30 protein-coding genes and 1 pseudogene (1 of these 31 cut by a window edge) are annotated in these 56,031 nt (G+C 61.5%); 13 read left to right on the forward strand and 18 right to left on the reverse strand.

Annotated elements, in window-relative coordinates:
• Positions 1 to 6,403, forward strand: partial view of a peptidylprolyl isomerase gene (locus VGN12_21945; protein HEY4312127.1) — the 3' portion only. The gene continues 4,457 nt to the left of window position 1, outside the view; 6,403 of the gene's 10,860 nt are visible here — the last part of the coding sequence; the start codon falls outside the window, past its left edge; the stop codon is at positions 6,401 to 6,403.
• Positions 6,404 to 6,414: 11 nt separating this feature from the next.
• On the opposite strand, the gene VGN12_21950 is transcribed toward VGN12_21945, so the two are convergent.
• The 11 genes and pseudogenes from VGN12_21950 to VGN12_22000 all read right to left on the reverse strand — a co-directional run bounded on the left by VGN12_21950 (position 6,415) and on the right by VGN12_22000 (position 24,271).
• Positions 6,415 to 8,142, reverse strand: a complete 1,728-nt coding sequence (locus VGN12_21950) for a BBP7 family outer membrane beta-barrel protein (protein ID HEY4312128.1) — start codon at positions 8,140 to 8,142, stop codon at positions 6,415 to 6,417.
• A 476-nt stretch (positions 8,143 to 8,618) separates the two neighbouring features.
• Positions 8,619 to 10,802 (reverse strand): APC family permease, encoded by a 2,184-nt coding sequence (locus VGN12_21955; protein ID HEY4312129.1) that lies wholly within the window; start codon positions 10,800 to 10,802, stop codon positions 8,619 to 8,621.
• A gap of 356 nt (positions 10,803 to 11,158) precedes the next feature.
• A complete protein-coding gene (locus tag VGN12_21960; GenBank protein HEY4312130.1) occupies positions 11,159 to 11,989 on the reverse strand; it encodes a TIGR00266 family protein in 831 nt (276 codons plus the stop codon).
• Positions 11,990 to 12,016: 27 nt separating this feature from the next.
• A pseudogene (locus VGN12_21965) lies at positions 12,017 to 12,163 on the reverse strand (GYF domain-containing protein).
• A gap of 102 nt (positions 12,164 to 12,265) precedes the next feature.
• Entirely contained in the window at positions 12,266 to 13,129 is an 864-nt protein-coding gene (locus tag VGN12_21970) for a tetratricopeptide repeat protein (GenBank protein ID HEY4312131.1), read from the reverse strand.
• A gap of 67 nt (positions 13,130 to 13,196) precedes the next feature.
• Complete coding sequence (locus VGN12_21975; GenBank protein ID HEY4312132.1) at positions 13,197 to 14,132, reverse strand: alpha/beta hydrolase; 936 nt, start codon at positions 14,130 to 14,132, stop codon at positions 13,197 to 13,199.
• A 174-nt stretch (positions 14,133 to 14,306) separates the two neighbouring features.
• A complete protein-coding gene (locus tag VGN12_21980) occupies positions 14,307 to 14,831 on the reverse strand; it encodes a hypothetical protein (protein ID HEY4312133.1) in 525 nt (174 codons plus the stop codon).
• A gap of 210 nt (positions 14,832 to 15,041) precedes the next feature.
• Positions 15,042 to 18,125, reverse strand: coding sequence for a PVC-type heme-binding CxxCH protein (locus VGN12_21985; GenBank protein HEY4312134.1), 3,084 nt, complete (start codon positions 18,123 to 18,125; stop codon positions 15,042 to 15,044).
• Positions 18,126 to 18,127: 2 nt separating this feature from the next.
• Entirely contained in the window at positions 18,128 to 21,124 is a 2,997-nt protein-coding gene (locus tag VGN12_21990) for a PVC-type heme-binding CxxCH protein (protein ID HEY4312135.1), read from the reverse strand.
• A 325-nt stretch (positions 21,125 to 21,449) separates the two neighbouring features.
• A complete protein-coding gene (locus VGN12_21995; protein HEY4312136.1) occupies positions 21,450 to 22,283 on the reverse strand; it encodes a PEP-CTERM sorting domain-containing protein in 834 nt (277 codons plus the stop codon).
• A gap of 257 nt (positions 22,284 to 22,540) precedes the next feature.
• Positions 22,541 to 24,271 carry a hypothetical protein gene (locus VGN12_22000; GenBank protein ID HEY4312137.1) on the reverse strand — a complete coding sequence of 577 codons (1,731 nt, stop codon included), beginning with the start codon at positions 24,269 to 24,271 and terminating at the stop codon, positions 22,541 to 22,543.
• Positions 24,272 to 24,465: 194 nt separating this feature from the next.
• On the opposite strand from VGN12_22000, the gene asnB reads away from it, so the two are divergent.
• Both asnB and glgC read left to right on the forward strand, forming a co-directional pair.
• Complete coding sequence (gene asnB, locus VGN12_22005) at positions 24,466 to 26,403, forward strand: asparagine synthase (glutamine-hydrolyzing) (GenBank protein HEY4312138.1); 1,938 nt, start codon at positions 24,466 to 24,468, stop codon at positions 26,401 to 26,403.
• Between the two features lie 165 nt (positions 26,404 to 26,568).
• Entirely contained in the window at positions 26,569 to 27,825 is a 1,257-nt protein-coding gene (glgC, locus tag VGN12_22010; GenBank protein HEY4312139.1) for a glucose-1-phosphate adenylyltransferase, read from the forward strand.
• A gap of 654 nt (positions 27,826 to 28,479) precedes the next feature.
• Here the strand turns inward: glgC and carB are convergent.
• A complete protein-coding gene (gene carB / locus VGN12_22015) occupies positions 28,480 to 31,743 on the reverse strand; it encodes a carbamoyl-phosphate synthase large subunit (GenBank protein ID HEY4312140.1) in 3,264 nt (1,087 codons plus the stop codon).
• 448 nt (positions 31,744 to 32,191) lie between these two features.
• On the opposite strand from carB, the gene VGN12_22020 reads away from it, so the two are divergent.
• The 5 genes from VGN12_22020 to VGN12_22040 all read left to right on the forward strand — a co-directional run bounded on the left by VGN12_22020 (position 32,192) and on the right by VGN12_22040 (position 39,408).
• On the forward strand, positions 32,192 to 33,262 hold the full coding sequence (locus VGN12_22020) for a putative zinc-binding metallopeptidase (protein ID HEY4312141.1): 1,071 nt from the start codon (positions 32,192 to 32,194) through the stop codon (positions 33,260 to 33,262).
• Positions 33,259 to 34,290: an ATP-grasp domain-containing protein gene (locus tag VGN12_22025; GenBank protein HEY4312142.1), complete on the forward strand. Its 1,032-nt coding sequence runs from the start codon at positions 33,259 to 33,261 to the stop codon at positions 34,288 to 34,290. The genes VGN12_22020 and VGN12_22025 overlap by 4 nt, the downstream gene beginning before the upstream one ends.
• Positions 34,291 to 34,623: 333 nt before the next feature.
• The gene (gene argH / locus VGN12_22030; GenBank protein HEY4312143.1) at positions 34,624 to 36,024 is read left to right on the forward strand and encodes an argininosuccinate lyase; all 1,401 of its coding nucleotides are present in this window, start codon (positions 34,624 to 34,626) and stop codon (positions 36,022 to 36,024) included.
• Between the two features lie 9 nt (positions 36,025 to 36,033).
• On the forward strand, positions 36,034 to 38,271 hold the full coding sequence (locus VGN12_22035) for a hypothetical protein (protein HEY4312144.1): 2,238 nt from the start codon (positions 36,034 to 36,036) through the stop codon (positions 38,269 to 38,271).
• A gap of 51 nt (positions 38,272 to 38,322) precedes the next feature.
• Complete coding sequence (locus tag VGN12_22040) at positions 38,323 to 39,408, forward strand: sigma-54 dependent transcriptional regulator (protein ID HEY4312145.1); 1,086 nt, start codon at positions 38,323 to 38,325, stop codon at positions 39,406 to 39,408.
• Positions 39,409 to 39,706: 298 nt separating this feature from the next.
• On the opposite strand, the gene VGN12_22045 is transcribed toward VGN12_22040, so the two are convergent.
• The 5 genes from VGN12_22045 to VGN12_22065 all read right to left on the reverse strand — a co-directional run bounded on the left by VGN12_22045 (position 39,707) and on the right by VGN12_22065 (position 48,948).
• Positions 39,707 to 40,834, reverse strand: a complete 1,128-nt coding sequence (locus tag VGN12_22045; protein HEY4312146.1) for a hypothetical protein — start codon at positions 40,832 to 40,834, stop codon at positions 39,707 to 39,709.
• Positions 40,835 to 41,015: 181 nt separating this feature from the next.
• The gene (locus VGN12_22050; GenBank protein ID HEY4312147.1) at positions 41,016 to 42,533 is read right to left on the reverse strand and encodes a DUF1501 domain-containing protein; all 1,518 of its coding nucleotides are present in this window, start codon (positions 42,531 to 42,533) and stop codon (positions 41,016 to 41,018) included.
• Positions 42,534 to 42,689: 156 nt separating this feature from the next.
• Positions 42,690 to 44,174: a DUF1501 domain-containing protein gene (locus VGN12_22055; protein HEY4312148.1), complete on the reverse strand. Its 1,485-nt coding sequence runs from the start codon at positions 44,172 to 44,174 to the stop codon at positions 42,690 to 42,692.
• Between the two features lie 61 nt (positions 44,175 to 44,235).
• Positions 44,236 to 47,388, reverse strand: coding sequence for a PSD1 and planctomycete cytochrome C domain-containing protein (locus VGN12_22060; GenBank protein ID HEY4312149.1), 3,153 nt, complete (start codon positions 47,386 to 47,388; stop codon positions 44,236 to 44,238).
• A 96-nt stretch (positions 47,389 to 47,484) separates the two neighbouring features.
• Complete coding sequence (locus tag VGN12_22065) at positions 47,485 to 48,948, reverse strand: DUF1501 domain-containing protein (protein ID HEY4312150.1); 1,464 nt, start codon at positions 48,946 to 48,948, stop codon at positions 47,485 to 47,487.
• A 204-nt stretch (positions 48,949 to 49,152) separates the two neighbouring features.
• Between VGN12_22065 and VGN12_22070 the strand changes: the two genes are divergently transcribed.
• Together VGN12_22070 and VGN12_22075 are read left to right on the forward strand one after the other, a co-directional pair.
• On the forward strand, positions 49,153 to 50,289 hold the full coding sequence (locus VGN12_22070) for a WD40 repeat domain-containing protein (GenBank protein HEY4312151.1): 1,137 nt from the start codon (positions 49,153 to 49,155) through the stop codon (positions 50,287 to 50,289).
• Positions 50,290 to 50,709: 420 nt separating this feature from the next.
• Positions 50,710 to 51,222 (forward strand): GNAT family N-acetyltransferase, encoded by a 513-nt coding sequence (locus VGN12_22075; protein ID HEY4312152.1) that lies wholly within the window; start codon positions 50,710 to 50,712, stop codon positions 51,220 to 51,222.
• Positions 51,223 to 51,315: 93 nt separating this feature from the next.
• Here the strand turns inward: VGN12_22075 and VGN12_22080 are convergent, their stop codons facing one another.
• Positions 51,316 to 52,398, reverse strand: coding sequence for a hypothetical protein (locus tag VGN12_22080; protein ID HEY4312153.1), 1,083 nt, complete (start codon positions 52,396 to 52,398; stop codon positions 51,316 to 51,318).
• 128 nt (positions 52,399 to 52,526) lie between these two features.
• On the opposite strand from VGN12_22080, the gene VGN12_22085 reads away from it, so the two are divergent.
• The 3 genes from VGN12_22085 to VGN12_22095 are packed head-to-tail and all read left to right on the forward strand — an operon-like array spanning position 52,527 to position 55,898.
• The gene (locus tag VGN12_22085) at positions 52,527 to 53,162 is read left to right on the forward strand and encodes a sigma-70 family RNA polymerase sigma factor (GenBank protein ID HEY4312154.1); all 636 of its coding nucleotides are present in this window, start codon (positions 52,527 to 52,529) and stop codon (positions 53,160 to 53,162) included.
• Positions 53,159 to 54,922 carry a serine/threonine-protein kinase gene (locus tag VGN12_22090; GenBank protein HEY4312155.1) on the forward strand — a complete coding sequence of 588 codons (1,764 nt, stop codon included), beginning with the start codon at positions 53,159 to 53,161 and terminating at the stop codon, positions 54,920 to 54,922. The genes VGN12_22085 and VGN12_22090 overlap by 4 nt, the downstream gene beginning before the upstream one ends.
• A gap of 10 nt (positions 54,923 to 54,932) precedes the next feature.
• Positions 54,933 to 55,898 (forward strand): hypothetical protein, encoded by a 966-nt coding sequence (locus VGN12_22095; GenBank protein HEY4312156.1) that lies wholly within the window; start codon positions 54,933 to 54,935, stop codon positions 55,896 to 55,898.
• The last annotated feature ends 133 nt before the right edge of the window (positions 55,899 to 56,031 follow it).

Raw genomic sequence — 56,031 nt, forward strand, 5'->3', positions numbered from 1 at the left:
TGGCACCAGCAACCTGACGATTACCGCTCCGTTGGCGGCGATCAATGCGACGCTAGCCGCGGCGAACGGCCTGGTTTACAAGGCCATCAGCGGATTCGCCGGCTCGGACTCTGTAAGCCTTACGGCTACCGATCCGGTCAGCAACACGAACACGGCGAGTGTGTCGTTGGCCGTCGTGGGGCCGCTGTCGGTTACGATCCCGGCAACGCCGACCGTCAAGCTGAACACGCCGCTGGCGATCACGGGACTATCGGTTGCCGATCCGTCGCTACCGACAACCAGCAACGTTACGCTAACGCTGGCCGTGACACACGGCGTCATCACGCTGTCGACCACGGTCACGAATGGTTTGACCAGCAGTCAGATTACGGGCAATGGCACGGCCAGTGTCACGATCACCGGACCCTTGGCCGCGATCGTCGCTACGCTCGCTGCTGCGACCGGGCTGACCTACACCCCAACGACTGGCTTCAGCGGTTCGGACGCGCTGAGCATTTCGGGTAGCGATCCGTTCTCGAACACCGCCACGCAGAGTCTCACGTTGACTGTGTTGGGGGCAAGCAATTCAAGTATTTCGGGCATGGTCTACCTGGATGGCAATCTCAACGGTCAGCTCGATGCGAGCGAGTCCGGGCTGGGCGGCGTCATTCTGATCCTGCAGGGGACGGACTCGCAGAACAACGCGATTGGACCTCTGGCTATAAAGACCGCCAGCAACGGATCGTTCCAATTCAATTCGTTGCCGGCTGGCACTTACACCCTGACGAAGATCGCGCCTGCTGACCTGGTCGATGGCGCCGCCACGGTGGGCAGCCTGTCGGGAACGCTGCAGGGCAAAGACGTGATCTCCTCGATCACGATCGCCGCCGGCGCGGCGGGTACGGGCTACAACTTTGCCGAGGACGCGCTCGATCCTCACTTCGTCACGCTCGACATGTTCTTGAATACCTCGCCCACGCCGGTGCAGACGCTGGTGAATTACATTGCCAAGTCCTATGCCGATGCCGGCGTCTCGACCACGGCGCCTGTTGGCATCTCGGGCCAGGTGCCGGCACCGGTTGTCAATGTGGTAACCGCGGCCTTCAATCTGAATCAAGCCGGATCGAAGGTCGTCACGGGGCTGTCGGTGAGCGATTCTGCACTCTCGTCGTCCAGCAGCAATGTAACCGTCACCTTGTCGGTCGCCAGTGGTACGCTCGCCGTTTCGACGACGGTCTCCGGTGGCGTGACCACCTCGCAGGTGACGGGATCGGGCACCACGACGGTTACCATCACGGCTCCGCTATCGGCGATTAATGCCATGCTGGCCGACCCGAACGGTCTGACCTACACACCCACGTCGACCTTCAACGGAAACGATACGCTTGGCGTCACGGTCAATGACTTGGGTAACACGACCACGGGCACGCAGCAAACCGGTAACGCCAGCGTGGCGCTGCATGTCATCGCCGCGCCGGTCATTACTAGTGCCAGCAGTTCGGCCATCGTGCCGACCGGGTCTACATCGAATGTCACTGGGCTGTCGATAGCAGATAGCGCGTTGACCAATGCCAGCGGCAACGTCCAGCTGAACCTGGCCGCCGCGCATGGAACCATTAACTTGTCGACCAGCGTCAGTGGCGGGATCACCGCCGCTCAGATCACGAACAATGGCACGGCGAACGTCACGATCAACGCGCCGCTCGCCGCGATTAATGCCACGTTGGCGGCGACCGCGGGTGTGACCTTCACGCCGACCAGCGGATTCACCGGCACTGACACGTTGGGCATCACCCTCAGTGACCTGGCCAATACGGCGTCCGGCGTCGCGCAGACCACGACCAAAACTGTGCCGGTGTCGATCGTCGGTCCGCTCGCGATTACCGCACCTTCGGGCACGCAGTCGGCAGCGAGTGGTAGCGCCGTTATCACCGGTGTCTCGATCGCCGATCCAGCGCTTCCCTCGACCAGCAATGTCACGTTGACCTTGACGGCCTCGAATGGCACCGTCGCTCTTTCGACGGCCATCAGTGGCGGTATTACGTCCACGCAAGTAACCGGTAATGGCACCGCCAGCGTGACGATCACGGCCCCCTTGGCCGCGATCAATGCCACGCTAGCCGGTGCGAGTGGTTTGACTTACACGGCCAACAGCGGCTTTACCGGAACCGACACGCTGGGTCTGTCGAGCACCGACGTGGCGGGCAATCACGGCACGGCGACGGTCACGGTTTCGGCAACTGCCAAGCTGTCGATTGCCGCTCCGAGCACCTCGCAGTCGGTGGGGATCAACACGCCCAAGGTGATAACTGGTGTCACGATCGCGGACCCGGCGCTCACTTCGACCGGCACTGTCACGCTGACCTTGACCGCTACCCACGGAACGGTCGCCCTGTCGACCTCGGTCACGGGCGGCGTCACGACGTCTCAGGTCACGAACAACAGCTCGGGCAGCGTAACCGTCACGGCTTCCTTGGCTGCGATCAACGCCACGCTAGCCGACGCGGCCGGCCTGACCTATACGCCCACCAGTGGTTTTGTGGGCGGGGACACGTTGGCCCTCTCGGCCAGCGATACTTTGAGCACGAGCGCCACGGCGAGCGTCTCGATCACCGTCGCTGGTCCGCTGTCGAGCACGCTGGGGACCAATGCCCAGTCGGTCGCCGTCAACAGCCCTCTGGTGCTCTCAGGCATTGCCTACGCCGATCCGTCGCTGCCCACAACCAGCAATGTGACGGTTGTGGTTTCAGCCGCGCATGGCACCGTCACATTGTCAACGACGGTCACGAATGGTCTGACCACCTCGCAGATTACCGGCAACGGCACCGGCAGCGTTACGATCACGGCTCCTTTGGCCGCGATCAGTGCCACGCTGACTGCCGCGAACGGGGCGACGTATACACCCACCAGCGGATTTGCCGGCACAGATACGGTGGCATTTGCCGCCAACGATACGTTTGGAAACACGAATACGGCCAGCATCACGGTCACGGTCGCGGGTCCGCTCGCGATTACTGCCCCCAGCGATACGCAATCCGTCGCGGTCAACGGCAGCAAGGTTGTGAGTGGCGTCCTGCTGGCGGATCCTTCTTTCCCGGCAACGGGAAATGTCACGGTGAATTTGACCGCGACCCACGGCACGGTGACGCTGTCCACCGCTGTGACCGGTGGTATCACGACCGCGCAAGTTACCGGTAACGGTACGGGCGCTGTGACGATTATCGCCCCCTTGGCCGCGATCAATGCCACGCTGGCTGATGCGGCTGGTCTGACCTACGCCCCGACGAGCGGCTACAGCGGCGCCGATTCGATCGGCCTAACGGCTACGGATTCGCTGTCGAACACTAACACCGCGACGATCACGATCAACGTTACCGGGGCGCTGTCGATCGCAGCCCCTTCCGACACGCAGTTGGTGGCCATCAATAGCACTAAGGCTGTGAGTGGCATCGTGGTCTCCGATCCGTCGTTGTCCAGCAGTGGAACGGTCACGCTGGTACTCACTGCGACGAACGGCACCATCTTGTTGTCGACCACTGTCAGCGGCGGCATCACCGCATCGCAAGTCACGGGTACGACCAATGGCACGGGCAGTGTGATAATCACGGCTCCCTTGGCAGCGATCAACACGACGCTCGCCGCTATCAGTGGGCTGACTTATAAGCCGAACACGGGTTACGTCGGTGACGATACCCTGGCCCTGTCCGCTACCGACTCGCTGAGCAACAGCAGCGGCACTACTAACGTCGCGATCCAGGTGGCTGGGCCGCTGTCGATGACGGTGCCGACAGACGAACTCGTGGTACCGCAGGGGGGCAGCCTGGTGGTGAGCGGTATCTCGCTGAGCGATCCATCGCTACCAGCGACCAGCAATGTCACGCTAACACTGAACGTCAACAATGGCACGGTGGCCCTGTCGACCGCAGTGACCGGCGGCCTCACGGCGGATCAAATCAGCAATAATGGGTCCGGCTTTGTGACGGTCACGGCCCCGTTGGCTGCCATTAGTGCGACGCTCGGGGACCCCGCTGGTTTGACTTACACGGCAAATGCGGACTTCACCGGGCCCGATACGCTGGTGCTGACCGGCACGGATCTGTTCGGGAATACGATCAGCAAAAATGTCGCACTCAATGTTGTAGCGCCGCTGTCGATCACGGCCCCGACCGACACGCAATTGCTGGCCATCAACGGCAGCAAGGTCATCAGTGGCGTGTCGCTGACTGATCCGACATTGCCTGCGGCAAGCGATGTCACGCTGACACTGACTGCGACCAATGGCATCGTGAACTTGTCGACGGCGGTAACCAGCGGTCTAACGGCAGGGCAAATAACCGGCAATGGCACAGGCAGCGTGTCGATCACGGCTCCTCTAGCTGCTATCAATGCGACGTTGGCCGACGCAAATGGTCTGACGTACGCCGCCAATCATGGTTTCGCGGGAGCCGACACTCTGGTCTTCACGGCCACGGACTCGTTGTCGCATAACGTGACCACCAATGTGACGTTGGCAATAGCCGGTCCGGTGGCGATCAACGCTCCGAGCAACACGCTGTCGGTCACAACGAACGTCGCCCAGGTGCTAAGTGGCATCTCGCTGGCCGATCCTTCGTTGCCGGCAACGAGCAACGTCACACTGACGCTCGGTGTGACCAACGGCACGATTGCCTTGTCGACGGCGGTCAACGGTGGTCTGACCGCGGCTCAGGTGTCGACTAACGGCACAGGCAGCGTGACGATCACGGCCCCCTTGGCCGCGATCAACGCGACATTGCATGACGCGAATGGCCTGACTTACACGCCAAACACTGAATTTGGCGGAGCCGATGCCCTGTCGCTGACGGCGACGGACGTGGTGGGTAACGCAACAACCGCGAGTGTCGCGATGATTGTCGCGGATCCGCTGGCCATCAAAGTGCCTGTGGATACGCAAACGCTGGCCGCGAATAGCAGCAAGGTAATCAGCGATGTGGTTTTGGGTGATCCGTCGTTGCAGTCGGGCAACGTGACGCTGAAGTTAACCGTGACGAATGGCAAGCTGGATTTGTCGACGACGGTCACGAACGGATTAACGGCTGGTCAGGTGACGGACAACGGCAGCGGCACCGTGACGATCACGGCACCGGTGGCCGCGATCAACGCCACGCTGGCGGACCCGGCCGGCCTGACTTACACGCCGACCACCGGTTATGCCGGACCTGATACATTGGCCCTGAATGGCACGGATGCACTGGCGCACGATGTCACGGTCGACGTCGCCCTGGCAGTTGTCGGGCCGGTTTCTCTCTCGGCGCCAGCGGATACGCTGTCCGCGCCGGCCGTGGGCAGCAAGGGGATTAGCAACATCGTGCTCGGCGACCCGAATTTGCCGGCAACCAGCCCCGTGACGCTGACGTTCGCCACGACCAACGGCACGATTTCCGTCTCGACCGCGGTTAACGGTGGCATTACCGCCGGTCAGATTATCGGCAACGGCACCGGGAACATTACGATCACCGCTCCCTTGGCCGCCATTACGGCCACGCTCGCCGATGCTAACGGCGTGAGCTACACGGCCAACGAAGGCTTCACCGGCTCGGACACCGTAGCCCTCACGGCCGACGATACGATTGGGGTCCAAGCGACTGCGAATGTCTCGGTGGCCGTCTTTGGATCACTGTCGATCCTGGCACCGAGTGATACGCAAGTGCTGACGATCAACGGCAGCAAGGTCATCAGCGGAGTTGTGATCGCCGATCCCGGAATTCCAGCCATGAGCGACGTCACTTTGACCCTGACCGCCACCAGCGGCACGCTGAATTTGTCGACGAGCGTGAGCGGCGGCCTGACGGCCAGCCAAATTACAGGGAATGGCAGCGATAGCGTGACGATCATGGCCCCCTTGGACGCGATCAGTGCCACGCTGGCCGATGCCGCGGGATTGACCTACAAGCCCGTCGATGCCTTCTCGGGCAACGACACGATAGTCCTCAGCGTCGCTGACCTGGCGGGCAACGCTCCTAGCCCGGTCAATGTTGCGACCCTCGTCGCTGGACCGCTGTTTATCGCGACGCCTGCTGCCCAAACCGTGGGTGAGAACAGCAGCCTGGCAATCACGAACATCGTGCTAACCGATCCTTCGCTGCCGGACGCGACGAACGTGACCTTCACGCTGTCCGTTACGAACGGCATCGTGTCATTGTCGACGGGCATCAGCAGCGGGATCACCGCAACCCAAGTGACCGGTAACGGTACGGGCACGGTGACGGTTACGGCGCCCCTGGCCGCGATCAATGCCACGCTGGCCGACGCCGAAGGCCTGACCTACACGCCCAACAGTGGCTATTCAGGTTCGGATTCGCTGGCTCTGTTGGTCAACGACTCGCTGGTCAGCAGCAGCGTCACCAGCAGTGTTGCGATCACCGTCGCCGCGCCGATTTCGTAGTGATCGGTGATTTAGAAGCGGAATTCCAGGCCGGTGCTCAAGCCTTGTACGAGCAGTGATGTCTCGCGAAAGCCGAAGACGGGTCCTGGTGTTCCGCTGAGCGGTCTCCCTTGCGATTGCGAGGGATTGACGTACGGGCTGATTTGCTGACCCGGTCGAGCGACACGACTCCAGTACATGATGTCATAACCAACATTGAGTCGGATCGACGGCGTCAGGACGAAAGTCAACTTCGTTTCCAATTGCGGTACCACGGCAAAGCCAACGTTGCCGTACGTTCCGATGTTGGTCGGCATGGCCAGCAGTCCGCCGGAGCTTGTCACAGGCGTGCTACTGCCTGACGTCGCAACCGATCTGCCAGAGATCGTGACGCGCTCCGAGGTGCCGCCCAAGCCGAGCCGGCCGATGGTCAGCAAGGTCCAGCGGCCGCGGCTGGCTTCCATCGACGCGCCGATGTTGCCGCCATAGAAGCTGTTCGAGGTCTTAAACCCGTCGGTCTGATACAGCGAGGCTCCTCCGGCCGAGACGTTGGTATCAGCGGTCAGATTCTCGTACAGGCCGAGGTAGCGAAAGCCGTACAGCAGGTCGAACCGGCGTTTGAATCCGGCTGGTGAGACGTCGTACGAGAGAGCCCGCATGAAGTGCAAGCCGGCCCCGACGAAATTGCTCGTTTCACGAATGTTGACGCCGCCGGAAAACTCGCCGGGATAGGAGAGTAGCTCGCTGGCGTTGGCGCCGGTCGAGAGGTTAAAGAACGGACGAGCGAGAATCATGCCGCCGTTCGAAGCTTTTTCGTAGCCCGCGGTCTGGCCTCCCAGACCGAAGACTTCAGCTTCGATACGCTCGGTGGGACTGAACCACCAGCCGGCCGCGATGCGTGCTCCGGAGCGGCCGTTATTATTCACGGCTTCGCCGCCGAAAAGGTTTGATGTCGTCGACTGACCCAGCACGCCCGCCAGGGCCGGCGCTGTCGAATTGGGGCTGGTCGTCACGAGCGGCGGCAAGCTGTCGCCGGTCAGCCACCACAACAGGTATTCACCACGAACGTACACGGGACCACGACAGGGATCGCCGCAAGGATCGCAGCAATCGCCGGAGAAATCATCGAACTGGCCGAAGCCGGAGCCATCCTCGAAACCGCCTTCATATCCAAAACTGTCGTCGTAGAAGCTGTCTTGGCCATCCATTACCGGGGCCGGACTGCTGGCGCGCTGCGGCGGGCTTGAGGGGGCCGCGCGTCGGGGCGGAGGCAAGCTATTCGACTGCGATTGGGGCGGCGCCGCGCGGCGCGGCACGGGCTCGTAAGCTGGTTCCTCGGCCGGTGGTGGATTGACGGGCAGATCGAATGGTTGGTCGTCGGCCTGATAAACAACGCGTGAGGCCGTGGGGCGGCTGGCGCGCTGCGAACCGCCAGTCGGTCGCTTGTTGTAGTAGGCGCCGGGCGCATCGGAGTAGCCGGCGCGCTGCACGCCAAAGCGATTATCTCCCGGTGCCGGTCGGGGCTGGGCGGGCTCCCAGGTGCGCGGCGCCGTCCGGGCTGGCGGGCGCTTAGCGCCGGGCTGGCGGGCCGGGCGGGGCGCCGGCGCATACTCATCACCGTAGTCCTCTTCGTAGGCTACCGGTCGTCGCGTGCGGGGCGGAGCTTGTTCGTCTGCATAGGACTGTGCCCATGCCACGCTTGTCGGCGCGAGGGCGCCAGCCAGAAGCATCGCGGCAATAAACCGAAACGTCGCCTTCATAGTTTTAGATTCCTGCACGTCTTGCGCGACTGGCCGTCAGGCGACGCCGTTCGCGACTGGTGATCCGCGCAGGACCCTCCTGGGGCCTGGAGCCTGTAATCTGTTCCGGGAGCCGGTCGTTGTGCTGGCAGTCGCGGTGCGCCCGAATCACCTTTGCGAGCCCAGCGGCCGTAGACCGACTCGACAACCAGCGTGCGTACACGGTGGCTTGCCATGTATGGTCGGCATTTCGCCCCCTACAACCTGAAATTTCTTCGCAATCGGTAGAGTTTCGCACCCGAGATTCAGCCGTAAATTTCGCGAATTGCGCAGTTTGACAGGTCGACGCTCAAGTCTTTGGCCCGTCGCGACGCATTGCGGGCGCAAAAAGGGCCGGAGGTGAGGTGGGCAACGGCGGCGCCGAGTGGATCGTAGGTCAATCGCCAGCGCACCTTGCGGGAGAGCACCAGCCGACGACGATCGTCGTCCCTTTTCGTTCAGCGGACGCGGGTCGGCAGAATGACCATGGGGAGTCCGACCCATTGCAGGCGCCGCTGCAAAGAAAACGCGGTTTGATTGTGCAGCAGCCGGTGGTACCAGGTGTCTTGCTCGAAAAGGAGCTGACCGGCGAAGAAAACGACCTTGGGGTACTGCTTGGCGATTGACAGGCAAAGCTGCTCGAGTTCGTGGACCGGTTCGGTACCGATTGTCATGTAGCTGGTGGCCGGCATGCCCAGGCGGCGGGCCAGGTCCACATACTTGGCCAAGGAGTCTTCAGTGTGCTGACGCAGGTCTTCGAGCGCGGCAGCCCCTTTGAAGTTGCCCGAGTCGACCACCGCCACGGAGATGAAGACCATGTTCTTGAAATGGCCGGGAGCGAATCGCACGGCATTCAACAGCGTGTGTACGCCCAGCCCGCTATAGCCACCCACCAGGATCACAGCCGTCGGCAGTTTCGGATCGACATCTCCGGCGGTGGCATTGGGGGGGGCGGAAAGCTGTCCCAACGTCTCGTCGAGGCGTCGCACCTTGGCGATCACGGTGTCGTAATGGTTGCGCGTCCAAAAGCAAAGGCCGACTAATAGTCCGGTGACCGTGAGGGTGCGCCATCCGCCGACATCGAACTTTTCGTAGATCGTGGCTGATAGAATCGACAAGCACATCACGGCGCCGAACAGGAACAGGGCAATACGGCGACGCCACCAGGGATGCTCGTGGCGCAATTGCCACCAATGTCGGACCATGCCGATCATGGAGAGCGAGAACGTCAGGAACACGTTAATCGAATACATGATCACCAGCGCCGTGACCTCGCCGCCGGTGTATACAAGCGCAACGATCGCCGCGATACCCATCAAGGCGACACCGTTGTGCGTGGCCAGGCGCTCGGAGAGGTTGGCAAACCAGTGCGGCATCCAGGAGTCGTGGGCCATGTTGGCCAGCACGCGCGGACCGTCGATAAAGCCGGCTTGGGCAGCGACAAACAAAAGCAGCGCCTCGGCCAGGATCGTGACCCATACGAATGACGATCCGGAAACTCCCACCCCCAGCCCGACGTCGGCGACGAAACGTTCGGCGAGAATCTGGTTCATGGTGCGGTCTTCGCTATGCCGCACTCCCAGTAGCAGGTAAGCGATCATTAACCCACCGGCCGTGATGGCCAGCGAAAAGGCCATATAGCTCATGGTCCGCTTGGCAGTTGCGACGCGCGGCTCGCGCATGACGGGCATGCTGTTCGAGACAGCCTCGATGCCGGTATAGGTACCGGCGCCCATCGTATAGGCTCGCAAGAGCAAGGCGAGCATGCCCATGAGGCCTAAGCCTCCGTCGAGGTTCACCCGCACCTCGTCGGCCACCTCATTAACCACGGCCAGGCCATCGCTCATGTGCAGCCCGAGGCTGCCAAAAATCAGCAAGGCGTGCGTGATGAGGAATACGATGAAGATGGGGAGCAGGAATTTAACCGATTCCTTGATGCCGCGCAGATTCAAGACGATCAGCAATACGATCGCGGCGAGCTCGACTTCGAGTTTCCAGCTATGAAACCGGTTGAAGGGCGAGATGCCGAACAGCGCGTCCCCGGCCGCGGCAATCGACACCGTGACCGTGAGCACATAGTCGACCAATAGTGCGCAGCCCGAAACAACTCCCACGCGCGGACCGAGCAGCTTCGAGGCCACCAGGTAGCCGCCGCCGCCGCTAGGAAATTCCTCGATGATGTGCCGATAGCAGGCCGAGATGACGAAGACCGTGAGGATCGTCATCATCGACAGGAAGATGGCCAGGAAGGCGTGCTCTTTGAGCGTCGCAAATGCCTCGGGCGGGCCGTAACAGGAACTGGATAATCCGTCGGCGCCCAGTCCGACCCAGGCCAGGAACGCCACGAGCGAGACGTGCTGGAATACCGATTGATCGGCCAGATCACGCGGTTTGCCAACCAGCAGCGTCTTGACCTTTTCGGGTATCTTGTGGACGGCCGACTCGGCCGGCGCCCCGATCGTGGTGACGATGGGACCTTCGGGCTCGCCGGCACCTTCGGCTGGCGGGCCGGCCTCTTCGGCGGCGAGAGCCTCGGCGGCAAGTTTCTTCACGTCACCGTTGGCTTCGGCGGATTGGCCCGATGACGAGTTGGCAGCCGTGTCAGAGGCGGCCGCTGGATTGTCACGCGAACTATCGTTCATTTCTTATTTGCGGCGCGCGTTGAGCCCTTGCGGTCGCGCCGACCTGAATCCACGAAAGAAGCATTTCGAACCGATGCACGCCCGAGAACTCTTTGCGCCTGCCGTCGCAAAGCACTCAGGGGCCCGTCGGCGAGTTGGACTCGCGGCAACGGGGAAGATCGATCGATTGCTACATGGCAAGATGCCCTGTGGGGGATACTACCTCGCGACGCCGCGAGGCGATTGACGCGGTGGGCCTCTGAACTGTCCGTAATCGGGGCGGGCATCGATCGCTGAATTCTAGCTCCGGCCCTATTTGCCTGCAATGCACGGGCCGGGGTGGTGACTGTAAGTGCAAGACAGTGGCAAGTTGGGCCTCAGCGGTTGTCCCCATCCAGCATTCTTCCCAGGCCACCCAGCACCGAACCTTCGTCCCGGCCGCCGCCGCGTTCGGGCGCCGCCGCCAGGATTCGCCCCGCCAAACGTGAGAAGGGGAGCGATTGCAGCCAGATGTCGCCGGGGCCTGTGAGTGTAACAAAGAACAGCCCTTCGCCGCCGAAGAGCGTGTTTTTGACCCCGCCGATGAATTGAATGTCGTAATCGACGCTGGGCGCCAGCGCCACCAGGCAGCCCGTATCAACCCGTAGCTGTTCTCCGGCGCCCAATGTGCGGCGCATCAAGGTGCCGCCGGCATGCACCATCGCGATACCGTCCCCTAAGAGACGCTGCATGATGAAGCCTTCTCCGCCGAACAGCCCGACGCCAAAGCGTTTTTGGAAGGCGATGTTGATTTGAACGCCGCGCGCCGCGCAGATGAAGGATTCCTTCTGGCAGATCAACTCACCGCCGAGCTGATCGAGGTGCAGCGGCAGAATCTTCCCGGGATAGGGCGCGGCAAATGCCACGTGTTCGCGCTGGCTGGCGCCGTTGGAGAAGGTCGTGATGAACAGAGATTCGCCGGTCAAAGCGCGTTTGCCCGCGGTAACAACCTTGGACCAGAAGCCCCCTTGGTTCGAAGGATCGCCGAAGAGCGTTTCCATTTGAATGCCGGCGGTCATGTACATCATGGCCCCCGGCTCGGCGATGACCGTCTCGCCTGGGTCGAGTGTGACCTCGACGTACTGCATCTCCTGGCCGAAGATTTCGTAATCGATTTCGTCCGAGCGGCGGTGTACGGGAGGCGCCGGCGGCGCTCCGGCGCCGCACAGCGCATCAACAATGGCGGGAATATGACTCGCCTCAAGCCAACCAGTTGTCGAGGGGCTGTAAACGAGCGTCTCGGCGCCACCAACAGTGGGTAACTTGCGAACCAGTTCGTCGAGCGACATAGGACCTACGGACTTGCCATCCTGGGCGTAATACCAGCCTGAGTCGCCGGCCATCGGAAGAACTCCTGCCAAAAGATTTCGCAATCAATAAGATCGAGTGATACGTCTCGCCGCGCGACGGTTCTCGACCACCGGGTTTTATTTGCCGCTGCACGATTAATATAGTGCGGCCGACAGCTTGCGACGGTACTGGCCGGTAATCGGATCGTCCGGTCCCAGGGCGTGGAAGACGTCGACCATGAATTGACGGGCCGCTTCTCCTTGCCCTTTGCGATCGGATTGCAAGGCGGCCAGCGCGTGGTCCAGCGCCGTGACATATTCGCCGTCCCCGGCCAGGGCATAGGCGAGCTTTAACTGCAGGGCCGCGTCGCGCGGCGCCGCGTCGGCTGCCGCTTTTAATTCGGCAGCGTTGCCCGCTAAGCGGGCGGCCTGACGCAGGCGGCAACGGGCTTTGATCTGTTCTCCTTCGGATTCAAGGAAGCCCTCCTTTTCCAAGCGTTCGATCTCGGCTTCGGCTTCGTCGAACCGATCCTGCCGTTCGAGGACTCGCGCCAAAGCGGTGCGCAGTAATCGATCCTGCGGAGCCAACTCCAGGGCCGTGCGGAGCTTCGCCTCGGCCGCTGCCGGATCATCAGTTTCGAGCGACTCGGCCTCGGCGAGCAGACGTTCGGTCTCGGTCGGTTCGAGCTTGGCCAGCCAGGCGCGTAAATCGGGCTCGGGCAATACACCGATGAATTGATTCACCATCCGCCCGCGCCGCACGGCAAAGACCGCCGGGATTGACGACACGCGCATCTCGCCGGCAATACCCGGCGCTTGGTCGACGTTGATCTTCGCCAGCAGGAATATGCCGGACGATTCCTCGGCCAGTTTCTCCAGCAGCGGTCCGAGTTGCCGGCACGGGCCGCACCAGGGAGCCCAAAAATCGATGACCACGGGCCGCTCGTGCGACCGCTCGAGAACGTCGCGATCAAACGTGGCATCCGTGACGTCCAGGATCCAGGGTGAAGTCGTGTCCATCAATGGTTCCGCCAATTCTTATAACGAGGCACGCCTGCCGAAACCGCGTTGCGTCCCGGTCCACGCTCTAGTCTTTTTTCTTCAGGATGCCGCGCTCTTCCAGCCAGGTCGCCAGGCACTCGGGCCAGGTCGACAGAACTGGATGATTGCGAGCCAATCCCACGCCGTGCGGGCCTTCCTGGTAGATATGTAGCTCCCCGGGAACATTCGCTTTTCGCATGGCCTCATAGAACTGGATGCTGTTCTCTGGCGGCACCGGTTTGTCGGCGGCCGTGTGAAACAGAAACGTGGGGGGCGTGCGGGAGGTGACCTGCGTCTGATTACAGAGGCTAGCCACGAGGTCGGGCGCGGGATTTTTTCCTAACAGGTTGTCGCGCGATCCACCGTGCGCGAATTCGCCCGTCAAGGTGATGACCGGATAGGCCAGAATCGCGAAATCGGGGCGGCTGCTGACGCGATCGATCGGATCGGGGGCGTCGGCCTTACCGTCGTCGAAATGCGTGGCGGCCGTCGATGCCAGATGACCGCCAGCCGAGAAGCCCATAATGCCGATTCGCGTCGGGTCGATGCCGAACTCCTTGGCCCGGGCTCGCACGATGCGGATGGCGCGCTGCGCGTCCGAGATTTGCGACGGATGGTGATAGCGCGGGGCCAACCGATAGCGGAGCACGAACGCCGTGACACCGTATTCGTTGAACCAGTCGGCGACTTCGTGCCCCTCGTAGGTCATGGCCAGGTGCTGATAGCCACCGCCGGGGCAAATGATTACGGCGCCGCCTCCCGCTTTGTCCGCCGGCGGCTGATGCAGCCAAATGCATGGATTGTCGGTATCTTCCTTACCGACGGCGCCGGGAGCGCCTTCCGGCCAGAGAAGAATCTGCGGCGGCTCCGCAGCGCAGGCTTGCGAAGAGATCATGGCGAACGTGGTTGTCAGGAGCAGATTTCTCAGCAGCCGATACGTCATCGTTGACTCCGCCAAAGTTTCAATGGTGTGCTTTTCCATCTCGGAAATCGTTTTGCCGGTCGAGAGGCGGATCTGCTGATCGCCACCGCTTCGCCGCGGTTACGGCAGATAGCACCATAACCGACGCGCTGGCTCGATTCCACACGGGATCTGGATCGCAGGGGGACGCGAGATCCACGGTGGCAAGTTACGAAGGAAACTCGGCCATGCCTTTCAGACCGGCTCGGCGATCGTCGAAGCATGCAACGCACGCCGATAAGCGACGGCTGCCAGAATCGCCTTCACGAGCGTGGCGGCCACGATCAGCTTGACGAGCAAGCCGCGCGCAAAGGTTGTAGGATCGATCAGCCCCGTGACGACGACCGCGGCCAGGTACAAAACAAATGCCGTGATCGCAATTGGCACCGGATACGATCTGAGCGCTAGACCGAGGACGACGAAAATGACTCCCAGTGCAACAAAAGCACACGCTATGACCTGGTTGATACGAACAATCGCTTCCCTCGCCTGGCGCGTGATCAATTGTCCTTGCTCTTGAAGCTTGATGGCTTCTTGACGCACCTCTTCCGGCATTCGTATTGTCGTGACCGCGTACACGACGACCATGAGCAGCCCGATGATGATGAGCAGTGAGCGCGCCTGCCGCAGAGATTTTTCGCGCCCCCGATGAGCAAGACTTTCGGGGGACGAGGTCGCGGTGCTCCCGAGCGAGGGGAGTTCCGGCGAGTCGGTCGACATGATTTTCCCTTGGCTCGCGGTCGCACAAAGAGTTCCGGCGCTTAAAGCTAGCCGCTGGCGCTTCTTTCTGCAAAAAAGTTCGTCGAAATACCAGCCGCGAGACAGGGTGATCCGACCCACGCTGAACGGCCGAACGATGCTTAACCGGGTAAGAGATGACCGTCGGTCCTCCGGCGGCAGCCGGGGCAGGGCTCGTTTTGAGTAACCGCATCAATCAGCGCGGTCTTGCGGTTCGCGCGCGGCGGGCCCGTCGAAGCCTGAGAGCCACTTGGCGTTCGGATCGTCCGGCGCCCGATCGAGCGCGAGAAAGGTCAGCAGGTCCGCCAATTCTTGCTGGGTGACCTGCTTTTCGATTTCCTCGGGCATCAGCGAAAGCTTGCTGGTGTCGATTTCTTCGATTTGCGAGCGCGGGATCGTTTCGAGCTTTCCGCCCTGTTGCTTGAGCACGACGCGCTGGGGACTATCTTCGACCAGCAAGCCGGTCAGAATACGGCCGTCGGCCGTGACCACGGTGCGCGCCTGGTACGCGGCGCCGATCACAAGGCTGGGGTCGAAGACGTTCGATAGCAATTGCTCGAAAGTACCGCGCCCGTTGCCGGTCAGGTCAGGGCCGACTTCCTGGCCCTGGCCGTAGATCTTGTGACAGGTGCCGCAGACTTTCTGAAAAACTACGCGGCCTGTTGCGGCGTTGCCCGTGGTGGTGCGGACGAGTTGCCGCGTCTGGCGAATGACGTTTTCGCGATTCGCGCTGCGCTCGATTCGGACCGTTCCCCACACGCGGGTGACTTCATCGCGCAGCGCGGCGTCACCGCCGGTGAGGAGCTTACGCGCGTGATTGGCGTTGAGCGCCGTGCGATCGACCTCGCCCTGCGCGACCGCCTTCAACAGCTTGCGCCCCCACGCCGGGCGCGACGTGAGCAACCCTGCCGCCTGGATTTGCAGTTCCGGGCTCAATTGCGGCCATGCCTGTAGGGCGAGGTCTGCAACGCCCTCGTCATCGATTCGTCCCAGCAGTGCCAATAAACGACGCCGCAGGTCGTCTGAAGCTGTATCCGGATCGCCGAAGAGCGGCTTGATTGTTTCCAGCAATTTTTCGTCGCGCGCCGCCAGTAGCGAGGCGCACGCCTGCTCGCGCGCTGAGTCGCCATGCTGCGACGAACGCAGGATCGACCGACACGATTCAACGGCCGTCGCATCGCGCCAAGATGCGGCAAGCACGACAGCCGCGACGTGCAACGAATCGTTGGTGGGGCGCTGTCGCAAGCGATGCAGGATCGGCTGGAAAGCTGTTCGCAGTCCGTCGACCCTTTCGGCCGGCAACTCTCCGTCTTGAATCTCCGCAGCCACCAGCGCCAGGCACTTGGCCGTGGCCTCGGCGAAGTCAGGCTGGTTGTCGGCCTGCACCAGGCACAATTCGATGAGTCGGGCGATATCGGCCGCGTGCAGTTGGTCAGTGGCGAGCAACCGTTCGCACAGGCGAGGCGCGATCATGGCCAGGGCCGGCGATTTCTGTAGATCGCCGCGTGCGAGCGCGGCGAAGAACGGATCGGCACCTTTTTCAAGACGCGGGTGCAGGTTGCCCCACCCCACGCGCGGAATCAACGGATCATCGGCCGAACGTGCGAGGACGTTTGTCAGGATGCTCATCGCATCCAGGCTGGGAATCTTGCCCACCGCGATCGCGACCTGCAATCGAACATCGGCCGCTGGATCGGCGGCGAGCGCGGCAATCTTCGTTGCGAGTGCTTGATCGATTTCACCCTGGTTTCCCGCGGCTCGCACGCCCCAGGCACGGAATGCCGGGTCGGTATGCGCCAGCAATTGCTTATGAAAATCGACAGGTAGCGGACCCATTCCTATCAGCGCCCACAGCGCATGCATCGGCGCGCTTCGCGGCGTCTGATCGTCCAGAACCAACCGTTCGAGCGCATCGCGCGCCGCTGGGTCAGCCCGTTCAGCCAGCAGCCGCTGTGCCATGCCACGATAGAAGACGTTTGGGCTGTGCAGCCTGGCGCAAAGCTGTTCGTCGCTTTCGGTGCGGAGATCGAACGCGGGGGCACGTGCGGAGTTCTGGTAGCGAATGCGGTACAGCCGTCCTTTGCCACGATCGATTCCGGCCGGATCGCGATTCGCGTCCTGATAGCAGTGGTACCGGTCGTACCAATCGAGCACGTATAGGCACCCATCGGGGCCGGTCTTCTGCACAACGGGCATGAACCAGGCGTCATTGGCCGACAGGAAGTCTTTTTCAGGATGCCCCGCGTAGGTCGCACCGTCGCGGGTCAGCGAATCGCTGTTGATGCAATTGCCGTGGATGTTGCCCATGTACAGCTTGCCGCGGTATTCGGCCGGATAGGCGTCGCTGTCGAAATAGTGGATGCCGCAATACGCTGCTTGCTGATGATGGTGGCGAACGATCGATTCAATCTTCCAGGTAAACGGCGGGTACGCGCCTGCCTGCCGATGGTAGTAGCCCGTCTCGACCAGGTGCCAGAGGTGATCGATGACGCAGGCACTGACGAAGGCGCTGCCGTCGTTATCCCAGGCGATGCCCCAGGGATTGCTGGTCCCTTCGGCGAACAGTTCGAAGCGGCGCGTGCGCGGATGGATGCGGAACAGGGCCGCGGTGAAATTCAGCTCGCGGTCACCCTGCTTCACGGTGCTGCGATTAAACACGCCGTTCAGGCCATACAGCCAACCGTCGGGGCCCCAGGTGAGCGAATTCGGAAGTTCGTGCGTGTCGTCGCGGCCAAAACCGGTGACGACCACCTCGCGATGATCGGCGCGGTCGTCGCCATCGGTGTCCTGCATGAAGAGAATATCGGGCGCGTTGGCCACCCACACGCCCCCCGCGCCCACGGCGATGCCCGAGGGAATATTCAGTCCATCGGCAAAGACGGTGAATCGATCGGCGCGGCCGTCATGATCGGTGTCTTCGAGAATCTTGACTCGATCGCGGCCGGGGCCCGCCTCGCGGCGTGGATATTCCAGGCTTTCGGTGATCCAAATCCGCCCGCGCTCGTCGAATGTCATCGCGACGGGGTTCACGATGTCAGGCTCGGCCGCCACGAGTTCGACCTGAAAGCCCTCCGGCACGGTCATTTTGGCAATTGCTTCGGCCGGCGAAAGTGCTGGGCCGGGGGCCTGGTTTTGACCATGGGGCACCACGGCGGCAGGCTCCGCAGCGAGCGCGATATCAAAGGAACAGATCGCGAGCAACAGCCACGCGCAGGCGCCGATCCGGCAGAAACGTTGCCGGCTAGGAATCGGCGTCGCGGAATGAAATCGGTTCACGCCTATTCCCCTGCCGGCGCGGAGGGGGTATTCGTCAGCGAGGCCAGGAAGGCCAGCAGATCGGCGGCGTCCTGCGCTGTGATGTCCTGCAGCACTAGCTCAGGCATCATCGACTGCTTCTGCGGTTGCGTCGTGACCACGTCGCCTTTGGGTACACGAATCGACTTGCCTTCGACGTTCTTTAGCACGAGCTCTTTTTCGGTCTGCTCGACAATGAAGCCTGCATGCACTTCGCCGCCGGAAGTCTCGACTAGGTTCACGACAAACTCCGGCGCGATGGCCTTAGACGGTTCGAGGATTGTTTCGAGTAGAGCCCGGCGCTCATATTTTTTGCCGATCTGGCTCAGGTCGGGTCCGATCTGCGTTCCAAAGCCGTTGATCTGATGGCACGATTTGCAACGCGCGGCCGAGCTTTTGAAGAAAATCGAACGGCCGCGGTTGTCGTCCCCTGTCAGTGCGAGGATGTCTTCCGGTTTGAAGGCCGCGCCCAGGCGCTGGGGACGATCTGCTTCTGGAATGAAACGCTCGTAGAGAGCTCGAATGCCGACGTCGACATGACGCGTCGTGCGCGCGAGTACAGCTTTGCGCATTTCTTCCGATAGGTTTCCTTCGTCGATCAAACGTAGCAGGACCAGCGAGCCAGCCACGGTGTCACTGGTTTTCTCTAGCGCCAATGTCTTGAGCTGTGGGGGCGTGTCCGCGGCCAACACCAATTTTTTGATAGGGCTCCAAGCTTGCAGGTCGACCAGGCTCTTCACGGCGCGAGTCCGCAACGCTTCGTCCTTGGCCGTCAGCAGTGATTCGCAGGCTGCCACGGCTCCCTCGGTGTGCAATCGCGCCGCGGCAGCCAGAGCCTGACCGCGAATGTCTGCCGAGGCATCGGCCGTGTGGGCGACAACCAGCAACATCCCACCGAATCGCTTCAAGCCGTGTTTGTCGATCAGCGTGATCGTCGACGCTCGCGAACTCGGCTCGGCCAGCAATTGCGCGATGGCGGAGATGAACTCCGGACGCTCGGCGAGATCCTTCCAATCGTCGTCCAGGTTGCGCCCGATCGCGGCCAGCGCTTCTTGCCGTGACTCGCTGGAGGCCGCGTGGTCGGTCGCTGCGCTGAGCACCGCTTCGGCGGCATCGAGCGAGGGGATCGTGCTTAAACGCGTCAGCTGTCGACCTCGCGCCGCGGTTTCCAATGGACCTTGCTTAAGCGCGCGGATCACGAACCGGGCTGCAGCATCCGGTTCGAGCGCTTGGATCAGGTCGATGTTATCGAACGAAATGCGGCCGGCGTCGGCAAGCGCTTTGACAAGTTCCTTCTGCCGACCAACGGCCGCGATATTGATTGCCTCGAGCAGGTACCGGTCTGTACCGTCGTAGGCCGTGGCCAGCTTGAGTAGCGCCGCGTCGACTTCGACGCCGTTCCAGTGTGCCAAGCCGAGCAAAACTTCGCGGCGGACCTCGATGTCGAGATCATCGGCCAGCGGCAGAATCTGCGGACGATACTCCTCGCCGTGCCGGCGCAGGATTCGGACGGCCAAGGCTCGCGCGCGGCCCGAGGAGTTCTTAAGTTCAGCGACCACCTTTTGACGAGCCTCGCCGCCGATGCGATCGAGCACCCACAGGGCGCGAGCGCGATAGTTGGGGTCTTCATCCGCCAGCAGCGGGGCGAGCGTCGTCACGGCGTCTTGACCGCCGGCCAATAGCCGCTCGCGCGCCAGGAACTGCGTTGCCAGGTTCGGATTCTTCAGGCCTTCGATCGCTTCGGCCATATCAGCGTAAGGGCCTGGCTTGGCAATCCGTGTGAGCTTCTTGCCGGCAGGCCGCAATCGAAAAATGCGTCCCTGATCGGGATTGTTGTAAGCGTGACCGCCGACGCCGCCATCGTACCAGTCCGAGATGTACAAGCTGCCATCGGGAGCGGTGCAGATATCATCAGGGCGAAAATACTTGTCCTCTTTGCTCGAGATGATGACTTCGTTGTCGGCGCGCATCCCGGCGCCGGACTTTTCGAAAGGATAGTGGCGGACTTCGCGCGGCCCGGCATCGGTATGCAGGGGCGAATTCTTAAAACGTGGTCCCAGTGCATCTCCTTCATAAAAGCAGATACCGCATGGCGAGCCGAAGCCGGTGACGAGTGTGGCCGGCACAAAGCCGGGGACATGCCCTCGGAAATGCCAATGCTCTCCGAAGGGAGTGTCGCGCGGCACACGCGCGGGAGGGTGGCCGAACCAGCCGTAGTTGCCCCCTTCCAGCAGCCAACAAATCCGCACGCTGAAGTTACCGTCGTTATCGTTGTCGCTGAGATACGATTCGCCGAACGAGCTGACGCAGACCTCGTACGGGTTGCGAAAGTTCTTCGCGACCATTTCCAGCTTGCTGCCGTCGAGTTCGCCGCGCAGCACGGCGCCCCATTTGTATTCGACGTGGCTGCCATCGGCGGCCGTTACGTCGAAGCCGGCATCGCCGTGCGACATCCACCACTTGTGATCCGGACCCAGCACCAGGCTATGCGCCCCGTGGTCGTGGTTCTGTCCCTTGAAGCCGGTGAGGACCTTTGTCGGCGGACCGTCAGCTCGCAGGTCGCCATCCTTATCTTCGTAAACCCACAGATCGGGGCTCGTGGCGACATAAACCTTGCTGCCGGCCACGCAAATGCTCATTGGGCAGAACAATCCCTCGGCGAAGACCACCACTCGATCGGCGCGGCCATCGCCGTCGGTGTCTTCCAGGACTTTGATTTTGTCGGCGGGGGGCTGCTTCGCCGCGGCGCGATACCACTGGATCTCGGCGACCCAGACTCGGCCGTGCGTATCGACGTCGATCGCCGCAGGGTTCGTGATCAGCGGTTCGCTGGCAAACAGCGAGAGTTCAAGCCCCTCAGGCACTGAGAGCGACTTCAACTCCTCCTCGGGCGTACGCTGCGCCACCGCCGCGGCAGGCAGAAGGGCGATTGCCAGATGCGAAAGGAGAATTGTCAGCAAAAGGAGTCGAAGTCGGGGCATGCGAACATCCTGGGGTACGCGGCGCGGAATGCCGTCAGATGTGTACTCGGGAGACGATTCAGGCAGGCTGGGTCTGAGACAACTATTTTAGCCTACCACGCGCGGCGATCGCAATTCGCCGTCGAGACACCCCCGGGGGCCGTCGCGCTAGGACTGGCTGAAGACGATTTATCGCGTCAGGGGGGGCGACATGAGCGCGATCGGCCACGATCTAAAAACGCCTTTGGCCGCGGTAGCGCCTACCGCGGCCAAAAAGCTTATCGACGATCGTAGCGATTATTAAACGAGACGCGGCAATGGCCGCGGCCCGCAAGTCGCTGGTGCGCTATTTCGCTTTCAATCGGCGCCGTCCGGCCATTCCCAGGAATGCCAGACCCAAGACGGCGAGAACGCAGGTGCTGGGCTCGGGGATCGACACGGATGATCCTCCAGCAAAGCTGCCGGCGCCGGTGGCCAATGCGGCGAAGAAGTTCTGGCTCGTACTATCGATTGCCAAGGGGCCCGAACTGGCAATCGCTGCAAATTCGTTGGGGGTCAACCACGACGTGAATGCCAAAGCGAAATTCGCGTCGGCGTTCGACGAGAAGTTCAGGAAATCTGAAGTGTAGTTGACGGTAAAGCCGGTCAGCGTATCAGCGGTGAGGGATGCGGTTTGCCCCCCCAGCATGCCCGTTAGCTGGGCCGTAAAGGTGACGGTCAGCAGATTGGTATGCGCTCCGAAACCTTCGGCGGCCGGCGTGTTGCGCGTGAAGGTGATGACATTTTGCAATTCACCCTTTCCGTCGAAGAGTTGCGAGCCCACGGTTCCGCCAAAGCCCGTGACGACGGGAGCCGTCGTGCTCGAGGTCATGGTCATGGTCGCATCTTGAATCCCCAGCAGGTCGGCCGGTAGACCTGCTTGATTCAGGAAGTTGAAATTGACAGGAATGGGATCGCCCAGGCCGGTATCCATGACTGTTCCGAGTTCGGCATCGCCGAGCCCATTATCGGCGTAGCCAAAGGAACTGCCGGGAGGAAACGGACTTTGCGGTGACGAAGCGGTTGCTTCAGTGAACTGCGCGAATGTCGAAGCGGCGTGGATCTCGGCAACCGGAGTGGCGCACGCGACGAAAAGAAAAGTGCCGATAATGGCGCAACAAACACGGAACGAATATGACATGAAACCCCTCGAAGTTGAAAACCTGGAAGAATGTAAGCGGCTAAAGAGGCGCTATTCAGGTTTTCACTAGCTTCTCGAGGGATTATTGAAAGCCGCCACCGCAATTGCGGCGCGTCGCTGTTGCAACACAAGTGAGTGCAACGGCGGACATCGTAACAAATCGATGCTACAAAAATCTAGTGGAAATCCAGGGAAATTTTTTTGCCTGGCGCGTCGGCCATTTCCGCCTTGGAGAGATACCCGTCTAGCGGGCCTATTCAGCGGTCAAGGGCTTCGAGCACAGCCCTCGCCACTTCCGAGCCAGCAGACTGGGCCTCGCGTAGCACGGCACGGCCGCGGTCGATGTATTGTTCGCGCGCCGACGTCGCCAGATAGGCGCCGACGAACGCCCGCGAATTGACGTCATCCTTGGCCAACCATCGCTCGGCCAGGCCCGTGGCCAATTCTGTCGGCAGTTGCTCGACGCGAAAATCGCGATTTTGACCCTTGATGCGTGCCACCAAACGATCACGATCGCGGCTCACCTCGACCACGATAATGACATCGCCGTCGACTTCCAGTTCCGTGCCGCCGGTGATTGTTTTCAGACTCTCGCGGACCGCATTCCAGAAGCTTCCCACGCTAGTCCGCAAGATGCGAACACGTTCGACTTCGGCACGCAGCGAATCGGTTGAGGCGTCGATCAGCGCCACATCCAGTAGCTCGTCGACCTTGGTGAGATCACACAGGGCAATCGCATCGCGCGCCGCCTTGAGTGACTTACGAACGCTAGCGGCTTGCTCCGGGTTTTCGTCGGCCATCGGCGGTGGTTTCGCGCGGTCGGGCGGAGGCATGTCTGCTTTCGGCGTGACCGCCGGGGGGCTTTCGGTGTTTCGTTTCATCGGCGATGCGGTCAATCCACGGTCGCGCGCAGTTGTTCCATCTTCAGTGACCGGAGACGCCGGTTTAGCTTCGGGTTTAACGCGATCAGTAGCGGACAACGTTTTGGAATCGTCGGATCGGGACGCCGATTGTGAAGTGGGCGCCGCCTTGGCTGCGGCACCCGTCTCGATAGGCGTTTCCTGATTTGCGCCGGCCACGCGTTCATTGCGAGCTTGCCAGACCAGCACCGCCCCGGCTCCCAGGCCAACCGCTGCCATCATGCATAACAGCAACAAGATCAGCGCCATTTGCGAGCGCTCGCGAGCAATTCCTCCACGGCGTGCTGTGCGGCGGACTGGCGACGGGGCTGAATAAGTGTCCGCTCTGAATGGTTGATGACCATCGCCGTCGGCGGCGGGATGCCAGGCTGCTGGTTCATGGCCGATCGCGGTGGGGGGTAATAGCGGAGTATCGTTTGCCGATGAGGGAGGCAATTCGTTGTTGAATGCCGTGCCGGGACCCGATACCAGTCGGGCCTTGGCCACGGTTGGCGCTGCGGCGGGCATGTTCGGAGGCAGGGGAGGGGGGGCGACTTCGTTCGCCCAGCGAGGATTTTTCGGCGTCGCGTCGTCCGGCTCTGCTGACTGCTCTTCTATGATTGGTGCGGCGCCCATGGGATTCGACTTCGGGATCGCCGTCGGGCCGGGCTCATCGCGCGGAAGGATATCCTCGAGAATTGCCTCCGGTGGTCGGATTGCGTTCGGCACGAAATCGGGTTGTTCGCGCAATTTGGCGTCGTATCGCTCCTTGCCGGTCGGCGCTGTCAACACAGCGCGGGCCGTGGCGATCTCGGCCATGATTTGTTGAGCCGCCTGGGCGTGCTCGCTGCCCAAGAAGGGGGACAGCCGACCGATCTGCCGCCGGGCCGCGGCATGGATGCGCTTGGCGTCACTCTCGCTGGGCGAGATCGCCAGCAGCGCGTAATAGTTGGGCGGACGCCGACCTGGCGCGATGCCTAGAAGCTGCGCGTAGATATCACCGCTCTCGTCCAACGCGACCTCTACAGGCTCGGACAGCCCCCAGCGACGGCGGAAAGAAAATTGCTTTGCCGTTCTAATTATCCTCATCTGGCCGTTTGCTCACAAGCAAAAGGCTTACTCCGAAGAGTAGCCCGTCGGCGCAAAGGGCCGGTTATAACGCCGCTAACAGATGGTTTAGGCTAAGATCAAGAAGGATCAAGGACCGAGACTTCATGATCTCGGAGTTGTAAGGCAATCCCTCAGCGAAAGCGGCCCTGCCGGACGAAGGCAACAGACCCACCATGTGCGGAATTACCGGGGCCGTCTGGACCGACGTCGCGAAGCGCATCGAGCGTTATACGCTCGTCGCAATGACCGACGCGATACGGCACCGCGGGCCGGACGACGAGGGTTTTTACGAATCGAGCGTTGCGATCCCTGGTTCGGCGCACGGCGCGATTAGTGTGGCCCTGGGGCACCGCCGCTTGTCGATCATTGACGTGGCAGGGGGGCACCAGCCACTCGCGAATGAAGACGGTACGATCTGGATCGTCTTCAACGGCGAGATTTACAACTTTCGCGACCTGCGGCGACGCCTCGACGGCGCCGGACATCAATTCAAGACCGACAGCGATACCGAAACGCTAGTTCATCTTTACGAGGATGAAGGGGTCGGTTTTCTCGAGCATATCGAGGGGATGTTCGCGCTCGCGATTTGGGACGGCCGCAAGCGGCAATTGGTGCTGGCCCGTGACAGGCTGGGAAAGAAGCCGCTGGTCTATCGTGAAGAGCAGGGCAGGGTCCTTTTCGCCAGCGAATTGAAGAGCCTGCTACAAGTCCCGGACGTGCCGCGCGATGTCGATCCCGCGGCCGTCGACGAGTACCTGGCCTACCAGTACGTACCGCATCCGCGCACCATTTTTCGCGGTATTCGTAAGCTGCCGCCGGCACATTACGCGGTTTACCGCGACGCCCGGTTGGAGTTGGGCTGCTATTGGCGCCCTGATTTTACGCGCGAGGTCAGCCGCTCAGCAGCCGACTACTCGAACGAACTGCGCACGTTAATGTCAAGCGCCGTGGAAAAACGCTTGCAGAGCGAAGTGCCGCTCGGCGCATTTCTTTCCGGTGGCATCGATTCATCGATTATCGTGGCGCTCGCGCAGAAATTGACGCGCGAGCCCGTGAAAACCTTTTCGATCGGCTTTCCCATCGCGGAGTTCGACGAAACCAGCTACGCGCGGGAAGTGGCCCGGCATTTGGGAACCGACCACCACGAGGAGCGCGTCGAACCAGACTGCGTCGATATCCTGCCCAAGCTGATTTGGCATTACGACGAGCCGTTCGCCGATAGCTCGGCAATTCCTACGTATTACGTTTCGCAAATCACGCGGCAGCATGTCACGGTGGCGCTTTCGGGGGACGGCGGTGACGAGTTGTTCGCCGGCTATCGACGTTATAACGCCGTGGCTTTGGCCGGCATTTTTGATCAATTGCCGCGCGCCGTCAGGACCCTGGTTACCAATGACGCCTGGCAGCGCCTGCCCGCGAGCCCACGGCAGAAATCCCTCGTGCGGCAGTTCAAGCGTTTCGCGGCCGGACTGGGGGAGTCGGGGCATCGGCGCTACTTCGATTGGGTATCGATCTTCAACGAGCGGCAGCGCGCGGCGCTCTATTCCGAGGAGTTCATCGCGCAACTGCCGGATGCCGATCCGTTTGATTTTCTGGAGAATGCTTTCGCGCGATGCGCTGGTCGGGATCCGGTCACGGCGGCCAGTCTGACCGACCTGGTGACCTATCTTCCGTGCGACTTGATGACCAAGGTCGACATCGCGTCGATGGCACATGGCCTGGAATGCCGCGCGCCGTTTCTTGATCGGCAGGTTGTAGAACTGGCCGCTGCGATGCCGGTCTCGCTGAAATTGCGGCGCGGGCGGGGAAAACGCATCCTGATGGAAACATTTGGCCCGCTGTTGCCAAAGTCGCTGCTGACGCGGTCGAAGATGGGTTTCGGCGTCCCGCTGTCGCACTGGTTCCGAAACGAGCTACGGGATCTTGCCCGCGACATGCTGCTCGATCCAGCGACATTACGGCGAGGTTATTTTCGTCCGGCCGCGGTCCGAGAACTCGTCGAGGACCACCTATCCGGCACATTCGATCACGGTTACCGATTGTGGTCGTTACTGGTTTTCGAGCTGTGGCAGCGCCAATGGGTGGACGCCGTCCTGCCGGCCGCCCGATAACAGGTGCAGCGGATTTCCGGATGCCGGTCAAATCTTGCCGACGCGAGAATGTGTAGACATCGCGCGGTGCTGGACCTGGCCTCTTTAGCCGCATGGGTGAAATCGGTAAGATGCCCAAGCCGGGAGAATACTCCCGGTGAGTCAGGTCCTATCGGAGACGCACGGATGGAAAGCGTTTTGGCAGTCGTCCTGGCGGGGGGCAAGGGTTCTCGTTTGGAGCCGCTCACGCGTGATCGCGCGAAGCCGGCCGTCCCCTTCGGCGGCGCCTATCGCATCATCGATTTCACGCTGTCGAATTGCTTGAACAGCGGCTTACGCAAGATCCTCGTGCTCACGCAATACAAGGCGATGAGCCTGGACCGGCATATTAATCTTGGCTGGCGCAACTACGCATGCCGGGAGCTGGGCGAATTCATCGACGTTGTGCCGCCGCAACAGCGCATCGACGAGAATTGGTACCAGGGGACCGCCGACGCGGTCTATCAGAATATCTACACGCTGGAAAAAGAGCGGCCCGAATACGTCGTGATCCTGGCCGGTGATCACATCTACAAGATGGATTACCTGCAATTGGTCAACGCTCATAAACAGCGCAAGGCCGATGTGACTGTTGCGGCCCTGCGGGTGGCGGCCAGCGAATCACGCCATTTTGGCGTCATGCAGACCGAGGCGGACGGCCGCATTGTCGGCTTCCAGGAAAAGCCGGCGGTCCCCAAGACGATCCCCGGCGACGAGCAGCACATCCTGGCCTCGATGGGCATTTACGTATTCACGGCGCGCTTCTTGTTCGAGCAGTTGTGCCTGGACGCTACGCGCAATCACAGCTCGCACGATTTCGGCAAAGACGTTCTGCCGGGGTTGGTGCAGACCCATCGCGTGTGGTCGTTTGCGTTCCGGGATGAGAATCGCAAGCGAGACGCCTACTGGCGGGACGTCGGTACGCTGGACGCGTACTTCGAGGCGAACATGGACCTGGTCTCAGTCGATCCGGACCTGAACATGTACGACCAGCGTTGGCCGATTCGCACGTACTTGCCGAATTTGCCCCCGCCGAAGTTCGTGTTTGCCGAGACTGGCGACGATGCCCGCCGCGGGCAGGCCCTGGATACGATTATCTGTGCCGGCTCGATCGTTTCCGGCGGCAGCGTGATGCGGTCGATCATCGGCACGAATTGCCGCATCAACAGTTTTGCCCGGGTCGAGGATTCGATCCTCTTCGAAGGAGTAGACATCGGGCGTCACGCCAAGGTGCGCCGTGCGATCATCGACAAGGGAGTACACATCCCGCCCGGCGTCGAGATTGGCTACGACCACGAACACGATCGGGCCCGTGGCTTTACGGTCAGCGAGGGGGGCGTGATCGTGATCGCCAAGGCTGACGGGATCGAGCACTTTTTGGAAGCCGAGCAGATCGTGTCCTAGGCACGATGCGGCTGCCTCGCCCTGCGCGCAAAAAAACCCCCGGAAAGAATGGGTCCCAGGGGGGCAAAGGACGCCATCCTTTTCCGGGAGCGATTGGACGCGCTCGATTCGCCATCCCGGCGAATCGTCGTGGTCTCTAGCGGCTGACGACTGGCGTCGGCCTGTGAATCGACTTCCGTGTCTCGCGCCTAGCGCGCCGCAGGTTGCGACAACCGCCGGGCAAAGCTCTCTTGAATCGTGCGTGTGAAGGGACGACTAACAGGTCACTCTTATAAGCGAAGCGTCTGCCAGCATCCTTGCCGGCGAGATTCGCTTCGTTGGCTCGCAGAGAAGTTTCCTTCTCCTGATGCGAGCCCTTCCACGTGGTTCGTTGTTTCGTTTGTCGCCGGTTTGCAGGGCGTGCCGGTGACGTTCATGAGGCGGGGAGGATATGGAAATCGGCCCCCAGGGTCAAGGGCGATTTAGAGCCCTTTTCCCGGCCTTTTTTCGTCGTTCCCGCGCGTGCCGTGCTGTCGCGCGCAAGGTCAATCGCCGTCGCGGTTTTGGAAGAGCGTGGCGATTCTTAAGGCACCGCCAGCACGTGTGTGATGGCGTGATGCAATTGCGCCTGGAACCCGGCAGGATATTGCACGCCGCGACGCTTCGCGATCGCCGCTAAACTTCTTTGGCTACTGCCGGGAAGCGATCCTGCAGTGCCTGTACCGTCAGACTCTCGTCGCGCAGCGCTTCCATCGCACGCAGCGCGGCCTCGGCCGCGGGAATCGTCGTGATGCACGGAACGCCGTGGGCCACGGCGGCCGCGCGAATGCGACCTTCGTCGGTCCTGGCTCCCTTGCCGCTGGGCGTGTTGATGATCAACTGGATTTGTCCGTCGATCAAAAAGTCGAGCAGGTTCGGATGTCCTTCCTGCAGCTTTTTCACGATCTTGACCGGTATGCCGTTTTCTTCCAACGTACGGGCCGTGCCCGCGGTGGCCACGATTTGGAAACCCAGCGACGTCAACTTTTCGCCGATCGGCTTAACGTATCGCTTGGTGCGAGTTGTGAGGCTGAGGAAAATCGTCCCTTCGCGCGGCAGCAGCACACCGGCTGCCAACTGGCTTTTGGCGAAAGCGATCGAAAATCGATCGCTGATCCCCATCACTTCGCCGGTGGAACGCATCTCGGGACCGAGCACGATGTCGACCCCCGAGAACTTGATGAAGGGGAAGACGCTCTCTTTTACCGAAACGTGGCTGGGAATCGGGTCGGATTCATAACCTTGCTCGGCCAGCGTAACCCCCGCCATGATCTTGGCCGCCACCTTGGCCAGCGGCATGCCGGTCGCCTTCGAGACGAACGGCACCGTGCGGCTGGCACGCGGATTGACTTCCAGCACGTAGATATTCAGGCGGTTGTCTTCCTTTTTCACCGCGAACTGAATATTCATCAGCCCTTTGACCTGCATCTGCCGCGCTAGTCTTTGCGTCGCCTCGCGGATTTCCGCCAGCACGGGGCCAGGCAAGCTATATGCCGGCAGGGCGCAGGCCGAATCGCCGGAATGGACCCCCGCCTCTTCGATGTGTTCCATGATGCCGGCCACGATCGTCCGTTCTCCGTCGGCGATGGCGTCCACATCGACTTCGATAGCATCCTCGAGAAAGCGGTCGATCAGCACCGGCTGCCCCTGCGCGACAATGAACGCCTCGGCGACGAAGCGCTCGAACTGGGCCTGGTCGTAGCAGATTTCCATGGCTCGGCCTCCCAACACATAGCTGGGGCGTACCAAGGCCGGGAAGCCGACTTTGCCGGCCTCGACGCGGGCCTCGTCCATCGTGCGAGCGATGGCGTTAGCCGGCTGCCGAAGATCGAGCCGGTGTAGCAACCGCTGGAATTTCTCGCGGTCCTCGGCATCCTCGATCGTGTCGACGCTGGTGCCGATGATCGGCACGCCGCAACTGGCCAGGGCGCGGGCCAGGTTTAGCGGTGTCTGCCCGCCGAACTGCACGATCACTCCATCCGGTTGCACGCGGTCGCAAATATTGAGCACGTCCTCGGTCGTCAGCGGCTCGAAGAACAGCATGTCGCTGGTGTCGTAGTCGGTGCTGACCGTCTCGGGATTCGAGTTGACCATGATCGACTCGATGCCGAGCTCTTTGAGAGCATAGCTGGCGTGGCAGCAGCAGTAGTCGAATTCGATTCCTTGTCCGATACGATTCGGGCCACCTCCCAAAACCATGATCCGCTTCGTACCGCGTCGTTTGGCAGGCGTTTCGTCCTCGTCCTCGTAGGTCGAGTAATAGTACGGCGTATAGGCTTCGAACTCGGCGGCGCAGGTATCGACCGATTTGAAGGTGGCCACGATGCCGCGTCGCTTTCGATCGGCGCGGACGTCCCCTTCGCTCGTGCCGAGGATCGTGCTCAACTGCCGATCCGAGAAGCCTGCTCGCTTCACGGTTCGTAGCAACGCGTCGTCGACATTTTCCAGCGACCCGCGGCTGCGCAGTTCGTCTTCCAGTTCGACGATTCCGTGCAGGTTATCCAAGAACCAGGGGTCGATGCCCGTCAGGTCGTAAATTTCTTCGACGGTCATGCCCTCTTTGATGGCGTAGCGCAGATACCAGACGCGGTCGGGATTGGGGATGGAGAGCTTGGCCCGAATTTCTTCCGGCGTGGGCTGCTGCACTGTCCCCCACAGGTCCTTGCTGTCGCAGCCGAAGCCGAAGCTGCCGACTTCCAGCCCGCGCAGCGCCTTTTGGAACGATTCCTTGAACGTACGGCCGATCGCCATTGTCTCGCCGACGCTTTTCATCTGCGTGGTCAGCGTGGAATTGGCCTCGGGGAATTTTTCGAAGGCGAAGCGAGGGATTTTCGTGACTACGTAGTCGATCGTGGGCTCGAAGCAGGCCATCGTCTCGCGAGTGATATCGTTGGGCAGCTCGTGCAGCCGGTAGCCCACGGCCAGCTTGGCCGCGATCTTCGCGATGGGAAAGCCGGTTGCTTTGCTGGCCAGCGCGCTGGAGCGGCTGACGCGCGGGTTCATCTCGACGACGATCATTCGGCCATTCTGCGGATGGATGGCGAACTGGATGTTCGAGCCGCCGGTTTCGACGCCGATCTCGCGGATCACGGCCAGCGAGGCATCGCGCATACGCTGATATTCTTTGTCCGACAACGTCTGGGCCGGGGCGACGGTGATCGAGTCGCCGGTGTGTACGCCCATCGGATCGAAGTTTTCGATCGAGCAGATGATCACGACGTTGTCGTCGACGTCGCGCATCACCTCCATCTCGTACTCTTTCCAGCCGATGATCGATTCTTCGATCAGCACCTCGTGAATGGGTGACAATTCCAGGCCATAACTGACGAGACTGTCGAACTCCTCACGGTTGTAGGCGATCGACGAGCCGCTGCCTCCCATCGTGAAGCTGGGGCGCACGATGCACGGCAGACCGACCATTTGCTGCACGCGCCGCGCTTCGTCGAGGTTGTGGACGGTTTCTCCGCGACAGACCGACAAGCCGATTTTGCGCATGGCGTCGGCAAAGCGGCGGCGATTCTCGGCCTTGTCGATGACGTCAGGCTTCGCCCCGATCATTTCGACGCCGTACTGCTCGAGCACGCCGTGCCGGTGCAGGTCCATGGCCAGGTTCAGGCCGGTCTGCCCGCCGAGCGTGGGCAGGATGGCATCCGGCCGCTCGGCCTCGATCACCTTGGCGACGATCTCCCAGGTCAATGGCTCGATATAGGTGCGATCAGCGGTGCCCGGGTCGGTCATGATCGTGGCCGGGTTCGAATTGACCAGCACGACCTCGTACCCCTCCTCGCGCAGGGCCTTACAGGCCTGCGTGCCGGAGTAATCGAACTCGCAGGCCTGACCGATCACGATCGGGCCGGAACCAACCAGGAGAATCTTCTGAATGTCGTTACGCCGAGGCACGGCTGTGATTTCCTTCTTAGTATGAGTCCATTCAATCCATGCGCGTCGCTGCACGCGCCGGCAAGCATTACCCGCTTAGCGTCCGGCCGCGGGCCACTGAACTCCCGCGGCCCATTGCGATGTCACCCTCATTTGGCGCGCGGCAGGACACAGAGCCGATCAGGCCGGCGTGTAAAATCCTCCGATGATAACACGCTAGCCCCGATCCTTCCAGGAGCGGAAGCAGGCCAGTGGCTGGGTTGGAAGCCGGCCGGGTCACCGAGGACGAAGCAACGGCGCCGGGCTACAAAACCGCGGCCTGCCGTCCGGCGGCGGTAAAGTTAAACTATCCTTGTCATGGCCCGTCCTTTGCAGGCAGGGCACGGCGGCTCTGCAACAGGCGCTTGAACGATCCGCACGGGTCGAACGCCGACGAGGCCGGAAATTTAGCTGGAGATGATTTTTCGCCGTGCGATCCCGCTCCCGACACATCGCGGCCGTTTTAAGCGAACCGCGACGTCGCGCGCGAGAACCGCGCTGGGCGCACTTGTCGGATCGTGAGTTGCTCGACTGGCGGATGTGCGACTTGGGAGTCCGGATCGAAGGTTCGATCCTGGAATCGCGTGTGGCGCGGATCAACGAAGAGCTCGCCCGGCGTGGCTTGCGATTTCGCCCGGCCTTCTGGCTCTCGGAGGAATGGTTCTCGCCCGATGGCGTGGCCGGCGTGGCGATGCCGTTTTATCTGGCGCATCCGCGGCTGACGAAGCTCGAGCAGCGACAGATGCTGGCCGTCGAAGGGGGGACGCGGCAATGGTGCATGCGAATCATGCGCCACGAGGTGGGGCATGCTATCGATAACGCCTACCGGCTGCATCGCCGCCGACGGTGGCGCGAGCTGTTCGGCAGTGCGACGCAACCCTACCCGGAGTTTTATTCTCCCAAGCCGTACAGCAAGCGGTATGTGTTACATCTCGATAGCTGGTATGCGCAGAGCCATCCTTCCGAGGACTTCGCCGAATCATTTGCTGTCTGGCTGCGCCCCGGTTCGCGCTGGCGCAAGCAGTACGCCGGCTGGCCGGCGCTGAACAAGCTGCGCTACGTCGATGAATTGATGAAGGAAATCGGGGACCAGCCGCAACTGGTGCGATCGCGACTGAAGGTCGACGCCCTGCATCAGTTGAAGAAGACCTTGCGCGAGCATTACGAAGAAAAACGGGCTCGTTACAGCACCGAACATGCCGCCGTTTACGACCGCGACCTGCGGCGGCTGTTCTCCGACTCGAAGGAAAACGCCGGCCGTCCGGCCGCTTCGGCCGTGTTGCGCCGCATGCGACCTCACCTGCGCGAGCTTGTCGCGCACTGGACCGGCGCGCATCAATATACGATTGACCAGGTGCTGCAGGAGATGATCACCCGCTGTCGCGAACTGAAGCTGCGGATGCACCGCTCGGAAGGAACAACGCGGCGCGATGCCCTGGTCGTGCTTACTGTCCATACGATGAATTACCTCCACGCAGGTCACCACCGGTTGGCGTTATGAAGACATTGCGCGTGCTGGTGCTGATGCACGAAGACCTGGTGCCCCCCGAGAGCATCGCCGGTCTCAGCGTCAAGGAAGTTGCTCCGTTCAAGAGCGAATATGACGTCTCGGCCGGATTGACGAATATCGGCCATGAAGTCCGTCCGCTGGGACTGAGCAGCGACTTGGGCGTGCTGCGCAATGCGATTCTGGAATGGAAGCCAGATATCATGTTCAACTTGCTCGAGGAGTTTCACGGCGTCGCGGTCTACGACCAGCACGTCGTCGGCTACCTGGAGCTGATGCGCAAGCCCTACACGGGCTGCAACCCACGAGGGCTGCTACTGGCGCATGACAAGGCGCTGACCAAGGAAATCCTCTCGTATCATCGCATCCGGGTGCCTGATTTCGCGGTCTTTCCGCAGGGCAAAGTGGTGAAACGGCCGAAGCGGCTTAAGTTTCCCTTGTTGGTCAAGTCGATCAGCGAAGAAGGCTCAGTCGGCATTGCGCAGGCGTCGGTTGTCCACAGTGACGAGAAGCTTAAGGAGCGCGTCGAGTTCATTCACGCCCAGACTTCCACCGATGCCATCGCCGAGGAATTCATCGAAGGGCGCGAGCTGTACGTCGGCGTAATAGGCAATCAGCGGCTGGAGACATTTCCGACTTGGGAAATGTTCTTCCGCAACATGCCGGACGACACGATGCGGATTGCCACCGAGAAGGTGAAGTGGGATCAGGATTACCAAAAGAAACATGGGATCGAGACCGGACCGGCCGAGAACCTCGATCCGGCCGTCGACGCCCAGATCGCCAAGATTTGCAAACGCGTCTACCGCACGTTGAGCCTGAGCGGCTACGCCCGGATGGACCTGCGGTTGACGCCCGAAGGGCAGGTTTACGTGCTCGAGGCGAACCCCAACCCGAACCTGGAATATGGCGAGGATTTCTCCGAGAGCGCCGAGAAGGCCGGTTTGTCGTACGAGGCGCTGCTGTCACGCATTCTCAGCCTGGGCCTGAACTATCAGGCGGCGTGGCAGTGGGGGCTCTAGCGCTTCCGTGGCTGGAACACGGATGCCGTTGCCTAGTTGCGTAGCCGCGAAGCCCCGAAATCGGTGGTCCGTTCTTTCGGCAGGTCCCGGCTTTCCAGAGGCATTGGCGCGGGTGGCATCGGACGTTGCCAGTCCCTCGCTGATGGCCCGCAACCGTCCGGCCGGGCGCATTGGAAACGCTCCAAAGCGATTAGCCGGCATCCTCCGAATTATTGTGCCTAGTATCGCGGCACGGGCTGCCTGGGGCTCGTTGACAGTTTTCCGTAAGCCGTTTACAGTGAATGTCTTGTTGCATTTTCTTTCTCTCCACCGGTTTGAACAAAAGTGGGAATCGTGGCGAGCAAGCCCTGGGGTGGTGTCTTTGCCGAGGCGACCGATCGGCGGGTCGAAAAGTTCACCGAAAGCGTGAGCTTCGACCGGCGCCTCTACCCACAGGACATTCGGGCTTCGATCGCGCATGTACAAATGCTGGCAAAGGTCGGTCTGGTAACGACCGCCGAATGCCAGCAGATTGTGCAAGGACTGGAAGCGATTCGCCACGAGATTGAGCAGGGGCAGTTCGAGTTCCGTATCGAGCTCGAAGATGTCCACATGCACATCGAACGGGCCCTGGTCAACCGGCTGGGGGATGTCGGCCGCAAGCTTCACACGGGGCGCAGCCGCAACGACCAGGTTTCCACCGATCTGCGTCTCTGGGTGCGCGAGGCCATTGATACGGTCAGTTCGCGCCTGCTCGACTTGCAGCGAGCCTTTGTCGGCCGCTGCGCGCAAGACCGCGACTGCATCATGCCCGGCTACACCCATACGCAACGGGCCCAGCCCGTGCTGGCCGCGCATTACTGGCTGGCCTATTGCGAAAAGCTGGCGCGCGATCGCGACCGGCTGGCGGATTGCCGCCGGCGCGTTAACGTCCTAACGCTGGGCACGGCAGCACTGGCCGGCACGACATTGCCGATCGACCGGCACGACGTGGCACAGCGGCTCGGGTTCGAAGCCGTGGCCTCGAACAGTCTCGACGCTTCGAGCGATCGCGACTTCGTGCTGGAATTCGCCTTCGCGCTGTCGATGATTGGCGAGCATCTGAGCACTTGGGCCGAAGAATGGATTCTGTGGTCTACCAGCGAATTCAACTTCTTGAAGCTGCCGCAGGCGTTCTGCACCGGCTCGTCGATCATGCCGCAGAAGATCAACCCCGACGTGCTGGAGCTGGTTCGCGGCAAGACCGCCCGCCTGGTCGGGAACTTGACGCGCTTGCAGGTGCTGTTGAAGGGATTGCCGCTGGCCTACAACCGCGACCTGCAAGAGGACAAGGAAGCGATCTTCGACTCGGTCGACACGGTCGTGGGCTGCCTGGAGGTGGCCGCGCCGCTGGTGGCCGGCGCCACTTTAAATCGCGAGGTGATCGCCGCCGGTTTGGATCGCGGCTATCTGGACGCCACGACGCTGATGGAATGGCTGATCAAGCAAGACGTTCCGCAACGCACCGCACACGAGATCGTGGGCCAACTGGTGCGTAAGGCGATGGAACGCCGGGTGCCGCTGGCCCAGCTTTCGCTCGCTGAGTTTCAAGCCGTCCACGCGGCGATCGACAAGTCGGTTTTTGACGTGCTGGGGGCTGAGCGGGCGATCTCCGCCTTCACCAGCTACGGGTCGACAGCTCCGGCCGAGGTCGATCGGCAGATTGCCGCCTGGACGGCTCGATTGGCCAAGAATTCGGAAAGCACCACAACCTGACACGCACCGATGATGACGCGTTCCACGATCCTCTGTGCCGTAATTCTGGCGATCGCCGCTAGCGCAGCGCCGCCGGCGACTTTGTTCGCTCAGACGGGCTCGCCGCCGCTGCGCCGCTCGGACGATACCGTGATTCGCGCATTAGTGGCAGCAAAGCCGACGACCCCTTCCGAACTGCTCAAGGCCGCGCGGATCATTCTGGATCTGAAGCAGCCTGAACTAGCGAAGCCTTTCGTGCAAAAGCTGGCCGCGGCGAAACTGAGCGATGAAGAGTGCGCGGCCCTGGTCGACGAGGTCGGTTCGGCCGTGCTGATCCGGCTGGCGCGTGCGCCTGCGCTTGCTCCGCAGGCGGGGCCGTTTTGCAACGCCACGCTCGAAGGGGCGCAGCGTTTCGCCCGCGATCCGGCGCGGCTGGCGAACCTGGTCAAGCAATTGAAAGGTGCTGCGCCGTATCAAGAGGCGGTAACCGTGGCCGCTTTACGTCCCGGCGCGGACGCGGCCGTGGTCGCCCTCGTGGACGCTTTGGCCGATCCCAATCGGGCTGACGAACATCCGGCGATACGCACCGCGCTTGTGGAACTGGGACAGGTCGGGGTAGCGCCCCTGGTGGCCGTCCTTTCCACGTCACAGAATCCGCAATTGTTGGCCAGCGTCCTCTCGGTCCTTGGCGAGCTTGAAGACGCATCGACGTCGGACCACATGCTCGCCGCGGCGCTCGCTACGGACAGTCCCGCCGAGGTAACCTCGCCGGCAAAGAACGCCCTGGCGGCTTTTTACGCGCACACGCCAACGACCGAGCAGGCGCTCGCGCTGCTATTGCGCAAGGGGAAGCAGTCGCTCGATTTCGTCCGCCATCCCGAGCGGCATCTGCAGGCCGAGTTGGACCCAACGCCCTTGGTCTGGCAATGGGACGATACCAAGCGAAAGCTTACCAGCAGCCGAGTAACGCCCATGGTCGCGGAATTGGTTACGGCCGTGCAGGCGCTGTCGGATGCACGGCGGATCGCGCCGAATAATCCTGACGTGCGCCGCGCGAACCTGGCGGCCGTGGCCGAAGCGATCGGCTATGCCGGGGACAATCCGTTCGTGGCGGCTCGCATCGGCCAGGCCGGGAACGCGTTGGCGAAAGCGCCGATCCTCGAACTGCAGGACTTGCTCAGCTTCACCCTGGCCGAGGATCGTCCGGCGGCAGCCGTGGTTGTCGTGCGTCAACTCGGCGAGAGTGAAAATGTTGACCTGCTCTATTCGCATAATCCCCAGGCAAGTGCGCTGGTGCGGGCGCTTATGCATCCATCGCGTGAGCTGCGGTTTGCCGCGCTCGAGGCGATCATGCAGCTCGATCCTCACGCTCCCTACCCGGGGGCCGGCACGGTGGCGGAAACGCTCGAATATTTCGCTCGTTCGACGGGTTCTCCGCGGGCGCTCGTGGCCTCGGCCGATGCGACCGAGGCGGGGCGCCTGGCGGGGCTTCTGGCCGAGCAAGGATACGAGCCCGATATTGCCGTCGATGGGGCCAGCATGCTGCGCATGTCGCGGGGGGCCGGAGACTACGAAGTGATCATGGTCGATTCGGCGCTGGCGCTGCCGTCGAGTGCTCAGTTGCTGCAACGGCTGCGCGGGGATAGTCGTTTGGCGAGGATTCCACTGGCTGTGGTTTCACTGGCTGACGAGTATCCGCAGGTCGAGCGCGTGGCGCGACGGTATCCCTCCTGCCTGACCGTGATGCGCGTCCACAACGGCGCGGGCATGCAGTTCGAGCTCAACCGGCTGCTGCGAGCCGCAGGGCGCGGCGTTGTGCCCGGCGACGTGCGGCGCGCCGAGGGGGTGAAGGCGCTGGAATGGATCGCCCGTTTGGCGGGTGAGCGTCAACAGGTGTACGACACCCGCCGATTGGATCAGTCCGTGATCGCGAGTCTCGACGCGCCTGGCATGACCAAGGCGGCGATTCCGGCGCTTTCGAGGCTCGATACGGCGCGATCGCAGCGGGCGCTGGTGGATCTGGCCAGTCGGCCGACGGCTCCGTTGCCGGACCGTCGCGCGGCGGCGCACGCCTTTGCCGATAGCGTAGCGCGGCGCGGCACGCTCTTGACGAGCGACGAAATTCAGCGACAGTACGATCGCTACAACGGCAGCGAAAAATATGACGCCGACACGCAACAAGTCATGGCGTCACTGCTCAACACGATCGAAGCTCGGGCGCAAGCCGATTGGCTGGCGCTTGAGGAAAACGAAAGTCCCGCCTCTTAACAACCAACCGTTTCCGGCGACGCCTGCAAGTTTCGGCCTGCAGGCCCGTGCATGATGAGCCGTTCCTTCCGACCCGCCGAGCCGACGTCTACCTCGGGGCCACCGATCCGTGGCATTATCGGATCGGGCGCCGCGATGGAGAAGGTCTATCGACTGACGCGGCAGGTGGCCAAGAGCAACGCTTCGGTGCTGCTACTGGGCGAGACGGGGACCGGCAAGGAATTGATCGCCAAGGCCGTGCATCAGCTCAGCCCACGTGGCACGGGACCGTTTGTGCGGGTCAATTGCGGCGCACTCTCCGAGAGTCTGCTGGAGAGCGAGCTATTCGGGCATGTACGCGGATCGTTTACCGGGGCGATCGACAATCGGACCGGCCGCTTCGAGGCCGCGCATACCGGTACCGTCTTTCTCGACGAGATCAATTCCACCACGCCTAAGCTGCAGGTCAAGCTGCTGCGCGTGCTGCAAGAGCGCGAGTTCGAGCGCGTCGGCGATACGCAGACCATTCGCGTCGATACGCGTGTCATCGCGGCCAGCAATCGCGATTTATTGGAAGAGGTCGAAGCAGATCGTTTTCGTGAAGACCTTTACTACCGTTTGAACGTCGTGCCGATTCATTTGCCGCCCTTACGCGAGCGGCGAGAAGACATCCCAGAGCTGATCAGCCACTTCTTGCACGTCTACAACGAAGAGAACGATCGGTACGTGGTACACATCGAGCCGAAGGCGATGGAAGCGCTGCAAGATTACGCCTGGCCGGGGAATGTGCGCGAGCTGCAGAATTACATCGAGCGGTCCGTCGTGATGGCGCCGGGAGATGAGCTGACGTGCGAGCTATTGCCGGACACGGTTCTCGGACAGCGACGTCCGCGCAGCACGCGATTCAAAGAGCCTGATCTAGAGACATTGGCCTTCGAGTTGGTGCAGCAGGCGCTGGCGACCGCCGGAGCGCAAGAAGACGCCCTGCACACGAAGGTGGTCAATCGCGTCGAGCGCGAATTGATCGCGCAAGTGCTGGCCAGTTGCGAACACGTGCAGATCAAGGCCGCGGCCCGCTTGGGAATCAATCGCAACACGCTGCACAAGAAGTTGAAGGAATACAACCTCGACGAGTCAGGCGCAGACGGTGGGGCGTGATCGATCGGCGCGATGCGTCCGTGACTCAGATTTCTGTAGCCGGGCTCTGTGAGCCCGGTGCGTTTTGTTTTCAGGCGTCCGGCCTCACAGAGCTTTCCATTTGCCACAATCTTCACTGCAGTCATAGCATGATGGCCGTGGTGGGTTGAGCCAGGTGCCATGCTTTTTCGCCGCAGGCGAATAAGCATGATGAGGAGATCGCCGGCATCACGGCAACCCCGAGGAATGCCGAATGTCGCAGCAAACGATGGCTTAAGAACGCCAAAAGTCAAAAGGTCGAATCAAACTTCGATACCGGTCATTCGCACGAACTTTTGAGCCGCTGCAACTGGGCCATTAGCTGCAACCGTTCGGCAGCACATTCGGCGACCCATATGCCGCGTATCGAGTAAATGCACTCAATTCGTGTCCGCGATTCGAGCATTGCCAGTTGATCGATCCATCTCGTGAGCACCTCTTGCCGTTGTCTATTGTTGGCGCACGCGTCGACTTCTGCCGCGCAGGTGCCGTGATAGGCTTCGAGTAACTCTTCGATCCATAAAGATTTGTCCCAGAAGAGTTGCTCAGCAGCAGCAAGGTGCGCCTTCCTAACGGTCAATCGCTGATTCTCCATCGTGGGCACGGAGTGTGCGCTGCCTCGGCGCTTTACGGCATGAGTCGAGAATTCATCGTGCTCGAGGCGAAGCTCCGCTTCGATACGTCGCAAGTGGGTTGTCAATCTTAGGAAGTGACTGTCCTTTTGATCGAGTTCATGTTCTTTTTGCAGTGTCGATTCCATCGTTTTAATGGCATCAATGTACTGCCTTCGGATCGCGAGCTTCTCGTTTGTCGTCCTCGCGACGGCGGCTTTCGCATCGTAGAACTCCGTCAAGGCGGGGAAAATATTCCGTTGATTTACAAAGCCCTTCCCGATCTCCTCCCTCGTGGCGCGAAGATAGTCATCTGCGGTTGTGAGCCACGTCGCGCGCAAAGTGGCAAAGCGCGACACGCACGATGAGGGCGCGCCGCCAGCCGTTTCGCGCAACAGCGCAAGCCTGGATCGAATGACGCGACAACGATTCCGCAGGACCAGCCACAACTCGCCACCGCGCGCTCCCGCATCATGTAGCGCTTGGAGCTTGTTGCCCGTCGCAAGCATGTGGTCAAGGCGACGTTGACATAGTTCGACTCTCGCCGCGCGGCTTTCCGCTAGTTGCAGTTCTGCATCGATCCACTCGAGGCAGAGGAAGGCGCGCATCTCATCGTATTGCAAGCTTTCAGTTGCGCTGTACGATGCAGGAAAATGCGTTCCGGCCCAGTCCAATAGGGCGCGGCGATTTTCCAGGATCTGCCGCTCGCGCGATTTAGCGCACCCGCATTTTGGAAGGTTGCCGACACGCGGGGCTGGGCCTTTTTTAGTTGTACCAAGCACCGCGAGCAAAATCATTGTGCTGACCATTGAGGCACCAACTACCGAACCTAGAGTCGAATTCCTTCGTCATGAGAGCCTTTAGATTTCTTCAGGCATTTGCCGGAATCGTCATTCGACATTTTCCGTTAGGGAGCCTGCGGGCGCAAGTGCTTTTTAGTCGATCGTAGATCGCAGTTCGTGATGCGCATGGCGACTTCTACGACAATAGCTCTCCGATCACCTGCCCGTGTACGTCGGTCAAACGGCGATCAATGCCGTTGTGGCGGAAGGCGAGTTTCGTGTGGTCGATGCCCAACAGGTGCAGCATCGTGGCGTGTACGTCGTAGCAGTAGGTGGGATTCTCGACTGCCTTGTACGACCACTCATCACTAGCTCCGTAGGTTGTGCCGCCGCGAATGCCGCCGCCGGCCAGCCAGGTGGTAAAGGTGAACGGGTTATGATCGCGCCCCTTGGTTCCCTGACTGCAGGGCATCCGGCCGAATTCGGTGGTCCACATCACAAGAGTGTCTTCCAGCAGGCCACGATCCTTCAGATCGTTCAATAGCGCCGCGGCCGGCTGGTCCATGCTGCGTCCCATCGTGGCATGATCGCGAGCGATGTCCTCGTGCGAATCCCAGTTGCGGCGCGGGAAGCCATTGTCGGCGCCGCTCCAGACCTGCACGAAACGGACGCCACGCTCCAACAGTCGGCGCGCCACCAGGCAGTTGCGACCGAAATCCGCGGTTACGGAATCGTTCAAGCCGTACTGTTCGAGAGTTCGCGCGTTCTCGCGTGACAGGTCGAGCACTTCCGGAGCACTGGTCTGCAGTCGCGCCGCCAGTTCGTACGAACGAATGCGCGCTTCGAGCTGTGAATCGCCTGAATGACTGGCTTCGTGAGCACGGTTGAGTCGCCGCAAAACGTCGAGACCGGCCGTTTCACTCTCGGGCCGGATAAATGCAGCAGACTTCGGCGGAAACAGATCCGCGATCGGGTTGGCCGCGGCCGGCCGGATCATGGTTCCCTGGTGCGCGGCGGGGAGGAATCCGGCGGTCCAATTGCCCGGGCCGTTGGGAGCAAATCCACGCGAGTCAGGCAGCACGACAAAGGTCGGCAGCTCGTCGGTCATGCTGCCTAGCCCGTAGCTGAGCCAGGCGCCGAACGCCGGAAAGCCGGGGAGCACGAAGCCCGAGTTCTGCATGAACGTGGCCGGGCCGTGGACGTTCGATTTCGAAACCATCGAATGCACGAACGCGATGTCATCAACGCACTGGGCCAGATGTGGCACCAGGTCGCTGATCCATTTGCCGCACTGGCCATACTGCTGCCACGCCCAAGGGCTTTGCATGCATTGACCGGGATCGCTTTGGAACAATTCGACCTTTTCACCAGGATCGAATTTCTGGCCGTTGCGGTGAATCAGCTCCGGCTTGTAGTCGAACGTATCGCACTGGCTGGCCGCGCCGGACATGAATAGCTGTACGACCCGTTTGGCCCGGGCCCGATGATGCAGACCGCCGGTGGGATTCGGTTGGCTGCCGGGGGTGTCCGCGGAATTTGCTTCGGCCGCCAACAGCTTTTCTTGCCCCAATAGCTGCGCAAGCGCGATGCCGCCGAGCCCTCCGCCGAACTGCCAGAGAAACTCACGGCGCGGCAGATGTTTGTCGCAATCCCCTACGTCATCCGCAAAGGGACGTTGCCGGCTGGCACAGCGATTGGCGGACTGAGAGTTCATCAGTTACGTGTTGCGATCCTTATTTAGCCACCGAGGGCACAGAGTTCACAGAGAAAAGAGTCAGATGATTTCAAAGGTCGAAGTGTCGCTCCGAAGTCTCTTTGTAATGGATGACTTGGTGCCCTCTGTGTGCTCGGTGGCAAAAGTCTGGATTGTTTACGCCAGGATTTCGCGGACGACTTCGCCGGCCACGTCGGTCAGGCGGAAGTCGCGGCCGTTGAAATGATAGGTCAAGCGCTTGTGATCGATGCCCAGCAGGTGCAGCAGCGTGGCGTGCAGGTCGTTGATGCTGACGCGACCGGTGACGGCCTTGTGTCCAAAATCGTCGGTATCGCCGTGATGCACGCCGCCACGGACGCCCGCGCCGGCCATCCAGGTGGTGAAGGCGTGCGGATTGTGATCGCGGCCGGTGCCTCCTTTCTGCACGATGGGGAGTCGTCCGAACTCGCCGTTCCACACGACCAGTGTTGAGTCCATCAGCCCACGCTGTTTGAGATCGGCCAACAGGCCGGCGATGGGGACATCGGTCTCGGCGGCAAAGCCGCGATGGTTGTCGGCGATATTGGTGTGGCCGTCCCAGCTCTTTTCGTTCTCGGTCCCCCCGGAGTAAATCTGCACGAAGCGGACGCCACGCTCGATCATCCGCCGCGCGATCAGGCATTGCCGGCTGAAGTGTTTGCACTTTGGATTATCGAGGCCGTACAGCTTCTTCATCGAGTCGGGCTCGCTGTCGACGTCGAGCGCCTCAGGGGCTGCCATCTGCATGCGATAGCCCAGCTCGAAGCTTTCGATCCGCGCGGCGAATTCGGCCTCGGCCGGATGCTGATCCTGCTGGCGGCGATTTAAACGGTTTAAGAGCGCCAATTGGTTTTGCTGCTCGGCGGGCGTCATGCCCTCGGGCCGAATCAGGTTTTCGATCGGCGCGCCCTGGGCGTTCAGCGCCGTGCCCTGAAAAATGCCGGGCAGAAATCCTGCGCCCCAGTTTTGCGCATAACCCTTCGGCAGGCCGCGTCCCAACGTGTCGTACATGACGACGAATGCCGGCAAGTTTTGGCTGACGCTGCCCAGGCCGTAGGTGACCCAGGCGCCGACGCTGGGAAAGCCCATCCGGCTGGCGCCAGTGTTCACCTGGAAGAGGGCAGGGGAGTGGTTATTGGTTTCGGTAAAGCAGCCATGCATGAAGGCCATGTCATCGACGTGCTTGGCCATGTTCGGAAAGATCTCCGAAACCCAGCCGCCGGATTGCCCGTGCTGTGTGAACTTGAACGGGGACTTCATCAACGGGCCGACCTGCTCGACGAAGAAGCCGGTGTTCTTGTCGAAGCCGGGCAATTCCTTGCCGTCCCACTTTTCCAGCTCGGGCTTGTATTGCCAGGTGTCGACCTGGCTGGGCCCGCCATTCATGAACAGCCAGATGACGTTTTGCGCCTTGGCCGGAAAATGTGCCGGATGGGCCGCAAGCGGATTGATCGACGGCGTATTCGCAAATGCCGAGGCCGTGCCCCCGTGACCAGGTCGTTCATCGCTCAGCAGCGACGCCAGCGCCATCATGCCGAAGCCGTTGCCCGTGCGGCGCAGAAAATCGCGCCGATTTGAATACTGCGTGGTAGGTGTCGCGAAGAGTTGCTTGATGTCGTTCATGGCAGTACCTGCTCACCTGCGGATGGCCGTGGCGGATGCACTCGCCCGTAACTTCGTTTCTCTAATCGACGTAGACGAATTCGTTCAATCCAAACAGCACCTGACAGAAATCGGCCAAGGCCGCCAGACGCTTTTCCGCTTGCCCGTCGGCGGCGTAAAGCTTGCTTTGGTCTTCCAGGAATTGTGCCGCGTCGGCCGCCTCTTCCGCGGTGGGCTGCCGCGAGAGCGCCACCAGGTAAGCGCGCCGCACGGCGTCATTCCAAGGGGCGTCTTGATTCGTCCCGGCTGGCTCGGCAATGGATGCGGCTAAAGCTCGTGCCGCTTCGCGCACTTGGGCGTTGTTCAAGAGCAGCAGCGCCTGCGGCGCGATCGTCGTACTAGCGCGGGCGCCGATCGCTTGCAAACCGTCCGGCGCATCGAACAGGACCATCATCGAGATCAGCTTACTGCGTTTAACTGTGAAATAGATGCTGCGGCGGCGCTGATGGTCGTCGAGCGTGCCCGGCCCGAACATCGTTTCATCCAGGATGCCGCCGTCCGCCAGGATCGCATCGCGGATCACCTCGGCTTCGAGCCGTACGCGCGGCCGCCGCCAGAAGAGCTTGTTATCGGGGTCGATCTTGGCGCGTGCTTCGTCCGCTTGCGTCCCTTGCATGTAGGCGGCACTGGTCATAATCAAGCGGTGAATCGGCTTGAGCCGCCACCCGCCCGCGATCAATTCCTCGGCCAGATATTCGAGCAACTCGGGATGCGTCGGCCGATCGCCTTGCGTGCCGAAGTCGCTGGGAGTGGCGACGATGCCACGACCCACGTGATGTTGCCAGAGGCGATTAACAATCACGCGGGCCAGCAGCGGTCCGCCGCCACGCTGGCGATCGGTGATCCATTCGGCCAGTGCCCGGCGGCGGTAAGACGTACGCCATCCTTGCGGGGGCGAGCTCTGCCAGGTTCGCTCGGCGTCGGCCGAGGGCATGAGAACTTGCAAGAAGCTTTGCGAGGCGATCTCTTTCTTGCGGTTCGGATCGCCCCGTTCGAGGAAGTGCGTCTGATCCAGAAAGTCACCTCCCTGTGTGTGTAGGCGAACGGCCGGCAGACCTTCGCTGGTGATCAGGACCTTGGTCAGCGTCGGTTGCGGCGCGAGGGCGGCGTGTTCGCGCACCGCGCGGTCTCGCTGGCGCCAGCCGTCGTCGAGCCGGCGATACCAATTGAGCATCGCGGCGCGTGCTTCGGACGTTGGCGTTGTTGTTCCGGAACGCGACAGTAGAGCAGCAATTTCGCCGGCGTTTTGTCGGCCGCTGGGTGCGTCGAGCGCCAAGGGCGCCGCGGCCGTTGAAAGGGCCACTCTCGGTCGGCCGATCGCGTGCTCTTTGTTTCCTTCGAACTTCAGCGTGATAGTTAGCACGGTGCCGGCTTCGAAGCCGATGGGCGTGGCGAAATCGAACGCCGCCGCCTGGTCCTTGCCGATTTGACCATCGACAGCCCAGGACGATGTCTTGTCGTCGTCGATCGCGGCCGCGACAGGCAACTTCGGCTGCTCGAACGTCGCACGGGCCGTGGCGAGCCTGACCGGCACGACGTCCTTCTCGCGATCGGCGGACGCGGCCGTGACCTGGATATCCGATAGCGCGAAATTGCCATTCGACGCGCGTCCCGGACCACGCTTGGGGAATGTGTCGTCGACGAGCGCCTCGAGTCGCAGGCCGGTGATATTTCGCTGATCCGTGCGGGCGACGAACGTGTAGGTGTCGTTGTCCGTCGGCTTGCCGCCGGCCAATAGCGAACCATCGTCGAGCGCCGTCAGCGGCACGCTGGATTGTGCCTTGGCCTCGGAGAGGTCGAGAATCTGCCAGACCGTGGTTGTTGGCGGCGTACCAGGTGCCTTCGTGCTGGATGCTGCATCAGAACCCGAGGATACCGGCGCAGTCGGCGCCGCGTGGGCCGTTAGCCAGGCCTCGAAGCGGGCCGGCAATTCATTCGCTTCGAACTGCGCGAGCGCGTCGACGAGCGGCGCATGCTCGCGATCGAAGGCCGTGCGGGCCCGATCGAAGTTCTCGCGATCGAGATTCAGCTCGACCTCGCTTCGCACCGCCGTGGTGAATGTCGACAACAGCCGGTAGTAATCGGCGGTCGGAATCGGGTCGAACTTGTGGTCGTGGCAGCGCGCACAGCCGATCGTCAGACCCAGCATCGCGGTGCCAATCGTGGCCGACATATCGTCGAGCTCGTCGTAGCGTTCCTTCTCGACCTGGTTCTTCGTGATTTGCGTGCTGTGAACGCCGGCCGCCAGGAAGCCAGTGGCCATCAGCGCCAGCGGATTCTCTGGTTCGTACTCGTCTCCGGCGATCTGCCACTTTACAAACGTGTCGTAAGGCAGGTCCTGGTTCAACGCCTTGATGACGAAGTCGCGATAGTGATAGGCGCTGAGGCGATCGTAGTCGTGCTCGAAGCCGTGGCTTTCGGCAAAGCGCGCCAGGTCGAGCCAGTGCCGTGCCCAACGTTCGCCATAATGCGGGCTGTCGAGCAACCGATCGATCAGGCGCTCGTAAGCATCGGGCGCGAGATCGGCGACGAAGGCCTCGACCTCTTCCGGCTTCGGCGGCAGGCCGATCAGGTCAAAGTACGCGCGGCGGATCAGCGTCCCTCTGTCGGCGATCGGGTTCGGAGCGATCTGCTTTTCGTTTAACCGCGCGACGATGAAACGATCGAGCGGCGTGCGGCACCAGGCCGGATCAGCTACGTACGGAGTCGGGGCGGCGGCGAGCGGCTGAAAGGCCCAGTGCTGACGCTCCTTCGCCAGATCGATGGTTCGCTTGGCCTTGCCGGCCGGTTTTGCCTCGCGTGGATCGGGCACACCACGCTTGACCCACTCGGTGAGAACCGCGATCTCGGGCTCGGGCAGCTTCCCCTCGGGGGGCATCTGCACGTCGCCGTCGTACTTCAGCGCCCTGATCAGCAAGCTGGCGTCAGGATCGCCGGGCACGATCGACGGGCCGGAATCGCCGCCTGCCATCCAGCCGGGGCGGCTATCCAACAGCAGACTGCCGCGCAGATTTTCGGCGTCTTGCGAGTGGCATTTGTAGCAGCGGGCGACCAGCACCGGCCGGACCTGGCTTTCGAAGAATTCGATATCAGCCGCCGTGGGGGGCTCGGCGCGCGCGGTGGCCACGAGCAGCAGGAGCGAGAGCGCGGCAAAACGAACGGAAATTCGAACCATGGGCAGGCTATGTGGGCGGTGGGAGGGTTCTACCCATTTTCGGATGCGGCGGCAACGCGGTCAATCGTTTGCCGGCTGCGGTCAGGCCGAGCGGGCTTAACCGAACAGTTCGACCAGCGGTCGCCCGCCGTCGACGATCGCCGTGGGCCGGCCCTGTGGATCGCGGACGCGCATTTCGTGGTCGATGCCCAGTGCGTGGTACACGGTGCAGGCCAGATCTTCGGGGCTGGTCGGATGCTGTTGTGGCAGGGCGCCGTCCTTGTCCGATTGGCCGTAGACGATTCCGCCACGAATGCCACCGCCGGCCAAGACCGCAGGGAACAAGGTGCTCCAATGTCCGCGCCCCCAATTGCCAGTGGCCGCGGGTGTGCGTCCCATTTCGCCCAGGCAGACGATCAAGGTCTCGTCGAGCATGCCGCGCTCGGCGAGGTCTTCGACCAACGTTGCCAGGGCCGAGTCGAGCCCCGGCAGCAGATGCTTGCGAACGTCGTCGCTGTGTACGTGGGAATCCCAGCTGTAGCCGTCGACCGCGTCCCAGGCGACGGTCACGAATCGTGAACCGGCCTCGACGAGCCGCCGGGCTAAGAGCGTCGACTGCCCGAATAAGTGGCGCCCATAACGATCGCGTAGCGCGGCGGGCTCTTGGCGAATGTCGAGTGCGTGCCGGGTCTTTTCCGAAGTGACAAGCGACAAAGCACGCTCTTGAAAACGCTGATAGGGAAGGGCGAAAGCGTCGTGGTCCAGGCGACGGCGCTGATCGTCGAACTGCTCGAGCAAAGTCCTCCGACCATTCAAGCGGTCGATCGACAGACTTTGGTCTGCGGCCAGCCCCTTGATGCGGAAGTCGAGATCTTCGTCGGTGCAGTCGCGGAAGTAGGGATTGTCTTTGTCGTCGCGTTTGCGAATGTCGGTTGCCAGCGCGTCGTATCCTCGCCCTAGCCAGCCTGCGTATTGGCCAGGCCGGTCCAGCTTGGTGCTGTAGTTCTCCATATGCCCAAGGCGATTGGGGAGATAGACGTAGCTGGGGATATCGCGCTGGCCACGGCCTGGAGCATGCTGGTCGACATGCTCGACGACCGAGCCCATGGCGGGCCAGTCTTTTTCGGTGGCATTGAATCCGCCGCCAATCGGCACGTGCCAAGGATGTCCGGTCTGGATGTAATGTCCGGCCGTGCTGTGGTCGTTGTAGGTGTGCGTCATGCTGCGGACGACGCACAGCTTGTCGCTGACGCTGGCTAGACGCGGCAAGTGCTCGGAAATGAGCAAGCCGGGAGTTTTCGCCGCGATCGGATTGAAGGGGCCGCGAATTTTCGACGGGGCGTCCGGCTTCAGGTCGAAGGTTTCGTACTGGCTGGGGCCGCCAAAGAGGAACAGAAAGATGACGCTCTTGGCCCGCACCGGAATCGCCGAGGCGGTTTGCCCGGCGGCTAGTCCAGCCGCCTCGGCTGCCCAGATCTTATTGAGATGCAGCCCGAACAGGCCTGCGCCCGTGGCCTGCAACATCTGTCGCCGCGTGACGCCGCCGCAGACCTGCTGCATTCCGCCGAGGATGTTGAGCATCGCGTTCCACGCCTCCGCCGGCTGAGTAACCCATCAACGCCTGTGGATGTTAACAAATGGGGGCGGGAAGTGCACGCGAAATCTGGCCGTGCACAAGAACGGCCTGTGACCCAAAATGGTAAGTCGTGGGCCGCACGCCCTGAAGATCGCCTAGCCACGAGAAGCACGGGAGGTCACCCCGCATCAGCGGCTCGACCTTTGGCCATGAAACACTTCACGCTTTCTCAATTGTTCCATGGCATAGCGCTGCTGGCACTTACCTTTGCCCTGGTACGTGCCGAAGGATGTGGTACGGCGTTTACAAGAATTGGCGCGTTATCGTTTTCTCCTGATGGCAAGCGGCTCGCCGTCGTAAAACTCAATTGGCGGGACGCAAATGTGTCTTTGAAGGGGTACGCTGCCGACATATTGCGGACGCTCAGCATCGTCGATGTTGAAAAGGCCATTCCGACAGAAGTCGTTGATCGCGCCTTCGTTGCTGGCAACCAGGGGCCAGCATTTGCGATTCTAAGGCAATGTCCCGACTCGCTTGCTTTCAGTGCAGACGGAAAACGGTTGTTTTTCCTTGATTTTGAGGCCACCAAGATTCGCGTCTGTGATTTAAGTTCGAAAACAACAAACACATTTTTTGAGTTTGGCCCGCAGGCCGGGAATCTGCAATTCGCGCTGTCGCCTGATCGCGCGGTTGTCGCGCAGGAGGACTGGGGCAACGGTGTTGTTCTACTTGGCGCGGACGATGCAAAACAGATTGCGAAAGCCCCCAACATCACCATCTTCAGTCCTTTCAGGTCCGGCATCAGCCTATCCTCGGACAACCACTGGCTGGCGATACGCGAACAGGACAAGGTGAATCTCTACGAAGTGGAGGCACAATTGCTCGCGACAGGGCATCTTGCATGCACCGGCGGTTTTGCCTTCGCCCCAGGTACCGAACAATTGGCGGTCGCGAATGGTAGCAACATAACGCTTTCTAATCTTGTTACGAAAAATGAGCGCAATCTGGCTTTCGGCCAGGAAATTAATAATGTCCGGTTTGTGGGCGACGGCAGAGTTATCGTCGCAACCGAGCAGGAGTTGATTTTGCTAGATGTCACCACAGGCGACGTGGCTGGGCGGCTTAAGCACGAACAGTGGGTTACGGCGATTGCATCTTCTCCCGATGCCCAAACCGTTGCAATTGGCGACAATCGTGGGAACGTCGTCCTGTGGAATGTGAAGACCGGTCGGTCGTCACGTTTTCGAGCCCCAGGCAGGAGTGGCTATCCGTGGACGCTACCGGCTGGACTGCTGGTGGTAGCAGTCAGCTACTACTATTACGCCTGGAAGAGGCGGCGAGCTTGAGTTGCGGTATGCGATTCGACCTCAAGGTTCGCATCGCTCGCGGGAACGGTCGTTTTGCCTGTCGGATTGAAGGGGCCTTGGGGCGAACCGCGGTTCGCCGAGCGGGCTCTGGTCTATCAGCGTGGCCGGGTTATCCGATCACCTGCAGTACGGCGACTTCCACGAGTCCAAAACGGCGGTGGAAACGGATCGAACGGTAGCGGGCGTACCACTGTCGTTTGGCTTTGTTCGGGCAATGTCGCCTTGCTCGTTTCCCGTCTGGCATGGCTAGGTCCTCCTAGTTCCCGAGTTCACCTTGTTCTACGCGTCTTGTCACCTACTGGGTTAAGCGAAAAGCTGGTCGATTTGTTACCATGTGCCGCGCCGGCAAAACCGCGGCCGCAGCGCGAATTTGGAGCGATCCGACGTGGGCCCTGACCGATGGAAATCCCCTTCTCACACGGCCTGTTACGCCCCTGGCAATGGGAGGACGCCACGGCCCTAGTGGCGCTGGCGAACAACCGCCGCGTTTCGCTAAACATGCGGGACGCCTTTCCCTATCCGTATACAACCGACGATGCCGATCGGTGGCTGACCGTGGCCAACAAATACGACCCGCCGCGCAACTTTGCCGTGGTGGTCGACGGTTCACCGGCTGGAGGACTGGGGCTGGTGCTGCGGGAGGACGTCTACCGCCGCTCGGCCGAAATCGGTTACTGGCTGGGGGAGCCCTACTGGGGGCGCGGCATCATGACCACGGCCGTACAGGCGGCCGTCGAATATGCCTTCGCGACCTTTGATATTTGCCGGCTGTTTGCCGGAGTGTTCGATGGCAACGCGGCCAGTGGTCGTGTTCTGGAAAAGGCTGGCTTCACGCTGGAAGCCCGACTGCGCAAAGTGATCACCAAGGGGGATCGGACGGCAGATGAGCTAGTGTATGCGATCGTGCGGTAGGTGACGTTTGGGTCGCTTGCGATTGGGCCCGGACAATAGCTCGAAGAGTTCCCTTGCTGGCGCTGCGGGCTGGTGTGCGCCGTCGCTTGCGCCTTACTGCAGGCCGTGTTCGGGCGCGGGGGTCTCGGGTTTCGCCGGTGCCAATTGATCGGCTGTCTGCTGCATTCGTCTGCTTAGCTCGTCGTCCCCCAACCAGCCGGCGCGGCGTGCCTGATAGCGGTATCCAACGACGATCGGATCGTCCTCCAGGTTTTCCAGCGGATGATGGAAGGTGCGATAGATCGCGCGGATGCGCTTTTGCGTATCGGGGGACAGGCTATCGACGCCGATCTTCAGGTCCACGTCCTTGCCGAGTTCGATGGTCTCCTCGGTTGGCTTGCCGAACGTAAATTTCAGCGGCGTCCTTTCGAAGCCCATTTGCATGACCGAGTCTTCGGCAACGACATGGAACGCTCCTAAGACGTGACAGAGCTCATGCACCAGTCGCGTCGTCGCGCCGCTGGTTCCCCAGCAATCGGGAAGCACGACGCGCTGACTGTAATATTGCGAGACACCGCGAATTTCGCCGCGTGGACCGGGGAAGGGGACCATCGTAAAGCCGATCACGAGATCAGCATCCCCCAGTTCGATCTTGTGCAACCATTGAAAGGCGTCGCTGGCCGTCTGCGGAGCGGTCTTGTATTCCCAATCGCGAAAACCGACCACGCGAAAGTGAATGGGAAACTGCTGCTCGAAGCGGGCGGCCGCCGCTTCGACGATGCCGCGTGCCCGGCCTTGCCATTTTTCGCGATGGAAGGCGCGGTACTCCTTGCCGCCGGCCACGATCACCTTCACCTCGCGCACGTGAGGCCATTTGCGAGCCAGCGGGGCAGGGGGCTGCGCGGTTGTGGCGGGAATTGCCCGCAGTTCGAGCTGACCGGCCGATGAGAGCATAAAGCGGTACTGCCGGCCGGGCTGAAGGTTGTAGCGATTCGCCTGCCCGGCGCTGCGAAACTCGCAGGAGACGGCGCGTGCCGCGTCGAGCGATTCGGATTTTCCCGGCGCGATCCTAACGTCGCGCGACGCGGCCTGATCGCCCGGCGTGATCCGACACACGACAGAACTGGTGCTGGCGTTTTCGAGCGTAATGGCGGCGCGGGCAGCCGAAACCGGCAGAATCAACAACGCGGTCAGCACGATGCCAGTCCGGGGTCGCAGACCCCGGCTACAGTAGACGCTATGTTGGCCGCCACTCGTTCCCGGCATATTTCGCCTATCGTCGCCGTCGGAAGTCGTTGCCCACCCGATCTATTATACTTGTAACGATGTGGCCTGACTCATCCGAAACGCAAGAACTGTTGGCGGCCGCTCGCACCGGCGATGCTGCTGCGCGCAATCGTTTGCTCGAACGCCATCGCGACGTGTTGCGCCGGATGGTCGGGCTGCGGATGGATCGGGCCCTGCAAGGCCGACTGGACGCCAGTGACATTGTGCAAGACGTCCTGGTCGAGGCGGATCGTCGCCTGGCCGATTATCTGGCCGCGGCCAAGATGCCCTTTCAACTCTGGCTGCGCTACCTGGCAAAGGATCATTTGATCGACGCTCATCGCCGGCATCGTGGCGCCGCACGTCGTAGCGTCGATCGCGAGCAATCGTTGACCGGGGGCGCATTCGCGGATCAATCAGCGCTGGACCTGGCGGCTTTGATACGCGATCGCGAAATGACTCCGGCCGCCGCTGCTACGCATCACGAATTGGAGCAGCGCTTTGCCGCCGCGATCGAGACGCTCGACGAGACGGATCGCGAGATCATCTTGATGCGGCATTTCGAGCAGCTCACCAATCAACAGGCGGCCGAAGCGCTTGCGCTTTCCGAGCCGGCCGCGGGCATGCGCTATCTGCGCGCCATGCGGCGCTTACGGGCCCTGTTGGAAGAACCTCCGAGCGAGCAGGGGGAATGATGAGCGCCGGCGGAAAAGCCTTCGAGGGCGCGGCAGCGTCGGTGGAGCGGAAGGAGGCCGTCGACGACGATCGCGATGCGCGGCTGTGGTCACTCGTGAATCGGCTGGCCGAACAATTGCATCGCGGAGAGCCGCCTGAGATCGACGCTCTGCTCGCGCAGCATCCGGACCTGGCCGACGAGTTGCGTCCGCTGTGGGCGGCCATGCTGGTTACCGATTGCGTGGCCGCCGGCAGCCGTGCCGCGGACCCGGCCCGAGGTTCCTCGGGGGATGACCTGACGCATGATCATTCACCGCGCCCTGATTCAGCGGGTGCGCGGCGAGCGGTGGAATCGTCCGAACCGGTGTTGCGCCAGTTTGCCGATTATGAATTGCTCGAAGAGCTGGGGCGCGGCGGCATGGGAGTGGTCTACCGGGCACGGCAGATCAGCCTGAACCGGATCGTGGCGCTGAAGATGGTGCTGCGTGGTGACATGGCGAGCCCGGCGGACTTGGCCCGTTTTCGTACCGAGGCCGAAGCCGCCGCGCGGCTCGATCATCCGACGATCGTGCCGGTGTACGAAGTAGGGGACTGCGACGGGCAGCCTTATTTCACCATGAAATATGTGACCGGCACTACACTGGCGCGCCGCCTGACCGAAGGACCATTAACGGCGCGCGAGGCTGCGTCACTGTTGGCGCCGGTCGCTCAGGCGATTCACTATGCGCACAGCCGGGGTGTGCTGCACCGTGATCTGAAACCGTCGAACATCTTGATCGACGCTGAGGGACGGCCGCACGTTTCGGATTTCGGGCTGGCCAAACGGGTCGAGGCCGAAATGAACCTCACCCTCTCGGGAGCGATTCTCGGGACGCCGGCCCACATGGCTCCCGAGCAGGCGGCCGGCACGCGCGGCAAGCTGGGGCCGACGAGCGACGTCTACAGCTTGGGGACGATCCTGTATCAGATGCTGACCGGGCGTCCGCCGTTTCAAGCGGCCTCGCCTGTCGACACGGTGCTGCTGGTGCTCGAGCAGGATCCGCTGCCGCCGCGACTGATCAATCCGCGCGCCGATCGCGAGCTGGAGATGATCGCGCTGAAATGTTTGCAGAAGCCGCAGGACCTGCGCTATCAGAGTGCCAAGCTACTGGCCGACGACTTAGAAGCGTTTCTGGCTGACGAGCCAACCGCGGCTCGCAGCGGCATCTTCGTGCAGGTGCTGGCCCGGGCGTTTCGCGAAACGCATCACGCCACGGTGCTCGAGAACTGGGGGCTGTTGTGGATGTGGCACAGCCTGGCCCTGCTCGTGACTTGCCTGCTGACGAATCTACTGCAATGGTCGGGTGTCACTTCCCCATTTTTTTACGTGGCGTTGTGGACGGCCGGGCTGGGGACCTGGGCCACGATTTTCTGGACGTTGCGCCGTCGGGCGGGGCCGGTCACGTTCGTCGAACGGCAGATCGCGCACGTGTGGGCCGCCAGTATGATCAGCATCGTCGTGTTGTTTTATGTCGAGATGATCATGGGGTTGCCGGTCCTGGCACTCTCGCCGGTGCTAGGACTGGTCGGCGGCATGGTGTTCGTCGTGAAGGCGGGCACACTGTCAGGGCAGTTCTATTTCCAGGCCGCGGCGCTCTTTGCCACGGCCCTGGGCATGGCGCTCTTGCAGCGATATGAGATCCCGCTGGCGCTGACGCTATTCGGCGTCGTCTCAGCGGCCTGCTTCTTCCTGCCAGGGCTGAAGTATTACCGGCAGCGGGAAAGTTCTAACGTCGTCTAAAGGGGCGGGAATGTCTGAGGACGTCAGTAGCGATGCAAACGGCCGTCTCGCCTTACGCTTTGGGCTTTTCACAGCTCTATTCTCTATCTTTGTCATCGCCGTTTTCTTGGCACACGTTGACAACACATTGCATTACAAACGGCTAGCTGTATCGTTCGTCGAAGCATCCGACGGCAAGGTCCGCTATGACCACGAGATAAATTCTGATGGCTCGTCGGTAAAGAATCCTAATCCACCAGGTTATGTATGGTTGCGTTCGCTGCTCGGTGACGATTATGCGTTTGAAGCGGTGGACATTTATCTGCCGACAGGTCTCAACGACGACAATTTCTCAGTGCTTCGTGCTTTTCCTCGCTTGCGTTCACTAACACTAATGCAGGGTGGGTTTCCCGATGGAGCTGCTTCCGAGATTGCGTGCTGTCGACGTCTGAGAAGGCTTGAACTGCTTCTAACTCCGGTTAACGATCGCGATATAAAGAGTTTGCAGCCGTTGGCGGAACTTGAGGTTTTACGTCTCGGTTCCACCGCTGTGACAGATGAGGGCGTCAGTAATCTGTCAGTCTTTAAGCACCTAGAGTTCTTAAGCCTCTCGCACATCGCCGTAACGGATCGCGCCGTCAGCACCATCACCATGCTCCCGCTGCGAACTCTTGAGCTGGAAGGAACGGAGATCACAGATGACTCGCTTCCTGAGATCTCGAAAATTAAGACGCTACGAATGCTACACCTTGGCGACTCCAAGATTTCCGATCGAGTGTTCGACCAATTGTCTGTACTACCGGAATTACGATATCTGTTTTTGCCGGATACCCGGGTCACTCCGGAAGGATGCGCGAGGGTCGCGGCATGGCCAAATCTCGAGTCGATTCAGGTAACTGCGGGCCCGATTTTTAGCGATAGTGAACTCGCCAACCTGAAACTGCAATTGGCGGGAAAGCGCGTTTCCGTCATGCCGCGGCCGCGGTCGAAGCACTAGAGCCGGTTTCAAAACTGTGTTGAAGTAAACTTGCGCCCTGTAGGGACTTCGGTTAAGACGGTGATCGAAAGGAGACTTTCGATGGCCAAGCGACACGATGTCGAAGTCAGCGATGAGCAGTGGGAGAAAATCA

This window comes from Pirellulales bacterium, from assembly GCA_036499395.1.
In the GTDB taxonomy this organism is placed as follows: Bacteria; Planctomycetota; Planctomycetia; order Pirellulales; family JACPPG01; genus JACPPG01.

Excerpts from the sequence above, each read along its gene's own strand:
- VGN12_21950 (HEY4312128.1), bottom strand. The coding sequence starts at position 8,142 with ATGAAGGCGACGTTTCGGTTTATTGCCGCGATGCTTCTGGCTGGCGCC.
- VGN12_21955 (HEY4312129.1), bottom strand. The coding sequence starts at position 10,802 with ATGAACGATAGTTCGCGTGACAATCCAGCGGCCGCCTCTGACACGGCT.
- VGN12_21970 (HEY4312131.1), bottom strand. The coding sequence starts at position 13,129 with ATGGACACGACTTCACCCTGGATCCTGGACGTCACGGATGCCACGTTT.
- VGN12_21975 (HEY4312132.1), bottom strand. The coding sequence starts at position 14,132 with ATGGAAAAGCACACCATTGAAACTTTGGCGGAGTCAACGATGACGTAT.
- VGN12_21980 (HEY4312133.1), bottom strand. The coding sequence starts at position 14,831 with ATGTCGACCGACTCGCCGGAACTCCCCTCGCTCGGGAGCACCGCGACC.
- VGN12_21990 (HEY4312135.1), bottom strand. The coding sequence starts at position 21,124 with ATGCCCCGACTTCGACTCCTTTTGCTGACAATTCTCCTTTCGCATCTG.
- VGN12_21995 (HEY4312136.1), bottom strand. The coding sequence starts at position 22,283 with ATGTCATATTCGTTCCGTGTTTGTTGCGCCATTATCGGCACTTTTCTT.
- VGN12_22000 (HEY4312137.1), bottom strand. The coding sequence starts at position 24,271 with ATGAGGATAATTAGAACGGCAAAGCAATTTTCTTTCCGCCGTCGCTGG.
- asnB (HEY4312138.1), top strand. The coding sequence starts at position 24,466 with ATGTGCGGAATTACCGGGGCCGTCTGGACCGACGTCGCGAAGCGCATC.
- glgC (HEY4312139.1), top strand. The coding sequence starts at position 26,569 with ATGGAAAGCGTTTTGGCAGTCGTCCTGGCGGGGGGCAAGGGTTCTCGT.
- VGN12_22025 (HEY4312142.1), top strand. The coding sequence starts at position 33,259 with ATGAAGACATTGCGCGTGCTGGTGCTGATGCACGAAGACCTGGTGCCC.
- VGN12_22035 (HEY4312144.1), top strand. The coding sequence starts at position 36,034 with ATGATGACGCGTTCCACGATCCTCTGTGCCGTAATTCTGGCGATCGCC.
- VGN12_22040 (HEY4312145.1), top strand. The coding sequence starts at position 38,323 with ATGATGAGCCGTTCCTTCCGACCCGCCGAGCCGACGTCTACCTCGGGG.
- VGN12_22045 (HEY4312146.1), bottom strand. The coding sequence starts at position 40,834 with ATGATTTTGCTCGCGGTGCTTGGTACAACTAAAAAAGGCCCAGCCCCG.
- VGN12_22050 (HEY4312147.1), bottom strand. The coding sequence starts at position 42,533 with ATGAACTCTCAGTCCGCCAATCGCTGTGCCAGCCGGCAACGTCCCTTT.
- VGN12_22055 (HEY4312148.1), bottom strand. The coding sequence starts at position 44,174 with ATGAACGACATCAAGCAACTCTTCGCGACACCTACCACGCAGTATTCA.
- VGN12_22060 (HEY4312149.1), bottom strand. The coding sequence starts at position 47,388 with ATGGTTCGAATTTCCGTTCGTTTTGCCGCGCTCTCGCTCCTGCTGCTC.
- VGN12_22065 (HEY4312150.1), bottom strand. The coding sequence starts at position 48,948 with ATGCTCAACATCCTCGGCGGAATGCAGCAGGTCTGCGGCGGCGTCACG.
- VGN12_22070 (HEY4312151.1), top strand. The coding sequence starts at position 49,153 with ATGAAACACTTCACGCTTTCTCAATTGTTCCATGGCATAGCGCTGCTG.
- VGN12_22075 (HEY4312152.1), top strand. The coding sequence starts at position 50,710 with ATGGAAATCCCCTTCTCACACGGCCTGTTACGCCCCTGGCAATGGGAG.
- VGN12_22085 (HEY4312154.1), top strand. The coding sequence starts at position 52,527 with ATGTGGCCTGACTCATCCGAAACGCAAGAACTGTTGGCGGCCGCTCGC.
- VGN12_22090 (HEY4312155.1), top strand. The coding sequence starts at position 53,159 with ATGATGAGCGCCGGCGGAAAAGCCTTCGAGGGCGCGGCAGCGTCGGTG.
- VGN12_22095 (HEY4312156.1), top strand. The coding sequence starts at position 54,933 with ATGTCTGAGGACGTCAGTAGCGATGCAAACGGCCGTCTCGCCTTACGC.